The following is a 47,860-nucleotide window of genomic DNA, read 5'->3' as shown; positions in this document are numbered from 1 at the left end:
AATTGGCTAGACAACATCAAATGGGACGACAAGGGGCTAGTGCCCGTGATCGCCCAAGAAAAAGACAGCGGCGACGTGCTGATGTTTGCGTGGATGAACCGCGAAGCGCTGCAAAAAACGGCTGAACTCAAGCGTGCGGTGTATTTCAGCCGCTCACGCAACAAGCTGTGGTTCAAGGGCGAGGAGTCGGGCCATGTGCAAACGGTGCATGACATTCGTATCGACTGCGACAACGACGTGGTGTTGCTCAAGGTGACGCAAGAAGGGCACGAGCCCGGCATTGCCTGCCATACTGGCCGCCATAGCTGCTTTTACCAGCGCCTTGAAGGTGAAGCGTGGCACGCTTGCGAGCCAGTGCTGAAAGACCCCGAAACCATTTACAAGTAAGCCCATGAGCGCACTCAACTCCTCCGACACGCTGGCCCGTTTGGCGGCCATTATCGAAACCCGCAAAGTGGCTAACGGCGGCGACCCCGAAAGCAGCTACGTGGCCCGTTTGCTGCACAAAGGCCCAGACGCCTTTTTGAAGAAAATAGGCGAAGAAGCCACGGAAACCGTCATGGCTGCGAAAGACGTGGATCATGGCGGTGATCCTTCTAAGCTGGTGTATGAAGTGGCTGACCTGTGGTTTCACAGCATGATTGCCTTGGCGCATTACGGCCTGAAGCCGTCTGACGTGGTGGATGAGCTAGCTCGCCGTGAAGGCCTGAGCGGCTTAGAAGAAAAAGCCTTACGAAAAGCGCAAGACCGAGAAGCAGCAGGAGAGTGAGAACAGCATGACAGACGACAACTGCATTTTTTGCAAAATCATCGCGGGCAAAATTCCGTCGAGCAAGGTGTATGAGGACGATGAAATTTTTGCGTTTCACGACATCAACCCTTGGGCCCCTGTGCACTTTTTGATCATCCCCAAGCAGCACATTCTGTCGGTGGCGCACGCCACGGCCGAACACGAGGGCTTGCTGGGCCGCATGATGTTGTTGGCGCCCAAACTTGCGTTGCAAGAGGGTGCAAGACCTTACCCCGAAGGGGGGTTTCGCATCGTGACCAACACAGGCGCTGAGGGCGGGCAAGAAGTTCACCACATGCACTGGCATGTCATGGGTGGTCCGCGCCCATGGCTGCGCGGCTGATTAGAATTCAAGCAATTACTTAGGAGTTACTCATGGGTTCGTTTTCAATTTGGCATTGGTTGATCGTGTTGGTCATCGTCATCATGGTGTTCGGAACTAAGAAGTTGCGCAACCTTGGCGGCGATTTGGGTGGCGCGGTCAAAGGCTTCAAAGACGGCATGAAAGACGGTGGCACACCCGCCGAAGACAACTCAGATAAGCCTGCTGCTCCTGCCGCTGCTGTGACAGCTGACAAAAACACCATTGACGTTGAAGTCAAAAACAAATCTTAATTGCTGATGATCGCCTGCTTTGTTTGATCTTGATTTTTCCAAAATTGCGTTAGTCAGTGCGGTGGCGCTGGTCGTCATCGGGCCAGAAAAGCTGCCCGGCGTGGCTCGCACCCTTGGCACGATGCTTGGCAAAGCCAAGCGTTATGTGTCGGATGTCAAAGCCGAGGTCAATCGCACGATGGAGCTCGATGAGCTCAAGAAGATGAAAGAGACGATGGAGTCTGCCGCCCGCGATGTGGAGCAATCGGTGCACACGGCCAGCGCAGACTTTGAGAAAGACTGGGCCGAAACCACGGCGGGTTTGTCGTCTGATCCTTACGTGCCGCTGGCCCCGCCGCCACCCTCGTATGAAAATCCAGGCAAAAAATGGCGTCTCAAGCGCGGCTCAACGCCCCATTGGTACAAAGCTCGTCAAGGTGTGCGCACCAAGGCGCAATCTGGCGCCGCCCGTGTGGCGCGTTTCCGCCCTGTGAAGCGTTCTGATCATGTCTGACACTACCCCTAAAGACGAATTGGCCGGCACCGAGCAGCCCTTTGTGCAGCACTTGATCGAGCTGCGCGATCGCATGGTCAAAGCCACGATTGCGGTGATGGTGGCTTGCGCTGCGTTGGCCATCTATCCCGGTCCTGCGGAGTTGTACGACTTGCTGGCGGCCCCCTTAGTGGCACAGCTTCCAGCAGGCGCTACGTTGATTGCCACGTCGGTGATTTCACCATTCTTAGTGCCTCTCAAGATCATGCTGATGACCGCATTCTTGCTGGCGCTGCCCTTGGTGTTGTACCAAGCTTGGGCTTTCATTGCGCCTGGCTTGTATACACACGAAAAGAAGTTGGTCATACCCCTGGTGGTGTCCAGCACCTTGCTGTTTTTGGTGGGGGTATCGTTTTGTTACTTCTTTGTGTTTGGCCAAGTATTCAAATTTATCCAGAGTTTTGCGCCTAAAAGTATCACGGCTGCGCCAGATATCGAAGCGTATCTGAGCTTTGTCATCAGCATGTTCATCGCCTTCGGCTTGGCGTTTGAAGTGCCGATTGTGGTGATTGTGTTGGCCCGCATGAATATCGTGACCATCGAGAAGCTTAAAGAGTTTCGCTCCTACTTTATCGTGCTCGCCTTCATCATCGCGGCCATCGTGACGCCGCCCGACGTGGTGTCGCAGCTGGCGCTGGCTATTCCCATGTGTATCTTGTATGAAGTAGGCATTTGGGCGGCGCAGCTGTTTCTTAAACACACGCAAGCGCCGGACGCTGAATAAGCGCAACGCAAACACACCATGAAACGTCAATGGTTGTTGTTCTCCCAAGTGGTCACCGTGCTGGTGGCTATTTGGTTTGTGGTGGCCACCTTAAAGCCTGAGTGGCTCAGTCAGCGCACATCCAGCATCGGTGGCGTAACTCTGGTCGAAGCCGCTCCTAACCCTGTGGGCATGCCCATGCCTGGGAGTTTTAGCTCCGCCGCCAAGGTGGCGTCACCTGCCGTGGTCAGCATTGCCACCACGCAAGCCAACGCACCTGCACACCCCTTTCAAAACGACCCATGGTTTCGTTTTTTTTACGGCGATCGTGAGGACGAAGGGCCGCAGCAAGGCTTGGGCAGTGGCGTGATCGTTAGCCCCGAGGGCTACATCCTTACCAACAACCATGTGATTGAAGGTGCGAAAGAAATTGTGGTCACGCTCAGCGATAGTCGCCGCGTTGTGGCGCAAGTCATTGGTGCTGACCCCGATACCGATCTTGCCATTTTGCGCATCAAGCTAGAGCGTTTGCCTGTCATCACTTTGGGCAATTCAGATACTGCCCAAGTGGGCGACCGCGTGCTGGCCATTGGCAACCCATTTGGCGTGGGTCAAACCGTGACCAGTGGCATCGTGTCTGCTTTGGGCCGCAACCAGTTGGGCATCAACACCTTTGAGAATTTCATCCAAACCGATGCGGCGATCAACCCCGGCAACTCTGGTGGTGCTTTGGTGGATGTGAATGGCCACCTCATTGGCATCAATACTGCCATCTATTCACGCTCGGGCGGCAACATGGGCATTGGCTTTGCCATTCCCGTGTCGACCGCACGCCAGGTGCTGGAAGGTATCGTGCGCGACGGCCAAGTGGTGCGAGGCTGGGTGGGCATCGAGCCGATGGAGCTCACGCCTGAGCTGGCCGAGACATTTGGGTTGCCAAAACAGTCTGAAGGCGTCATCGTGACTGGCGTCTTGCAAAACGGACCTGCGGCCAACGCTGGCTTGCGGCCCGGTGACCTGCTGCTGAAAGTGTCTGGACAGCCTGTGAAAAATGTGGGCGAGTTGCTGACCCAAATTGCGTCGCTCACGCCTGGTAAGAGTGCCAAATTGGAAGTGGTGCGCCGCAACCAAAACCTCACCATGGATGTAACGCCATCCCAACGGCCTAAGCCTAAGTTGCAAAAGTGAGGGTGCAAAGATGAGCCACAACGTCACACGCCTAGCCTTGTTGCAAGCTTGCAATGATTTGTTGCAGCCCGCCCGCTTCAAAGACTACGGGCCCAATGGCTTGCAAGTTGAAGGCACAGACACCATTGGCCACATGGTGTCTGGCGTGACCGCCAGCCGTGCTTTGATAGAAGCGGCGATTGAAGCCAAAGCCGATGCCATCTTTGTACACCACGGTTTGTTTTGGCGTGGCCAAGACGGCACGGTCACGGGTTGGATGAAGCAGCGACTGCAGTTGCTGCTGGCACACAACATCAATGTGTTGGCCTACCACTTGCCTTTGGACGCGCACCCCGAGGTGGGCAACAACGCGCAGCTGGGCCAGCGTTTGGGCTTGCAAGTGCAGGGCGTGTTTGGTGAGCAAAATTTAGGCTTGTGGGGCATGCGTGCCGATGGGCAAGCATTTAAAAATGCACAGGCTTTGGCAGATGTGGTGTCTATAGTTTTGCAGCGCGAGCCTGTGGTGGTGCAAACGCCGGCTCGTGAAATTCGCCAAGTGGCATGGTGCACCGGCGGTGCACAAAGTTATTTCGAAGCGGCCATTGCTGCGGGTGTTGATGCGTTCATTACCGGCGAAATTTCAGAGCCGCAAGTGCACTTGGCTCGCGAAACAGGCGTGGCGTTTTTGGCCTGCGGTCATCACGCGACCGAGCGCTATGGCGCGCCCGCTGCTGCGGCGCATGTGGCAGCGCAACTGGGCATCACGCATCAGTTCATCGAGATTGATAACCCCGCATGATGGGGCAAGCGCATGGCTGAACACTTCAAGCCCATCGCCATCACGCTGGGCGATGCTGCGGGCATTGGTCCAGAAATTATTGTCAAAGCCTTCCGCGATTCGCCCGAGCAGCTGCAAGGCTGTGTCGTGGTGGGGGACTTGGCGGTCATGCAGCGCGCGGCATTGCTTGTGGCCCAGTGTGAATACCACGCACCTCAAATGCAGATGCAACTCGTGCGCGATGCGCGGGAAGCTGAGCTGGTCAAAGCACCATTCACCATTCCCGTATTGCAAGTCACGCAACCCTTGACAGTCGATCAACTGCCTGCATGGGGCCAGATCAGCGCCACTGCGGGCAAGCTAGCGGCTGACTGCGTGGTGTGGGCAGCCCATGCTGCTTTGCGAGGCGAAGTGTCAGCCGTGGTGACTGCACCCTTGCACAAAGAATCCTTGTTTGCAGCGGGAGTGCCTTTTCCTGGGCACACTGAAATGCTGCAAGCCTGTGCGGCAGCTCATGCGGGCGTGGCGGTCGACGACATGCCGGTGCGCATGATGTTGGTCAGCCCAGAGCTCAAAACTGTGTTGGTCAGCATTCATGTGTCTTTGCGCAAAGCCATCGAGGCGGTGACGGCGCACAATATTTTGCAAACCCTGCGCATCACCCATGCGGCTGAGTTGGCGGCTATGGGCCGTGCGCCTCACATGGCGGTGGCGGGTCTCAATCCGCATGCGGGCGAGGGCGGTTTGATGGGCCGCGAAGAGCTAGACATCATCATTCCCGCGTTGCAGCAAGCCCGCGAGGAAGGCATGCAGGTCAGCGGGCCTTTTGCCCCAGACACCGTGTTCATGCGCGCCCGAGCTAAGCATGGCCAAGCAGGTGAGTTTGATGTGGTGATTGCGATGTACCACGATCAAGGGCTGATACCTATGAAGTACCTTGGCGTAGAGCAGGGCGTCAATGTGACGCTGGGCCTGCCCCTGGTGCGCACCAGCCCCGACCATGGCACTGCCTTTGATGTGGCAGGCACGGCAAAGGCTGATGCGTCTAGCTTGCTAGCGGCAGTGGTCATGGCGCGGGCCATGCGCCATACGCACTTGACCTGACAAAAGTAGCTTACTTTTTCAGGCTGTCGCGGATATCGCGCAACAACAACACTTCTTCTTTGGGTGCTGGAGCCTCGGGTGCTTCATTGCCCTTGAGTTTGTTGATCTGTTTGATCATCAAGAAAATGATGAAAGCCAAAATTACAAAGTTCACGGCTACGGTGATGAAGTTGCCGTAGGCAAACACCGGCACGCCCGCTTTTTTCATGGCGTCCAACGTCATGGCCATATCGGCGGGGGCGTGGCCTAGAACGATGAAGAAGTTAGAAAAGTCTAGATGGCCGATAAAAGCCGCCACGATGGGCATGATCAGGTCGTTCACGGCGGAATCGACGATTTTTCCAAAAGCTGCGCCAATGATGACGCCAACCGCTAAATCCATGACATTGCCACGCATTGCAAACGCTTTGAATTCCTTCAACATTTCAAGTTCCTTGTGTATCTAAAAAGTACTCTAATTATTGCCGCCTTAACAAGGGCTTACAAAGGGTAGAAGGTCGATTAATTCTGGGGACTTGGCGGTCAGCTACAATGGGTAGTTAGCCAAACTAGTAATGATTGTTTGAGGAATTTCATGAGTGACACCCCAGTAGACACCAGTAAACGCACGTGGCTGATCGCCTCGTCATGCGCAGGTGCAGTCGGCGGCTTGGCAGTAGCTGTGCCTTTTGTTAGTACTTTTCAGCCCTCCGAGCGAGCCAAGGCCGCCGGTGCTGCTGTTGAGGTAGATATCTCGGCGCTGAAACCAGGCGAGAAGTTGACGGTTGAGTGGCGCGGCAAGCCCGTTTGGATCGTCAAGCGCACGCCTGAACAGCTTGAGTCTTTGAATTTGACAGAGACGCAGTTGGCTGACCCCAAGTCAGAACGCAAGCCTGACGAATTCACTCCCGCCTATGCTCGAAACCAAGCACGCTCAATCAAGCCTGAGGTGTTTGTGGCTGTAGGCATTTGTACCCACTTGGGCTGCTCACCTTCGGATAAGTTCCAGACGGGTGCACAACCCTCGTTACCAGACGATTGGCACGGTGGCTTTTTGTGCCCATGCCACGGTTCTACATTTGATGTGGCTGGTCGCGTGTTTAAAAACAAGCCGGCTCCAGACAATCTCGAAGTCCCGCCCCACATGTACCTCTCCGACACAAAGTTGTTGATCGGTGAAGACAAGAAAGCCTGATAGGACACACCATGGCTGAATTTAAAGAAATTTCCCCGAACGCCAGCGCTGGCGAAAAATTGTTGAACTGGGTAGACAACCGCTTCCCTGCTTCAAAACTGTACAAAGAGCACCTCTCTGAGTACTACGCACCCAAGAACTTCAACTTCTTCTACTTCTTTGGCGCTTTGTCATTGTTGGTGTTGGTCATTCAAATCGTGACGGGCATTTTCTTGGTTATGCATTACAAACCTGATGCTGCCTTGGCGTTTGCTTCTGTCGAATACATCATGCGTGATGTGCCATGGGGTTGGTTGATTCGCTACATGCACTCCACCGGCGCTTCAGCGTTTTTTGTGGTGGTTTACCTCCACATGTACCGTGGTTTGATTTACGGCTCGTACCGAAAGCCGCGTGAGTTGGTGTGGGTGTTTGGTTGCGCCATCTTCTTGTGCTTGATGGCAGAAGCCTTTATGGGCTATTTGCTGCCTTGGGGTCAGATGTCCTATTGGGGCGCTCAAGTGATTGTCAACTTGTTTGCGGCTGTGCCTTTCGTGGGCCCTGATTTGGCTTTGCTCATTCGTGGTGACTATGTGGTGGGTGACGCCACCTTGAACCGCTTTTTTAGCTTTCACGTGATTGCTGTGCCACTCGTCCTTTTGGGCTTGGTGGTCGCGCACATCATTGCCTTGCACGAAGTGGGTTCCAACAACCCTGACGGCGTGGAAATCAAAGGCCCGAACGCACCCAAAGATGCCAATGGTCATCCTTTGGACGGGATTCCTTTCCACCCCTACTACACCGTGCACGACATCTTGGGTGTGAGCGGATTTTTGTTGGTGTTCAGCGCCATCATCTTCTTTGCGCCAGAGTTCGGTGGCTACTTCCTCGAATACAACAACTTCATCCCTGCGGACCCACTAAAGACGCCGTTGCACATTGCACCTGTTTGGTACTTCACGCCTTTTTACTCGATGCTCAGGGCCGTCACGCCTGAAATGATTTACGTCTTGATTGCGTGTGTTCTGGCCGGCGCTTACTTTGGCGCGGTGCGAACCCAATTGCCTAAGATGATCAAAGCCGGTGTGGTTGGCGCGGCAGTGCTCGTGTCGTTGAGCATGCTCACCATCGATGCCAAATTCTGGGGTGTGTTGGTCATGGGCGGTGCTGTGATCATCTTGTTCTTCTTGCCATGGTTGGACAACTGCGCGGTCAAGTCTATCCGCTACCGTCCTGATTGGCACGTTTACATGTACGGCGTGTTTGTTGTGAACTTCATTGTGTTGGCTTATTTGGGTGTCCAGCCACCGTCGGCCATTGGCGAGCGCGTGTCACAAGTGGGTACTTTGTTTTACTTTGGTTTCTTCTTATTGATGCCCATTTGGAGTGCTATGGGACAAACCAAGCCAGTGCCTGATCGCATCACTTTTACGCCTCACTGAGATTCGCGGAGAACATAACTATGAAAAAAATTATTCTCAGTTTGGCTTTGGCCCTCGGTGTTGCCTCAGGTGTGCAAGCTGCCGGCGACGGCATTGCCTGGGACAAAGCGCCCAACAAAACCAACGATCTGGCAGCCTTGCAAAACGGCGCCAAGATTTTTGTCAACCACTGCCTAAATTGTCACTCTGCGGCTTTCATGCGTTACAACCGTTTGCAAGACATTGGTTTGACTGAGCAGCAGATCAAAGATAACTTGTTGTTCACAACTGAAAAAGTTGGCGACACCATGAAGTCCAACATTGACCCGAAACAGGCCAAAGAATGGTTTGGTGCAACGCCGCCTGACTTGACTTTGATCGCTCGTTCTCGCGCTGGACATAACGGGACAGGTGCAGACTATCTCTACACCTACATGCGTACGTTTTATCCTGACGAAACCAAAGCAACAGGTTGGAACAACCTGGCATTTCCTAATGTGGGCATGCCTCACGTGTTGTGGGAGTTGCAAGGTGAGCGTCGCCCTATGTTTGACTCGCGCGAAGAGCATGGTCATCAAGTTGATGTATTCAAAGGCTGGGAACAAATCAAGCCTGGCAAAATGACCTCCTTGCAATACGACCAAACTATTGGTGACCTCGTTGGCTACCTGCAGTGGATGGCTGAACCCGGACAAAACACCCGCGTGCGCATAGGTGTGTGGGTGATGTTGTTCTTGGTTGGTTTTATGCTCATTGCATGGCGCTTGAATACGGCTTATTGGAAAGACATCAAGTAATCTGCAGTAATTCGGCAACAGGTCTTGTGCCTGTTGTCACCTCACGGAGTGACAGGCTAGCCTGCCACTCTTTTTGATTTTTAGGAGCCGCCCATCATGATGGTGCTTTATTCGGGAACTACGTGTCCCTACTCACATCGTTGCCGTTTTGTCTTGTTTGAAAAAGGCATGGACTTTGAAATTCGCGATGTTGATCTTTACAACAAGCCTGAAGACATCAATGTGATGAACCCCTACGGTCAAGTGCCTATTTTGGTTGAGCGCGATTTGATCTTGTATGAGTCAAACATCATCAACGAATACATTGATGAGCGTTTTCCGCATCCACAGTTGATGCCCGGAGATCCTGTTGAGCGTGCTCGTGTTCGTTTGTTCTTGTTGAACTTCGAAAAAGAGTTGTTTACACACGTGACCACCTTAGAGTCACGCGCAGCCAAAGCAAACGACAAAACCCTTGAGAAATCTCGCGCTCACATCCGTGACCGTTTGACACAATTAGCCCCCGTGTTCTTGAAAAATAAGTTCATGTTGGGTGACAACTTTTCCATGCTCGATGTGGCCATTGCACCGCTCTTGTGGCGCTTGGATCACTACGACATTGACTTATCTAAAAATGCTGCACCTTTGCTGAAATATGCTGAGCGTATCTTTTCGCGCCCTGCCTACATTGAGGCATTGACGCCATCAGAAAAGGTCATGCGCAAGTAATTTGTATGCTGAACTCGCCTGACGCATCCTCAACTCGCCCTTATCTGTTGCGTGCCATGCACGAGTGGTGCACAGATAGCGGCTTCACACCCTATGCGGCCATCTTCGTTGATGAGACCGTTCAAGTGCCTATGGAGTATGTGAAGAACGGTGAGATTGTGTTGAATCTGGGCTACGACGCCACTTCAGGTATGACACTTGGCAATGAGTTTATTGAGTTCAAAGCCCGCTTCGGGGGTGTGCCGCGTGAAATCATCATCCCGATCAACCGAGTGATGGCGATTTATGCGCGAGAAAATGGACAAGGTATGTCTTTTCCAATGAGTGCTGCTTCAGATGCGGTGGCTGTGCCTAAAAAAGCTTCGACTAATCGTCCTGCACTGAGTGCTGTAGCAACACCAATCGCAAAAGATGGTTCAGATGATGAGCCGCCTACACCCACTCTGCCGAGTGGCCGTCCGGCACTCAAGCGCGTGAAATAGTGCGTAAAAGTTAGGTTAGAATTTCGCCTGCGCCGCTTTAGCTCAGTTGGTAGAGCACCCGCCTTGTAAGCGGTAGGTCGTCAGTTCGATTCCGACAAGCGGCACCAAAATTAAAACCCGTTATGCCTTTGGCGTAACGGGTTTTTCTCATTCATTTGGGCGATTTCACTTTCAGACGAATCGTGTTGACATCCCATCCTTTGGTGCGTAAGTGGGCGCACAACGCTGGCAGGATTTGGCGCAATTTGGCGGCCACAGCGCTGTTGGGGACCAGCAGACACCAATCATCACCCTCCACATTACCCGATTGAATGAGTGGACGCAGTGACATGGGCAACAAAGGTGCGATGGCTTTGAGCCGGTTTTGTGAATCACGCGCAATGGATGAAAGGTGAGCCAAAGATGGCGCTGAATTGACTACTTGCTCTAAAGTTTGAGACTTGCCACGGCTAAAAACCTTGGCTTTCGGCGGTGTGCTGTATCCCAGCTCGCGATAAGCTGCAAGTGTGTCTGGATGAGGCTTGGAAGGTGTGGCCATCTGGCAATTATGGGGCGGCAGACGGTTAAAATCCGAAGCTTCTATCAAGCCTTTTAAAAAGGATTTTGCGACTCTTGTTTTTAACTAAAAATAAGACCCCCGCAGTGCTCGCATGGCTCTATCTTTCCTGACTCAAATTTTCGGTAGCCGCAATGAGCGCCTACTGAATCAATACCGCAAAACTGTTGCGCAAATCAACGCATTGGAGCCTTCGTTGGAGAAGCTCAGCGATGAGGCCTTGCGTGGCAAAACAGACGAATTTAAATTACGTGCTACCCAAGGCGAAACTTTAGAGGCTTTGCTCCCCGAGGCCTATGCCGTGGTTCGCGAGGCGTCTAAGCGCGTGATGAAAATGCGTCACTTTGATGTGCAGTTATTGGGTGGCATTTCTTTGCACCATGGAAAAATTTCAGAAATGGGTACCGGTGAAGGTAAGACCCTCACAGCAACACTGCCGGTGTACCTCAATGCCCTCACTGGTCAAGGCGTGCATGTGGTCACCGTGAACGACTACTTGGCCAGCCGTGATGCGCAGTGGATGTCCCGTCTCTACAACTGGTTGGGTTTGTCTGTAGGTATCAATTTGCCACAGATGCCACGTGAAGAAAAGCAAGCGGCTTATCGCGCTGACATCACCTACGGTACCAACAACGAATACGGCTTTGACTACTTGCGAGACAACATGGTCTATGAAGTAGCTGACCGAGTGCAACGCAAACTCAACTTCGCCATCGTGGATGAGGTGGACTCTATCTTGATCGATGAGGCTCGGACGCCCTTGATCATCAGTGGACAAGCTGAAGACCACACTGAGTTGTATGTAGCCATCAACCGCATCGTGCCTGCGCTGACGCGTCAAGTGGGCGAAGAAGACATACGCACGGGCGAGGGCATCATCACACCGGGTGACTTCACGGTGGACGAAAAATCTCACCAAGTTTTCATGACCGAACAAGGTCACGAAAACGCAGAGCGCATCTTGAGCGCTAATGGTTTGTTGGCCGAAGGTGCGTCGCTTTACGATCCTGCCAACATCAGCTTGGTGCACCATCTTTATGCAGCTTTGCGTGCCAACCACCTCTACCACCGCGACCAACACTACGTGGTACAAAATGGTGAAATCACGATCGTGGACGAATTCACTGGCCGCTTGATGTCAGGTCGCCGTTGGAGCGATGGTCTGCACCAAGCGGTGGAAGCCAAAGAGGGTGTTCAGATTCAAGCCGAGAACCAAACCCTCGCGTCCATCACGTTCCAAAACTATTTCCGCCTGTACAGCAAACTCGGCGGTATGACCGGCACTGCCGACACAGAAGCCTACGAGTTTCAAGAAATTTACGGTTTAGAAACCGTGGTCATTCCACCTAACCGTATCAGCAAGCGAGATGATCAGTTAGACCGCGTTTACAAAACCACCGCTGAAAAATACGTGGCGGCAATTGAGGATATTCGAGAGTGTCACGAGCGCGGGCAGCCTGTGTTGGTGGGCACCACATCAATTGAGAACTCTGAGCTGATAGCAGAGATGTTGGAAAAGGCCAAGTTGCCTCACCAAGTGCTCAACGCCAAGCAACACGCTAGCGAAGCCACCATCATTGCGCAAGCTGGCCGCGCCACGATGATCACGATCGCCACCAACATGGCCGGTCGCGGGACTGACATTGTTTTAGGCGGCAACGTAGAAAAAGCCATTGCTGAAGTGGAAGCCAACGAGTCGTTGGATGCAACCACAAAGCAAAAACAAATCGATGCCTTGAGAGTGCGATGGACCAAAGACCACGAGTATGTAAAGTCTTTGGGGGGCTTGCGCATCATCGCCACTGAGCGTCATGAGTCACGCCGCATTGACAACCAGTTACGTGGCCGTTCAGGCCGTCAAGGCGATCTGGGATCTTCACGCTTTTACCTGAGCCTGGATGACTCGTTGATGCGCATCTTTGCAGGTGAGCGCGTCAAGTCCATCATGGACCGCTTGAAGATGCCAGAAGGTGAAGCCATTGAAGCAGGCATCGTCACACGAAGCATTGAAAGCGCCCAACGAAAAGTTGAGGCGCGTAACTTTGACGTTCGCAAGCAACTGTTGGAATACGACGATGTGTCGAATGACCAGCGCCGTGTGATCTATCAGCAGCGCAACGACATCTTGGACGCCACTGATTTAACCGCGCAAATCGCTAATTTGCGAGAAGGCAGCTTTACAGATTTGGTGCGTCAATACGTGCCAGAAGAATCAGTGGAAGAGCAGTGGGACATTGCAGGCTTAGAGCGTTCTTTGATGCAAGAGTGGCTGATTGAATTGCCTTTGCAGGCAACGGTGCAGGAAGCCACAGCCATCACCGATGAGGAAATTTTGGAACACGTGGTGGCGGCTGCCCATGCGGCATTTCAAGAGAAATTAGACCGCGTGGGCATCGAGCAATTCACCCCCTTTATGCGCGTGGTGTTGTTGCAAAACATCGACAGCCATTGGCGTGAGCATTTGGCAGCTTTAGACTATTTGCGTCAAGGCATCCATTTGCGCGGCTACGCGCAAAAGCAGCCTAAGCAAGAGTACAAGCGCGAGGCGTTTGAGTTGTTTGGCCAGTTGCTCGACTTGGTGAAGAACGAAGTCACGCGGGTGTTGATGACTGTGAAGATTGAATCCACCGAGCAAATCTCTCAAGCTGCATCTGAATTGGAAGACCGCGCAGAAAACTTGCTTAACGTGACTTACACAGCGCCTGACGGTTCAGGTCAAGCGGTGACCACGACAGACGAAGCTACTGTTGTTGCTCAAATGCCAGCTGTGGGTCGCAACGAACCTTGCCCTTGCGGCAGCGGAAAAAAATTCAAGTTCTGTCACGGAAAGTTGGCTTAAATTTATGGCTGTCCATCTGAATCCTCCAAGTCCTGCAGATTTGCATGCCATTGCAGGTGTGCGCATTGGCGTGACCCAAGCAGGCATTCGTAAATCAGGCCGCAAAGATTTGACCGTTGTCTTGATTGACGAGGGTGCATCGGTCGGCGGCGTTTTTACTCAAAATAGGTTTTGTGCAGCCCCCGTGCAGGTTTGCCGAGAACATTTGGATGCTGGTCAAGGTATTCGTGCGATGGTGGTCAACACGGGCAACGCCAATGCGGGTACTGGCGAAGAAGGTCTGAAGCGTGCGCATGAAACCTGCAAGGCTTTGGCTGAAGTCTTGCGCATTTCGCCCAATCAAGTGTTGCCGTTTTCCACCGGCGTCATCATGGAGCAATTGCCACACGACCGCATCATCGCGGGCATGCCAGCAGCCATTGCCGCTGCAGGCAATACGGGCAGTGCCCAGCAATGGGCGGATGCTGCTGAAGGCATCATGACCACAGACACTGTGCCAAAAGCAGCCAGCACACAAGTGCAAATTGGCAACGCCGCGGTGAGCGTGACAGGTATCAGCAAAGGCGCAGGCATGATTCGCCCCAACATGGCCACGATGTTGGGCTATGTGGCCACCGACGCATGTGTTGCACCTGCCTTGATGAAGGCGCTGTCTTTGGCATTGGCCGAAGGCTCGTTCAACCGCGTCACGGTGGATGGTGACACCTCGACCAATGACTCCTTCGTAGTCATTGCCACCAACAAAGCGCAACACGCGCCCATCACCAGTTTGCAAAGTGCAGAAGGTCAAGCCTTGCTGCAAGCCATGCTGCAAGTGGCACGCCAATTGGCGCAAGCCATCGTTCGCGATGGTGAAGGTGCTACCAAGTTCATCACTATCCAAGTAGAAGGCGGCAAGACCAGTGCTGAATGCCGCCTAGTGGCCTACGCCATTGCACATTCGCCCTTAGTAAAAACAGCCTTCTTCGCCAGTGACCCTAACTTGGGCCGCATCTTGGCCGCTGTGGGTTATGCGGGCATTGCTGACCTAGACCAAACAGGCATTGATTTGTATTTGGACGATGTGCATGTGGCCATTCAAGGTGGCCGTCACCCAGCGTACCGCGAAGAAGACGGACAGCGTGTCATGAAGCAATCAGAAATCACCGTGCGCGTGGTCTTGGGCCGTGGCACGGCCAGCGACACTGTTTGGACCTGCGACCTGAGCCACGATTACGTCAGTATCAACGCCGATTACCGTAGCTAATGACAGAAGAGCTTCACCCTCTAGAACGCTTGGTGCAACGCGCCGAGGCTTTGATGGCTCGCATTGAACAGGCGCTGCCGCAACCCATGACAGAGCCCGATTGGTTAGCCAGCGTGGCCTTTCGCTACCGCAAGCGGAGTAGCGGTCGCGGTGGCTTAGAGCCCGTGCGACATGTGGCTCCGCTGGGACTGGCTGATTTGAAAGAGATTGACGGTCAGAAAGAAAAAATCCGGCGCAACACTGAGCAGTTTGTCAAAGGCTTGCCCGCCAACAACGTGCTGCTGACGGGTGCGCGTGGCACGGGCAAATCGTCCCTCATTAAAGCGTGTTTGAACGAGTACGGCCCGCAAGGCTTGCGTTTGATCGAAGTCGACAAAGACGACCTGACAGACTTGCCCGACATCATTGATTTGGTATTCGATCGCCCCGAAAAATTCATGATCTTTTGTGATGACTTGAGCTTTGAAGATGGCGAGCCGGGTTACAAAGCGCTCAAGTCCATCTTGGATGGCTCTATTGCTGCAGCTACACCCAACGTGTTGATTTACGCCACCAGTAACCGACGTCATTTGTTGCCCGAGTACATGAAAGAAAACCTCACCTACACGCACACTGATGACGGCGAAGTGCATCCGGGTGAAGTCGTTGAAGAGAAAATCTCCTTGTCCGAACGCTTTGGTTTGTGGGTGAGCTTTTACCCCTTTAGCCAAGATGAGTACCTGACTATTGCCGCGCAGTGGCTCTCGTCGTTTGGCTTCAAGCCCGCCGAGATTGAGGCTGCCAGGCCCGAAGCTTTGATATGGGCTCTCGAGCGTGCCTCGCGCAGTGGTCGTGTGGCGTATCAATTTGCACGCGACTACGCTGGCAAACACGCGTCCTGAACCCATGAGCAACGAAGATGTGCGCGTGGTCGATGCCGACCAACTGCGCTCTGCCGACCGCAGCTTGGTACAAGTGGCGGTTGGCGTTTTGGTGCTTGATGATGGTTCTTTTTTGCTCACCAGTCGCCCCACGGGCAAAGCTTACGCGGGATATTGGGAGTTTCCGGGCGGCAAGCTTGAAGCTAACGAGACGGTTGAAGAGGCATTAAGACGTGAGTTGCATGAAGAAATTGGCATCACCATTCACGACTGTACGCTGTGGAAAATTGAGCGTATTGACTATCCACATGCCTTGGTACAGCTGAACTTTTGCAAGGTCACGCAGTGGACGGGTGAATTGCAAATGTTGGAATCTCAGTCGTTTGTGTGGCAACAGTTGCCAGTGACTGTGCAGCCCGTGTTGCCCGGCACTGTCCCAGTTTTGCAGTGGTTTGCAAAAGAGCGTGGGTTTGAGGGTGACACGCACACCGCTTAAGCTAGTTTAGGAAAATGAAAAACCGTCTGCGACTTTGAACAGGCGTTTTTTATTGCAACGGTGTGTTCTCAAAGTCAGCGTCATCTTGCGGTGTTTGATCGGGCAAACGGTGCTCCTCGTTGGCCCAAGCGCCTAGGTCAATGTTGCGGCAGCGCTCACCGCAAAAAGGTCGATACACGTTGGCCGCTTCGAAGCGGCTTGGGCCACCGCACTGCGGACAAACAACGATGCGAACCTCAGAGTCAGCCATGGCCTAGATGCACAAAGCCATTTCAAATGGCACGTCGTCTGTGCTGTGCTGCAAGCGACCATCGCCGTCATGGCGCATCATGCGCACCCAAATCATCAAGCGGTTGCCGCTTATTTCTGGGATGAAGCCCAAAGCTGGGTCCATCGCCACACGCATGAGTTGAAATTTACCTTGCGCCAATGATTGTTGGAATTGACCGCCCATGGCCATCATCTTTTGCGTGGTGCCTGTGTCGCGCATGAGTGAAAGTAGCAGGTTGACCGAGGCTTTCATGGGTTGGAATACATCGAACCAACGCATGATGTCGGCTCGACGCAGGTCGGGGCTTTGTTGTTGCCATGCGTGGTAAGCAGGCAAGTCAAAGCAGCAAGTGCCTCCCGGTATTGCAACGCGGTTACGTAAAGCTGAAAGCCATTCGTTATCGGTGATATTTTGACCAATTTTTCCCATCGGACCGCTCAGTCCGCTGTAGCAGCGATCAAGGTTTTCTAGCAACTGCTGCAATGCCGTTTCAGAAACAGAAGGGTTGCCGTGCAGGGAGTTGAACTGTTGCTTGTGGCGCTCTAAATCTTTGAGCACGTCCGACTTCAGGTCGGTTCTTCCACCTGCTTCTACCAATTCAAACAAAGTGGCGAGAGCAAAGTGGTTGTCTACCGGGTGGTCGCGTGTGGCGAGTTCGTCGAAGCGTTGAAACAAATGTTCCAGACGCAAATAAGTGCGTACACGTTCGTTGAAGGGATGTTCGTACAGAATCACGCGAAATACAGGTCAGTTATGGGGATCAAGAATTCTAATGATCATACCCGTACATCAATTGGGTTTAATGGGTCTAACGCGTTCGAATGGGTAGCTGTGCGACGGCTTCTTGCAAGGATTCTTTGCTGATGTTCTCGTTGTAAATCACCCAGTCGGCGGCTGACAGTTTTTGGGCGCGAGAGGCTTGCGCAGAGATGATGGCTTGAATAGCTTCGCGGCTCATCGCATTGCGTGCCACGACCCGTTGAATTTGGGTTTCTACCAGGCAATCCAACACCAAAACACGATCCACCTGAGCACGCCAGCGACTACCCGCCTCAATGAGCAGTGGAACGTCAAAAATCAAGGTGAGGTAGCCAGCACTAAGGGCAACTTGGGCTTGCCGCTGGGTTTCTTTGGCCACCAGTGGGTGGATGATGGCTTCCAACGCATCTTTGGCCTGCGGATTACTAAACACATGGGCTCGCACTTTTTCGCGGTTGAGTGCGCCTTCAGGGGTGATAAACGCGGCACCAAAGGAGCGTGCTATGTCCACCATGGCGGCACCTTGCGGAGCGGTCACGCTGCGGGCGATGGCATCAGCGTCTATTACTGCCGCGCCACGCGCCTGTAGCATTTGGCTGACGGTGCTTTTGCCGCTGCCAATGCCGCCTGTCAAACCAATGCGAAGAGGTGAGGGCTTGGGTGTCATGACGTCGAGTCTATTCAATAAATCACCAACCCATCCACAGCGCTACCACGTCGATGCCGATGACGGCCACGCAACCACCGGCAACCGCTAAGAATGGACCAAAAGGCACGTAACCGTCGTCACGTAGACGGTGGGTGAACTTAAGAGTCAACCCAACCACGGCTCCGCTCAAACTAGCCAGCATGACCACCGGCAACAAAGCCAAAGGTCCCAGCCAAGCCCCGAGGCCCGCGAGCAGTTTGAAGTCCCCCGCGCCCATGCCTTGTTTGCCCGTGACGCGTTCAAACGCAGCGGCCACTGCCCAGAGTGAGGCGTAGCCAAACACTGCACCCCAAACAGACTGATGCAAAGGCAATGGCAGCCAATCCAAAGCGCTGGCCATGAGGCCGCCCCACACCAAGCCCTGTGTCAGGTCATCAGGCAGCAGGGTGGTTTGCCAGTCGATCACAGACAAAGCCAGTAGCACGGTGGCAAAACCGGCCCAGCAAAAGCCTGCTGAATTCAAGCCCCAATGCCAAGTGCAGAGTAGCCAAATGAAGCCTGTCATGAGTTCGATCACAGGATATTGCAGACCGATGGCATGGCTGCAGAAGTTGCAACGACCTTTGAGCCAAACAAAGCTCACCAACGGAAGGTTTTGCCACACTTTGAGTGGTGTTTGGCAGCGTGGGCAGTGTGAGGCGGGCCAGCACAAGTCGTAGCGCTGCGAATTACCCTCGGCTGCGTGCTCGCCCATGATCATGCGTGGCAATCGGTGGATCAACACGTTCACAAAGCTGCCGATCAGCAAACCCAATCCAAACACCCAGGCCATGTGCCACGTCATACCACTTGCCCCAGTTGAAAAATTGGAAGATACAAAGCCATCACCAAGCCGCCAATCAGCAAACCTAGCACCACCATGATGAAAGGCTCTAAGAGTGTAGACAGTCGCGCGACGGTGCTGTCGACTTCACGTTCGTAGTGCTCGGCCGTTTTCTCCAGCATGTGGTCAAGAGCGCCTGACTCTTCGCCAATGGCGCACATTTGCACGACCATGGGCGGGAATAAGCCTTCAGTGCTGTCGAGTGCGCGCGACAAGGCTTGACCTTGAATAAGCTGCGCCTGAATGGCTTGCGTTGCAGCTTGAAACATCAAATGGCCGGTCACGCCCTGCACGGCTTCTAGTGCTTCGGTCAGCGGCACGCCAGCCGTAAACAAGGTGGCCAGCGTGCGTGTCCATCTGGCCGTACACGCATGGCGAGTGAGGGGGCCCGCAATTGGAAGGAGAAGCAGCAGTCGGTGCAAGGTGCGCCGCCAGTTGATGCGTTGCTGCACTTGTCTCCTCAGCCACCAAGCCGCTAAAGCAGTCGCTGCCAATAGCCAAAGCCCGTGCTGCTGAAGGCCATCGCTGAGCGCGATCACGCCCCGTGTGAGCCACGGCAACTCAGCCCCAAAAGAGGCAAAGATGTTTTGAAACGCAGGCACGACAAACACCAAGATCAACACCAATACAAGACCCGCAATAGACAGCACAGCGCTGGGATAAATGAGGGCTGAGCGGATGGTGGTTCGCAAGGCTTCTGACTTTTCAAGGTGGTTTGCCAATCGCTCCAACATGGTGTCGAGCAAGCCGGCTAATTCGCCCACGGCGACAAGGTTGCAATACAGCGCATCAAACGCGGTGTGTTGCCGCAAGGCTTGGTTTAAGGCAACCCCACCCTCGACTTGGGTGCGAAGCTCGCGAATGAGGATTTTTAAGGCGGCGTTGCTTTCGCCACGATCCAAAATATCAAAGGCTTGAAGCAAGGGAACGCCAGCGTGCAACAGTGTGGCCAGTTGGCGCGTGAATTGGGTGATGTCACGCGCGTACACGCGGGGTTGGAGGTTGAATTGAAGCCAACTGGGCAGATCGAATTGACGCTGAATCCGTGTCACACGAATGCGTTGCTGTTTAAGTTGCTTACTGACGTCTTCTTGGGTGATCGCGTGAATCACGCCTTGTTGAATATCACCTTTGCGGTCAACGCCGCGCCAGGCGAATCGGCGCTTAGCCATGATGTGTCAAGGCCATGACTTCTTCGGTCGACGTGATGCCTTGCAGCACTTTGAGCCAGCCCGCTTGGCGCAGGGTACGCACACCGTCTAAGGCAGCTTGACTTGCAAGTGCTTGTGCATCGCTGTCACGCATGATGAGGGCTTGCATGCCTTCGCTGATGGGCATGACTTGGTACAAGCCGATGCGCCCTTTGTAGCCCCTGTCACATGCGTCACAGCCCACCGCTTTGTGGGGTAATGCTTGAGTTCGTATGTGGGCTGGAATAACTTGTTGGTCTTGCGCGTTGAGCTGGCTGAAAAAGAAATCAACTTCTGTCGCATTCATGGGGCGCTTGCAGTGTTCACACAAGCGCCGAACTAAGCGCTGTGCAGTGATTAAGCTCACACTTGCCGCCACATTGAAGGCCGCCACGCCCATGTGGCGCAAGCGTGCCAAAGTTCCCGGCGCGTCGTTGGTGTGCAAGGTGGATAAGACCAAGTGACCCGTTTGAGCGGCTTGTATGGCGATGTCTGCAGTTTCTAAATCGCGAATTTCGCCCACCATGATCACGTCTGGGTCTTGACGCAACAGCGCGCGCAACGTGGTGGCAAACGTTAAGCCTGCGCGGTCATTGATGTTGACTTGGTTTGCGCCGGGTAAGTGAATTTCAGATGGGTCTTCCACCGTGGAAATATTTACCTCGGTGCGATTAAGTAATTCAAGGCAACTGTACAAAGACAAAGTTTTGCCAGAGCCCGTGGGCCCTGTCATCAGAATTAAGCCGTGCGGCTGCCCCAAGGCTTGAACCAGTTTGGCGCGGTCGTCTGGTTCGTAGCCGAGCGCTCCCAAGCCGGGGCGCTCTCGGCTGAAATTTAAAATACGCACCACGATTTTTTCGCCATGTAGCGTGGGTAAAGAACTGACGCGCAAATCAATCAGGCGGTCGAGGTGCGGGTATTGAATTCGTCCATCTTGCGGCACTCTCTTTTCGGCAATGTCCATACGTGCCAAAACTTTGAGCCGCGACACGATAGCGTCTCGCAGCGTCTGTGGGGGCGTTGCTGTCACGCGCAGCAGGCCATCGATGCGAAACCGTATGCGAAAGAAATCTTCTCCGCTTTCAAAGTGCACATCTGATGCGCCTTGGGCCAAGGCCTTATGCAACAAGTCGTCGAGTGTTTTGACAGCTGAGTCAGGAGGCGTCACCATACAAATTCCTTTAAGGATAGATGGCCAATTCTTGGATGCCCAGAGCTGATTGGGTGAGAGTGAGTGTTACAAAAGAGAGTGTCCTGAATACGCCAATTGGCGTATTTCCAAGAGTGATTAATTTAATTAAACTTTTGAAATCAGAACTTCTGATATCCAAGTTAACAATAGGACCAAAAACGTGAACAAGACTGAATTGATTGAACATATTGCAGCCAAATCTGACATTTCTAAAGCAGCCGCCACGCGCGCTCTGGCTTCCATCATTGAGGCAGTTAAGAAGACCCTCAAAAAAGGCGACACCGTGACCTTGGTCGGCTTTGGCACTTTCAGTGTCACCAAGCGTGCTGCGCGTATGGGTCGCAACCCTCGGACAGGCGTTGCTTTGAAAATAAAAGCCGCCAAGGTGCCACGTTTCAAGGCGGGTAAGGGATTGAAAGATGCTTTGAATTAATATTTAATTCAGATCAAATCAATAAAGGCCCGCATTGCGGGCTTTTATTTTTCTGGAGTATGTATAAAATAAGGCTCTTTCATAAAATATTAACTAGGAATATCTCACATGGCACGTACTACCGTCGCAAATCAACTCGCTTCAATTCGTAAGCAGCGCGAGCTTTTAGACAAAAAAGAGCAGGCTTTGAAATCAAAGTCACATGAAAAAGTATTGGCTCAAATCGTCACTATGGCCAAAGAAGCTGGCTTGTCAGCGGCTGACATTGCCAAAGCGCTTAATTCAGGCAAGCCTGCCAAAGCGGCAAAGGCCCCAAAGGTTGCCAAAAAAGGTGCATTGGCTGGCAAGAAAGTGGCTCCTAAATACAAAAACCCATCCAACACAGACCAAACCTGGACTGGTCGTGGCGTATCACCAACTTGGGTGCAAGCTTTGAAGGCCGCGGGCACGCTTGATACAGCTTTGATTGCACCCACTGCAACGGCTGCGGCCGTTGCTTAATTGGCGGATGGCTAAGGTTAAATCATGCATTTATTGAAATATTTGGTTTGTGCCTTGGCGTTGATTGGTTTTACCGTTTCGGCAAAACCAATTGGCCAATACCCCGTAATGCAAGTTAGCGAGCTACCTGACCCGTTGCGTTCGCAGTGGAAAATAGTAAAGCCAGAGATGACAAAGATGAGCCATTGCGCTGCTGCTTTTGACAGCCACACGGATGGCGAAAAAATGGCGTGGCATTGTTCTATATATATAAAAATGTCAGCAGAAGGTGAGCGTCGCGCCATGCATTCTTGCGAAGAAAAACGCGTAGCTAAAGGCATCAAAATGCCCTGTAAGCTGATCGAGGAATAAGCATCTGGCGCGCAATATTCAGCGCGTCAGATGTAATTTATGCATGATTTTCTGCGTGGCTTGAATAATTGGCGCAGCCGCATCTGCTAACTTGGCAGTATCTGTCGATTGGTGTGCCCACTGGTCTGCGCGGTCTAGTATTAGGTAGAAATCGTCCATATTGCCAATTTCAAAAGCCTCGTCTTTGGCTTTCATGATTTCTAGCAGCGTTATATAACCCAAGAAATACAAAGCGAACATCAGTGAGATGGATGCATTTTGCGATAACGCGGAGTCGTCAACGATTTCGGCAAACATTTCACGGATGGTGTCGATCGTGACAATTTCATTGGGGTCGAATTTAAATTCGGCTTTGAAGCAATCGCAAGCAATATCCCATTGCTGAATGCTGTCGGTATAGGGTTTGTCTAAATCGTGCATTCGGTGGGCTTTAAAGATTAATTGCGTCGGTCAAGCAACTGCGCAGCCAAGGCGTGCATGGCATCGCGGTAAGGGCTGGCGGGCAAAAGGCCCAGTGCGGCAATGGCGCGCTCGGCTTCTGCGTTGGCCGCAGCGCGTGTGGCATCCAGTGCGCCTGTGCCGCGCACAATTTCAATAATGTCGTTCAAGGCATCCATCTCGCCATTTTCAATGGCACTTTTGATCGTTTGGCGTTGCGCTAACGTGCCGCGTTGCATGGCAATGATGAGTGGCAGGGTGTTTTTGCCCTCGCGCAAATCGTCGCCTAAGTTTTTGCCTAGTTCTTTGGCGTCGCCGTCATAGTCCAGCACGTCGTCAATCACTTGGAAGGCTGTGCCGAGCGCTTGGCCATAGTCCGCGCAGGCGGCTTCGACATCGGGTGTGCTTTTGGCCAAGATGGCGGCTAAACGTGTACTAGCTTCAAACAGCTTGGCGGTTTTGGAGCGAATCACGCGTAGATAGCCAGCTTCGTCTAAAGATGCGTCATGCATGTTCATCAACTGCAGCACTTCGCCTTCTGCAATTACGTTGGTGGCTTCGGCCAGCACTTCCATGATGCGCATTTCGCCGGAATCCACCATCATTTGGAAAGCGCGGGAATATAAAAAGTCGCCTACCAACACGCTGGCGGGGTTGCCAAACGATTCGTTGGCGGTAGGGCGGCCACGGCGTAAGGTGGACTCATCCACTACATCGTCGTGCAACAAGGTGGCTGTGTGGATGAACTCAACTACGGCTGCTAAATTGTGACGCTGCGCATCGGTGTAGCCCAAAGCGCCGGCCATGAGCAGGAGCAATGCAGGGCGAATGCGCTTGCCGCCCGCTGAGATGATGTACTGCGACACATTTCCTACCAAGGGCACGTCCGAGTCCAAGCGTTGCGCGATGACGCGATCAACTTCTGCCATGTCGGCAGCTATCAAAGCTAGTGGGTTAGAGTCGCTGGCAATCAAAGCGTGGCTAGAAAAAAGTGTGAAAAGCGTTGAAAAGACTGCTGATTATAGGGATTGGCGCTACGGCTTAATCGCTGCTATACTATTGGGCTCTGCGGAAATCCGTCCGTAGATATCCAAATAGATTCTTATCTAGAGGTCTCACATGTACGCGGTCATAAAAACCGGTGGCAAACAGTATCGTGTTGCTGCTGGTGAAAAAATTAAAGTAGAACAGATTGCTGCGGACGTAGGCCAAGAGATTGTGTTCGATCAAGTGTTGGCAGTCGGTAACGGCGCTGAACTCAAGGTCGGCACACCCTTGGTGTCCGGCGCAACTGTCACAGTGACAGTTTTGTCTCACGGTAAGCACGACAAAGTGCGCATTTTTAAAATGCGTCGTCGTAAGCACTACCAAAAACGCCAAGGGCACCGTCAGCAGTTCACTGAACTGCAGATTGCTTCCATCAACGGCTAAGGAGCATTTGACATGGCACAGAAAAAAGGCGGCGGCTCTACGCGAAACGGGCGTGATTCCAACCCAAAAATGCTCGGAGTTAAGGCTTTCGGCGGTGAGTTGATCTCCGCTGGCTCCATCATCGTGCGTCAACGTGGCACTAAGTTCCACCCCGGCGTCAACGTCGGCTTGGGCAAAGACCATACGTTATTCGCATTGGTTGACGGCCACGTCTCGTTCGGCGTTAAAGGCGCTTTGAACAAGCACATGGTCAACATCACACCGGTTTGATTTTTTCAAACTGATGTGTGACAAAGCCCCGACTTGTCGGGGCTTTACTACTTTAAGACACCCATGAAATTTGTAGACGAAGCCTATATCGACATCGCCGCTGGCGATGGGGGGAACGGCTGCGTCTCGTTCCGTCATGAAAAATACAAAGAGTTCGGCGGCCCCAACGGTGGCGACGGCGGGCGCGGCGGCCATGTGTTTGCTGTGGCAGACCCCAACCTCAATACCTTGGTCGACTTCCGCTACTCACGCCGCCACGAGGCCAAACGCGGCCAGCACGGTTTAGGTTCCGACATGTTCGGCCATGCCGGTGACGACATCACTTTGAAAATGCCCGTGGGCACCATCATCACCGACGTCGAAACTGGCGATGTCTTGTTTGAACTTCTGGTGCCGGGTGAAGTCATCACCATCGCCAAGGGTGGTGACGGTGGCTTTGGCAACATGCGTTTTAAAAGCGCGATCAATCGTGCGCCACGACAAAAAACACCAGGTTGGCTGGGTGAAAAACGTGAACTCAAGCTCGAGTTAAAAGTCTTGGCTGACGTCGGTTTACTGGGTATGCCCAACGCGGGCAAGTCCACCTTGATCTCTGCTATTTCCAACGCACGCCCCAAGATTGCCGACTATCCCTTTACTACCTTGCACCCCAACTTAGGTGTGGTGCGTGTGGCCGCAGAGCAAAGCTTTGTGGTGGCCGATGTGCCTGGCTTAATTGAAGGAGCGTCTGAAGGTGCTGGCTTAGGCCATCAATTCTTGCGTCATTTGCAGCGCACTCGTTTGTTGTTGCATCTTGTGGACATTGCACCGTTCGATGATGAGGTGGACCCTGTGGCACAAGCCAAGGCCATCGTCAATGAACTGAAAAAATACGACAAAGCCTTGTACGACAAACCGCGTTGGTTGGTACTTAACAAGCTCGACATGGTGCCAACCGATGACCGCGCTGCCGTAGTTGCTGACTTCGTCAAACGCATGAAGTACAAAGGCCCGGTGTTCCAAATCTCGGCGCTCACGCGCGAGGGATGCGAGCATCTGATCAAAGACATTTACAAACACATCAAAGCGCAACAGGTGGCTGAACAACCGCCTGAGTACATTGATCCACGCTTTGTTGAGCCCTCGCCTGAATAAGTAGCATGACGATTTCCAATTCCACCGTGTTGCGCGATGCACGCCGCATCGTGGTCAAGGTCGGCTCTAGCTTGGTGACCAATGACGGTCGTGGCTTGGATGAACAAGCCATTGGCGAGTGGTGCCGACAGCTCAGCGCCTTGGTGCGCGATGGCCGAGAGGTCATCATGGTGTCCAGTGGCGCAATTGCCGAAGGCATGAAACGCCTAGGCTGGACCACTCGCCCCCAGGAACTGCACAAGCTACAAGCCGCTGCCGCAGTAGGACAAATGGGCTTGGCCCAGATGTACGAAACCAAGCTGCGCCAAAACGGTTTGGGCTCGGCTCAAGTCTTGCTCACGCATGCTGACCTCGCTGACCGCGAGCGTTACCTCAACGCCCGGTCCACCTTGTTGACGCTGCTCACGCACGGCGTGTTACCCGTCATCAACGAGAACGATACGGTGGTGAACGACGAAATTAAGTTTGGTGACAACGACACCTTGGGTGCCTTGGTGGCCAACCTGGTCGAGGCCGATGCGCTCATCATCTTGACTGACCAAAAGGGGTTGTACACCGCTGACCCACGTCTCGACACGAAGGCCACCTTTGTGCACGAGGCCTTCGCTGGCGACCCTTCACTAGAAGACATGGCAGGCGGCGCAGGCTCTAGCCTTGGTAAAGGCGGCATGATCACCAAAATTTTGGCCGCTAAACGTGCGGCAGGTTCTGGCGCATCCACCGTTATTGCCTGGGGCCGTGAGCCCGATGCTCTGGTGCGTTTGAGCCAAGGTGAAGCCATCGGCACCTTGCTGGTGGCACAAACTCAAAAGCAGCAAGCTCGCAAACAGTGGATGGCTGACCATCTGCAACTGCGAGGCTCTGTCACCATCGACGATGGCGCAGTGCACAAACTTAAGGGTGACGGCTCTAGTCTTTTGCCCATTGGCATGATCACAGTGGACGGCGATTTTTCGCGTGGCGAAGTGATTGCTATTTTGGATGGTCAAGGGCAAGAGGTGGCCCGTGGACTGGCTAACTACGCTGCCGCTGAAGCGCGTATGTTGTGCCGTAAACCTTCTGGGCAAATGACCGAACTGCTTGGCTACGCAGCCGAGCCAGAAATGGTGCATCGAGACAACATGGTGCTGACCAAATGAAAAACGCCCACCTAGGTGGGCGTTTGCAATTGTGCATTGGCTTTAACGCAACCCTGCTTGTGGGTCAGGGTCAAACGTGGCTCCGGGTGGAAGCTCCATGTTGATTGACCCACTAAATTGCTTAGCCATGCCACCGTTGTCTGGCGCATTGTGGTGTGGACCGCCACGCAAAAAACGGCCACGCGTCTCTGGGCGCGGTAAAAAGCGTGACAGCTCGGTCAGCGCCATTTCGTAAACACCGCGTTTGAACTCCACCACCGCGTCTAGGGGAACCCAGTAGTCGCTCCAACGCCAAGCGTCAAACTCTGGATGGTCGGTGGCACGCAGATTCAAATGGTGGTCAGGCGCAGCCATTTGAAGCAAAAACCAAATTTGCTTTTGGCCTTTGTAAAAACCACGCGCATCGCGTCGGATAAACCGGTCTGGCACCTCATAGCGCAACCAATCACGGGTACGGGCAACAATGCGCACATGCTCTAGCTTGAGCCCCACTTCTTCGTGCAATTCACGAATCATGGCTTGCTCGGGAGTCTCTCCTCGATCAATGCCGCCCTGAGGGAATTGCCAGCTGTGGGTGCGGATACGTTTGCCCCAAAAAACCTGATTTTTCTGGTTGAGCAAGATGATGCCGACGTTGGGTCTGAACCCTTCTCGGTCAAGCATAATCAAACCTCAAATTTTTAAACTGAGTTGATTATGCACAGAGCTGCAGGACTTCACTCAGAATTTGCCCTAATTCCCCCACTAAATTGACAATTCGATTGCACGCATGAAAGCCTCCCAGTTTCTCATTTCCACGCTCAAAGAAGCCCCAGCCGACGCCGAAGTGGTGAGCCACAAATTAATGATGCGCGCGGGACTGATCAAAAAGCTCGGCGCTGGCATTTACAACTACATGCCCATGGGCTTGCGCGTGATCCGCAAGGTCGAAGCCATCGTGCGCGATGAAATGAACCGCGCTGGCGCGATTGAGCTGAGCATGCCTGTCGTGCAACCGGCTGAGCTGTGGCAAGAAACCGGTCGCTTCGACAAAATGGGCCCAGAATTGCTGCGCATCAAAGACCGCCATGGCCGTGACTTCGTGGTGCAACCCACCAGTGAAGAAGTCGTGACTGACATTGCCCGCCAAGAAATTCGCAGCTACAAACAGTTGCCTAAAAACTTCTACCAAATTCAAACCAAATTTCGCGACGAACGTCGCCCACGTTTTGGTCTCATGCGCGGTCGCGAATTCATCATGAAAGACGCATACAGTTTTGACCGCGATCAAACCAGCGCCAAACAAAGCTACCAAGTCATGGCGGGTGCTTACCGCAATATTTTTGACCGTTTCGGCTTGACCTACCGCGCAGTGGCCGCTGATAGCGGCGCCATTGGTGGCGACTTGAGCGAAGAGTTCCAAGTGATTGCAGCCACGGGCGAAGACGCGATCGTTTATTGCCCCACCAGCACCTACGCTGCCAATATGGAGAAGGCCGAGGCATTGGCCCCTGCACACCCACGTGGCGCGGCCACACAAGCCTTGGCCAAAACCGCCACACCTGGCAAAAGCACCTGTGAAGACGTGGCTGCTTTGTTGAACGTGCCGTTGAATACCACCGTCAAATCTTTGGTGCTGGCCACCGACACGCTCAACGACAAATGCGAGATCGTCAAGTCACACGTTTGGCTGCTGCTCTTGCGTGGTGACCACGAGATGAACGAAGTCAAGGTCGGCAAGCTACCTGGTTTTGAAGGCGGCTTTCGTTTTGCCACACTGTCTGAAATTGAAGACCACTTCGGGTGCAAGCCAGGCTACCTCGGCCCACTCAATTTAAAGCAGCCCTTAAAAATCGTGGCAGACCGCGATGTGGCCGTGATGGCCAACTGGATTTGCGGCGCCAACGAAGTGGACTTCCACATGACCGGCGTCAACTTTGGCCGCGATGTGGCCGAGCCAGATTTCATCGCTGATATTCGTAACGTCGTCGCGGGCGATGCATCCCCAGACGGCCAAGGTGTGCTCGCCATTGAGCGCGGTATCGAAGTGGGCCATGTGTTCTACCTCGGCACCAAATACAGCCAAGCTATGAACGCCACATTTTTGGACGTGAACGGCAAACCGCAATTCATGGAAATGGGTTGCTACGGCATTGGTGTGACCCGTTTGCCCGCTGCTGCCATTGAGCAAAACCACGACGAGCGCGGCATCATTTGGCCCGACGCGATTGCGCCATTCACGGTCGTCATTTGCCCCGTCAATATGGACCGCAGCGAAGAAGTCAAGACCTCAGCCTTCAAGCTTTATGAACAGCTGTTGGCCTTGGGCGTGGACGTCATCTTGGACGATCGCGGCGAGCGCCCTGGCGCGATGTTTGCCGATTGGGAACTGATCGGTGTGCCGCACCGCGTGACCATAGGCGACAAAGGCTTGAAAGACGGCGTGGTTGAGTATCAGCACCGTCGCGACAGCGAATCGACCAAAGTGGTTGTGGCCGATGTGTTGGCGCATGTGAAGGCCAAGCTCGGTTTGTGATGCAGCGTGCCGCCGCTTTGCTGTTCTGCATGGCGGTGTTGACCGTAGCGCATGCTGGCAATCAGCGCGAAGAACCTTTGATCGACTCGGTACGCACAGCGCTCAGTGCTGCAGTGCATCAGTCAGGTCCGCCGAGTTTGGTCCATACCGATGCAAAGGGCGCCAATGCGTTTGGGCAATGGTTGTCGCAAAACGAAGCGCGGCTCGAAAAGCAACTGCAACGTCGCAAGAGCAGCCCCGCAGCGACGAACGCAGCAAACGTCGCCATTGCAGCCGCCTCAAGCAGTCCAAATGCGGCGCCTGATTTATTGGCGCATGAATTGGCCAATTCACATTTGCGCCGCGAGTTTTTGCAAACTGTTTGGTACGAAAGCCAACGTGCGGGCTTAGACTCAAGCTTGGTACTGGGTTTAATTCAAGTCGAAAGTGGTTTTCGTAAATTTGCCATCAGCAGCGCGGGTGCGCGGGGGTTCATGCAAGTCATGCCGTTTTGGACGCGGGTGCTGGCCGAAGGCGATGCCAGCGTACTATTTCAAGCGCAAACCAATTTACGCTTTGGCTGCGTCATCTTGCGGCACTACCTGAACGTTGAGGGTGGAGACCTGACTTTGGCACTGGGCCGCTACAACGGCAGCCGTGGTCAGACGCAATATCCAAATGCCGTCCTTGCGGCGCAAAAGGGGTGGCAATGAAGCAGTGGATTGTGATACTCGCGGCAGTGCTGTTGTCGGGCTGTGCCACCCAAGCCTATCGCGCGGTGGAGGGGGAGTGTGCGCCGCAAGCTTGGGCCGATTACCCCCAGAACAAAGTGCAAGTGGTGCAAACGCGTCAGCGCGTCATCCATGTGTCCACGGGCATGCGCAATTGCTTCACTCGCCAAGACGGCAACCACCTGCGCACCTTTTGCAGCGACATCACACGCCCCGAGTTCATCAACTATCAAGAGTTAGTGGTGGTCGATCAAAACGAGGCCGTGCGCAACATGGCCATTGCCTCATGCTCGGCCAATTTGTGTGTGCAGCGTTACGGCAATCCTCAGTGCAAAACTGAACAATTGCTGGTGCCGCTGCCTTCGCCGGCACCATCACCATCACCATCTCCTGAGCCCTTCACTGTGAAATGAAAAAGCCCGCTATAAAAGCGGGCTGCCATTCATCCCACATGTCTTCAGCCGTTGATGACCTTTTGCAACTCACCCGACTCATACATTTCCATCATGATGTCTGAGCCACCCACAAACTCGCCCTTGATGTAGAGCTGTGGGATGGTGGGCCAGTTGCTGTACTCCTTGATGCCGTGACGAATTTCTGCATCGTCCAGCACATTCACGGTTTTGATGGCTTTGGGCTCAACGCCGCAAGCCTTCAACACTTGTATCGCACGACCCGAGAAGCCACACATGGGAAAGCTTGCGCTGCCCTTCATGAACAGCAACACCTCGTTGCCTTTTACTAGTTCGTCAATGCGTTGTTGTGCGTCGCTCATGGGTTAACTCCAAATCAAAAGGTAATTATTTCATTGTCTGCCATTGTCCACCCGTGCAGCGCAAGATTCCCGCAAGGTCAGGACGGCTTTGTACGTTCACAAAACCTTGGTTGCCCAGCAATGTTTGCACAGCCAGGGCTTGGTCAAAACCGTGTTCGAGCAGCAGCCAGCCGTTGGGCTTGAGGTGCCGCACGGCTTCGCGCACGATGACGCGAATGTCGTCCAGCCCATCTGCGCCAGAAGCCAGGGCTGTTAAAGGCTCGTGCTTCAACTCTGCCAAGTGCGCGTCATCGCTGGCCACATAGGGCGGGTTGGAGACGATGGCATCGAAGGTGTGCCCGTTCAGAGGTGCGAGCCACGAGCCATGATGAAAGGTGACGGCTAGCCCTAAGCGTTTGGCGTTTGCGCTAGCCAAGACCAACGCATCCGCGCTGGCATCCACTGCGCGCACAGCAGCATCGGGCCGTGAATGTTTTAGTGCCAAAGCAATCGCACCGCTGCCTGTGCCAAGGTCAACCATCTCGGGTGTGAGCGTGTCGGCCATACAAGACAAAGCCCATTCCACCAAAGTTTCTGTGTCTGCGCGAGGGTCTAGCACGCGTTTGTCCACCTGCAGCGTTAAGCCGAAAAACTCTTTTTGGCCTGTGATGTAAGCCACGGGTTCGGTGTTCAGGCGGCGTTGTGTGGCGTCGGCAAAGGTGGTTTGCGCTGCTGCGTCTAGCGCGTCATCACCATGCGCCAACAACCAAGCGCGGTCGTGCGGTGCGCGGCCCAAGGCGTGCAGCAACAACACTTGGGCATCTAAGCGTGGCAGTCCTAATGTTTGGGCCCAACTAGCGGCTTGAGCCACGGTCAACACATTCATGTGTTGCCTTCCAGCGCCGCCAGTTGCTCGGCCTCGTGTGCATGCTTCAAAGCTTGCATCGCCTCGCTCAAATCACCTTCCATGATGAAGTTGAGTTTGTACAGCGTCAGGTTGATGCGATGGTCGCTCCAGCGCCCCTGCGGAAAGTTGTAGGTGCGAATGCGGTCGCTGCGGTCGCCGCTGCCAATCAGGCCCTTGCGCGTGGCCGCGTCTTTGGCGGCGCGCTCAGAGCGGTCTTTTTCTTGGATGCGAGCCGTCAGCACTTTTAGCGCTTGCGCTTTGTTGCTGTGTTGGCTGCGCCCGTCTTGGCATTCAGCCACGATGCCTGTTGGCAAGTGGGTGATGCGCACCGCAGAGTCTGTTTTGTTGATGTGCTGACCCCCCGCACCACTGGCGCGGTAGGTGTCGATGCGCAAATCAGACGGGTTAATTTTGATCGCTTCCGCCTCGTCCGGCTCGGGCAGTACCGCCACCGTGCAAGCGCTGGTGTGGATGCGGCCTTGTGTTTCGGTGGCAGGCACGCGCTGCACGCGGTGACCGCCCGACTCAAACTTGAGCCAGCCATACACACCGTCGCCCGATGAGCCGCCGTCCATGCGTACCACCACTTCTTTGTAGCCGCCCAGCTCGCTTTGCGATTCGCTCACGATCTCCGTGCGCCAGCCTTGACGCTCGGCATAACGCATGTACATGCGTAGCAAATCGGCAGCAAACAAAGCCGACTCATCGCCGCCCGTACCTGCGCGAATTTCGATAAACGCAGGGCGTGCATCGTCGGGGTCTTTGGGCAGCAGCATGCGTTGCAGCTCGGCTTCGAGTTGCAACAACTCAGCTTGGGCGCTGGTCATTTCTTCTTCGGCCATGGCTCGCATGTCGGCGTCATCGCCTACGTCTTGCAGCATGTGTTGTGCGGCTTGCACATCGGCTTCGCGTTGTTGGTAGCGTGCGAAGCGGCCCGCTGTGGCGGTTACCTCGGTGTGTTCACGTGACAGGGCCAAGAACTGCGTCATGTCCTTCATGATGTCTTCGCGAGACAGCAAGAAATCGAGTTCGTGCAAGCGTTGGGTGTGGCGCTCTAGTTGAGCGCGCAAAAAGTCTTTCATAGGGTCAGCGCCTAACGGTTGCCGCGCAAAAAGAAATGCTCAATGGCATGGCGTGCGCGTTCGCGCGATTCGACGTCACCCGCGTGCAATTCGGCCATCGCACCGTGCAGCATTTTTTGAGTCAGGCCGCGAGACAGGGCTTCCAGTGCCGCATCCACATCGTCGCCTTTGGCAATGGCTTTGCGGGCGCGGGCCAGCTCAACATTGCGCCAGTCTTCGGCTTGGGCGTTGAGCTGTTGTATCAGCGGCACATGGCTGCGCTGGTCCATCCAATGCTCAAAACTTTGCACACCTGCATCGATGATGGCTTCGGCTTGCGCTACCGCTGCTTGTCGGTTGGCTTGGCCGGTTTGCACCACGTCAGACAAATCGTCCACCGTGTAAAGGTACACGTCTTCTAGCAATTTCACCTCGGGTTCGATGTCGCGCGGCACTGCCAAATCGACCATAAACATGGGGCGATGTTTGCGTTGTTTCAGTGCTTGCTTCACCGCGCCCAAGCCAATCAAAGGCAGGGTGCTGGCCGTGCAGCTGATGATCACATCAAATTCATGTAGTCGCCCTGGCAAGTCCCCCAAGCGCATCACCTCGCCGCTAAATTGGGTGGCCAGCTTTTCGCCACGTTCGAGAGTGCGGTTGGCAATGGCGATGGATTTGGGGTTCTTGGCCGCAAAGTGTGTGGCACACAGCTCAACCATTTCGCCTGCGCCCACAAACAGCACGCGGGTTTCGCTCAGGTCTTCAAACAGTTGGCCGGCCAATCGCACAGCGGCGGCGGCCATGCTGATGGAGTGCGCGCCAATCTCGGTGGAGCTGCGTACCTCTTTGGCCACGGCAAATGAGCGTTGGAACAGCTGGTTGAGCGTGGTGCCGAGCGCGCCTGCCTCAGACGCGGCACGCACCGCGTCTTTCATTTGCCCCAAGATTTGGGGCTCGCCCAACACCATCGAGTCCAAACCACTGGCCACACGAAACGCGTGACGTGCGGCATCGGCTTCTAGCAGGGCGTAAGTGTGGCCTTTCAGGTCATCTGCCGACACGCCACCCGACTGGGCCAACCAAGCCATGGTCTGTTGCATTTGGGCCTCGCCGCCCGCACAGTAAATCTCGGTGCGGTTGCAGGTGGAGAGAATGGCCACCTCGCTGTTGGGTGCAAAAGAGTGGCGCAGGGTCGCAAGGGCCGGACCCATTTGTTCGACCGCAAAAGCGAAACGGCCCCGCAAATCAAGCGGGGCTGTCGTGTGATTGAGGCCTAAAGCCCAGACTGCCATAGCGCACATTATAAAATTTACTCGCATGGGTCCCCTAGAACAAATCATTCACACTTTTAACTTCATTGCGCCAGCATGGGGCGTAGCCCTTTTTTGCGTGCTGTTTGCCCGCCTGACCGCTCGTTGGTGGCTGCCTTTGTCGAGTTGGAGCCTGATAAAACAGACGGCGGTGAGTGGTGTTTTGGGCACAGCGGTTCTAGCGGGCGGCTTGGTTTTATGGGGTGTCGACGGAAAAATGGCCACCTATTCGGCCTTGGTCATCGCTTGTGGCACGGCCCAATGGTTCATGTGCAAAGGCTGGCAGCGTTGATGTGAAGCGCTCAAGGCGAGCTGCCTGTATGCACGTTGGCTCCTCTTTGCTGCGCTCAGAATGTCGCTCAACGCGCACACAGGCAACTCATCTTGAGCTTTGGGTTGTCGAATAACCCTAAAAGCCGATGTCGTTCAGCCCCAACCCCAGTAAGTGCTCTAAGCCCCTAGCACCTAAGCCCCAAGCCCCCTGCGGTAAAATCGGTCACTTATTTCGCGCCCCATGCGCCTTAGCGCGCACATCACACCATGAATGCTCCAACCTCGCTAAACCACTTGCTCGCCACGGCTGAAGAAAGCCCGCGACTGCGCGAAATCCCCTACAACTACACCTCTTTCTCTGACCGAGAAATTGTGCTGCGTTTGCTGGGTGCTGATGCGTGGGAGCTTTTGCTGCGCTTGCGCCAAGAGCGTCGCACAGGCCGTTCGGCCCGCATGTTGTATGAGGTTTTGGGTGACATCTGGGTGGTGCAACGCAACCCGTATTTGCAAGACGACTTGCTTGACAGCCCCAAGCGTCGCCTGCAGTTGGTTGAGGCTTTGCATCACCGCTTGGGCGAAGTTCAGCAGCGCCGTACCCCAGATACCGACACCGAGCGCGACGCCTTGGTGGGCCAGTTGTTGCAAGCGGCCAGCCGCGCGGTGGCAGACTTCAGCATCCAGTTTGATGCAATTGCAGCCTTGCGCAAAAAAACCGCCCGTTTGCTCAAAAAGCACACCGCCAACCACAACATCAAGTTTGACGGACTCTCACGCGTCAGCCACGTGACCGACGCCACCGACTGGCGTGTGGAATACCCCTTCGTTGTGCTGACCCCCGACACCGAGGCAGAAATGGCTGGCTTGGTCAAAGGCTGTATCGATCTTGGCCTCACCATCGTCCCTCGTGGCGGCGGCACGGGCTACACCGGTGGCGCAATTCCGCTGACGTGGAAGAGCGCGGTCATCAACACCGAAAAGCTCGAGGCCATGACCGAAGTTGAGATGGTCGACTTGCCTGGCATTGCACACAAAGTGCCCACCATTTACACCGAAGCCGGTGTGGTTACCCAGCGCGTGGCCGATGCGGCCGAGCGCGGCGGTTTTGTGTTCGCGGTCGACCCCACGTCTGCCGAAGCCTCTTGCATCGGCGGCAACATCGCCATGAACGCGGGTGGCAAAAAAGCCGTGTTGTGGGGCACGGCCCTCGACAACTTGGCCAGCTGGCGCATGGTCACGCCAGATGCTGAGTGGCTTGACGTCATTCGCGTGGATCACAACATGGGCAAGATCCATGATGCAGAGATGGCCAGCTTTGAGCTGAAGTACTACCAAGCCGACGGCAAAACTTTCATACGCCAAGAGCGTCTTGATATTCCCGGCAAGTCCTTCCGCAAAGAAGGTTTGGGCAAAGACGTGACCGACAAGTTTTTGAGCGGACTGCCCGGCATTCAAAAAGAAGGTTGCGATGGCTTGATCACCAGCGCACGTTGGGTGCTGCACCGCATGCCGGCGCACACGCGCACGGTGTGCATGGAATTTTTTGGCAACGCCAAAGACGCGGTGCCCAGCATTGTGGAAATCAAAGACTACATGTTTGCCGAGCAAAAGCGCAGCGGCGTGTTGCTGGCGGGCCTTGAGCATTTGGACGACCGTTACTTGCGCGCCGTGGGTTATGCCACCAAGAGCAAACGCGGCGGCCTGCCCAAGATGCTGTTGGTGGGCGACATCGCCGGTGACGATGCCGACGAGGTGGCACGCGTCACCTCTGAAGTTTCGCGCATGGCCAACACCCGCAGCGGTGAGTGCTTTGTGGCGGTCAGCCCCGAGGCGCGTAAAAAGTTTTGGCTAGACCGCAAGCGCACAGCGGCCATCAGCCGCCACACCAATGCGTTCAAGATCAACGAAGACGTGGTGATTCCCTTACCTCGCATGGCCGAGTACACCGACGGCATTGACCGCATCAACATCGAACTCAGCCTGCGTAACAAGCTGGAGTTGTGTGACGCCCTGGACGACTTCTTGGCCAAAGGCAACTTACCCTTGGGCAAGTCAGATGACGCAGCCGACATTTCCACGCCCGAGTTGCTAGAAGACCGCGTGCAACAAGCGCGCTCGCTGGTGGCCGAGGTGCGTGGCATGTGGCAGCAGTGGCTCAACGACTGCGATGCACTGTTCCCTCAGTTGCAAGACCACACTTTGCGCGCCAGCTGGAAAACACAAATCCGTGCGGTGTTGCAAAACATCTTCACGGGTGCGCAACTTGCGCCTATCTTGGACGAGTGCACCGCCATTCACCAACGCGTGCTGAAAGGCCGCGTGTGGGTGGCCTTGCACATGCACGCCGGTGACGGCAATGTGCACACCAACATTCCCGTCAACAGCGACAACTACGTCATGCTGCAAACCGCGCATGAGGTGGTGTCCCGCATCATGGTGCTGGCGCGTTCACTGGATGGTGTTATCTCTGGCGAGCACGGCATTGGCATCACCAAAATGGGCTTTTTGACGGATGCTGAGTTGCAGCCGTTTGCAGACTACAAAGCCAAGGTTGACCCAGAAGGGCGCTTCAACAAAGGCCATTTGCTGCGCAACCAAGACACCGATCTGTCCTTGCGCCACGCCGACCTGAGCCAGGCCTACACGCCTAGCTTTGGCTTGATGAGCCACGAGTCACTCATCATGCAGCAAAGCGAAATTGGTGCCATTGCCAGCAGCGTCAAAGACTGTTTGCGTTGCGGCAAATGCAAGCCCGTGTGCGCCACCCATGTGCCACGCGCCAACTTGCTGTACAGCCCACGCGACAAAATTTTGGCCACTTCTTTGCTGGTCGAAGCCTTCTTGTATGAAGAGCAAACGCGCCGCGGTGTGTCCATCAAACATTGGCAAGAGTTTGAAGATGTGGCCGACCATTGCACGGTGTGCCACAAGTGTTTGACACCTTGCCCAGTCAAAATTGACTTTGGCGATGTGACCATGAACATGCGTAATTTGTTACGCAAGATGGGCCAAAAAACCTTCCGTCCTGGCAACGCGGCGGCAATGTTCATGCTCAACGCCACCAACCCTGAGACCATCAAGTTGGCGCGCTTCGCCATGGTGGACGTGGGCATGAAGCTGCAACGCTTCGCGCACGGCCTGCTCAAAGTGGTGGCTCGCAAACAAACCAAGGCGCCGCCTGCCACTGTGGGCACTGCGCCCATCAAAGAACAGGTGATTCACTTCATCAACAAGAAGATGCCGGGCAACCTGCCCAAGAAATCGGCCCGTGCCTTGCTCGACATCGAGAACAACGACTACGTGCCCATCATCCGCGACCCAAAAACCACCACCTCAGAAACTGAAGCGGTGTTTTATTTCCCCGGTTGCGGCTCTGAGCGTTTGTTCAGCCAAGTGGGTCTGGCCACGCAAGCCATGTTGTGGCACGCGGGCGTGCAAACCGTGTTGCCACCTGGCTACCTGTGCTGCGGTTATCCGCAAAAAGGTTCGGGCCAGTTCGACAAGGCCGACAAGATCATCACTGACAACCGCGTGTTGTTCCACCGTGTGGCCAACACGCTTAACTACCTCGACATCAAAACCGTGGTGGTGAGCTGCGGCACGTGCTTTGACCAGTTGCAAGGTTACGAGTTCGACAAAATTTTCCCTGGTTGCCGCATCGTCGACATCCACGAATATCTGTTGGAGAAGGACATCAAACTCAGCGCTGACCAACAGGCGGGCTATTTGTTCCATGACCCTTGTCACAGCCCCATGAAGCAACAAGACCCGATGAAAACGGTCAAGTCGCTGGTGGGCGATCAGGTGGTCAAGAGCAGCCGTTGCTGTGGCGAGTCTGGCACTTTGGGTGTGACCCGTCCAGACATTGCCACCCAGGTGCGCTTTCGCAAAGAAGAAGAGCTGCAAAAAGACGAAGCCGCTTTGCGTGCCATGACTGGCCAAGCCAAAGGCGACATGAAAATCCTCACCAGCTGCCCCAGCTGTTTACAAGGCCTGACCCGCTACGGTGACGACTTGCAAAACGGTTTGCTCGAAGCCGACTACATCGTGGTCGAGATGGCGCGCAAGATTTTGGGCGAGCAATGGATGCCCAACTACGTGGCCCAAGCCAACGCAGGTGGTATTGAGCGCGTGTTGGTTTAATTAGAAAGACACCTATGGCCGGCTTAGAAAAACACACGCCTACACCCCAAGACATCACGGTGCATGGCGCATCGCGTGTGTTGGAAGTCAGCTTTGCCGATGGCGCAAGTTTTCGCATTCCGTTTGAGTTGATGCGCGTCTACAGCCCATCGGCCGAAGTGCAGGGCCACGGCCCAGGCCAAGAGGTGTTGCAAACTGGCAAGCGCTTGGTTGGCCTTGAGGGCCTCGAGCCCGTGGGCAACTACGCCATCAAGCCCACCTTCAGCGATGGCCACGAAAGCGGCTTGTTCACTTGGGAATACTTGTATTTTTTGGGTTCCGAACAAGACCAGTTGTGGGCCGACTACGAACGCCGTTTGCAAGCCGCAGGCATCGAGCGTGACGCGGCTATGCCTGAAAAAGGCGGCGCTGGCTGCAGCAGCCACGCACATTGATACCATTACAAATATGAGCAGTACCCATTTCGGTTTCAAAACCGTCGACGAAAAAGAAAAAGCCAAGCATGTGCGTGGCGTGTTTGACTCGGTCGCCTCCAAGTACGACGTGATGAACGACCTCATGTCAGCCGGACTGCACCGCGTGTGGAAGCGCTACACCGTTATGGTGGCCGACTTGCGCGAGGGCTCGCAAGTGCTCGACATCGCAGGCGGCACGGGCGATTTGGCGATGGCCTTTGCCAAGAAAGTGGGCAACACGGGCCGCGTGGTGCATACCGACATCAACGAAGCCATGTTGCGCACCGGCCGAGACCGTTTGCTCGACGACGGCATGGCTTTACCCACCTTGGTGTGCGATGCCGAAAAGCTACCTTTTCCCGACAACCACTTTGACGTGGTCAGCGTGGCCTTTGGCCTGCGCAACATGACCCACAAAGACGTAGCCCTCAAAGAAATGTGCCGCGTGCTCAAGCCCCAAGGCAAGCTGCTGGTGTTGGAGTTTTCCAAAGTGGCCAAGCCACTAGAAAAAGCCTACGACTGGTACTCCTTCAACATCTTGCCCAAGTTGGGCCAGATGATTGCGGGAGATGCCTCTAGTTACCAATATTTGGCCGAATCCATTCGTATGCATCCGGGCCAAGAAGAGTTGAAAGCCCTTATGAAGCAAAATGGCTTTGGTCATGTGGACTTTCACAACATGAGCGCCGGCGTAGTGGCGCTTCATGTTGGAATCAAGTGCTGAATCATTGACACAACAGGAGACGATGCGATGAAAAAACTTTTGACAGCTATTTTTGTGGTGGCCATGGGTATGGCCACCATGCATGCCGAGGCCGCTAAGCGCTTGGGCGGTGGTAAATCGACGGGCCAGCAGTCGAGCAACGTGACGCAGCGCGATGCTGCCAAACCTGCGCCTGCTGCCGCACCTAATGCTGCTGCAGCCCCTGCTGCTGCACCCAGCCGTTTTGGTGGCATGGGCGGCATGCTCGGTGGCTTGGCCGCCGGTTTGGGCCTTGCTTGGTTGGCAAGCTCCATGGGCTTTGGCGCCGAGTTTGGTCAGTTCCTCATGTTTGGTTTGTTGGCCTTGGTGGTCATGGTGGTGATTGGCATGATCATGCGCCGTCGCCAGCAACCCGCAGCTGCTAACCCCAGCCCCTTCGCTTTTGAAGGTGCGGGCGCACCAGCCAACCCATCCAACTTGCCGCAGTACAACCCCAAGAACGTGGGCAACGACTCGTCAGCCCGTCCGATGGACACGCAAACCAATTTCACACCTGCTGCTGGCGGCTCCATGATTGGATCCGCCATAGGCGCCAACGCAACTTGGGGTGTGCCTGCTGACTTCGACACCTTGGGCTTTGTCAACGCTGCCAAGCAAAACTTTATGACCTTGCAGCAAGCTTGGGACCGCTCTGACATCAGCGCCCTGCGCGTCATGATGACCGACACCATGTTGAGCGAAATCCAAGCCCAATTGGCTGAGCGCGAAGCCACATCCAATGGCCAAGTCAACCACACCGAAGTGGTCATGCTTGATGCACGTCTGTTGGGCATCGAAGAGGTGGGCACCACCTACATGGCTAGCGTCGAGTTCTCAGGTCTGATCCGTGAAGAGCCATCCTCTAGCCCCACACCTTTCCGCGAAGTGTGGAACATGACCAAGCCCAAAGACGGTAGCTTGGGTTGGTTGGTGGCAGGCGTTCAAGCCTTGCAATAAACCGGCATAAACAGGGAATAATTGGGGACTATGGCAACACAGTCCCCTTTTTCTTGGTTAGTCGATGCAGCAAACACGCTGCGCGCCAAACTCCCCGCAGATTTACCGCAATCGTTCACCCCGCCCGCATGGGCGGTGGCTGAAGTGCAGCAGCGTGTAGTCCTCTTTTTAAACCATGTGCTCATGCAAGAGCCCGCTGCCCGCGACCGCTTGCAACGTCAACGAGGGCGTCAAGTGCAAGTGTGCTGGCGCGATCAAGTGTTTCAATGTGCTTTTACCCCCGCTGGTTTGATCGAGTTCATCGCGCCCGATGCCAGCACTCATGCCAGCGCCAAAGCCCCCGATCTTGTGCTGCGCGTGAACGAGCCTTCGCCGTTCGAGCTGGTCAAGACAGTGGCGCAAGGCGAGAAGCCCGCTATTCGCATTGAGGGCGATGTGCAATTGGCGGCCGAAGTCAATTGGCTTATTGACCACGTGCGCTGGGACCCCGAAGAGGACTTGTCCCGCCTCATAGGCGATGCACCCGCTCATACCCTGGCGCAAAACGCCAAGCGAGCCGTGGACGCGCTTCGCAGCTTTGTAAAGCAGCAAGCCTCGAAAGCCGCGCCATGATGACCCGTTTGTTACGCGGTATCTACATTGTCTTCATCGTCTTGCGCTATGGCCTGGATGAACTGGTGTTGACTAGTTTTCAAAAGCCGGGCCTGCGTTTGTTGGCCCGCGTGGTGTCTATCGGTCGTGATTTGTCTGCGCCTCGTGGCCAGCGTTTGCGCGAAGCGCTAGAGCACCTCGGCCCTATTTTTGTGAAGTTCGGACAGGTGCTGTCCACTCGCCGTGATTTGTTGCCGCCCGACATTGCCGATGAGTTGGCGCACCTGCAAGACCGCGTGCCTCCGTTTCCGTCAAATGCCGCCGTGACCATCATCGAGCGTGCGTTTGGCCGCCCATTGAATGAAATTTTTGTCGACTTCACCCACACGCCCGTGGCCAGCGCATCTATTGCTCAGGTGCACTTTGCCGTCATCAAAGACCGCAACGGCATGACGCGCGAAGTGGCTGTCAAGGTCCTGCGCCCCGGCATGTTGACCGTGATCGACAAAGACCTCAGCCTGTTGCGCATGATGGCCGTTTGGGTCGGCCGCTTGTCAGCAGACGGCAAACGCCTGAAGCCCCGCGAAGTGGTGGCCGAGTTTGACAAATACCTGCACGACGAGCTGGACTTTGTGCGCGAAGCCGCTAACGCCGCGCAGCTGCGCCGCAACATGGAAGGCCTCAACCTGGTGATGATTCCCGAAATGATTTGGGACTTTTGCCACACCGAAGTCATCGTGATGGAGCGCATGAAGGGCGTGCCCATCAGCCAAGTCGACCGTTTGCGTGCGGCGGGCGTGGATATTCCCAAGCTGGCTCGTGATGGCGTGACCATCTTCTTTACCCAGGTGTTTCGCGATGGTTTTTTTCATGCCGACATGCACCCCGGCAACATCCAAGTCAGCCTCGACCCTGCCACCTTTGGCCGCTACATTTCGCTGGACTTTGGCATCGTGGGCACGCTCACCGAGCACGACAAAGAGTATCTGGCGCAAAACTTTACCGCCTTCTTCCGCCGCGACTACAAGCGCGTGGCCGAGTTGCACGTGGAGTCGGGTTGGGTGCCTGCTGACACACGCGTGGACGAGCTTGAGTCAGCCGTGCGCGCTGTCTGCGAGCCTTACTTTGACCGACCGCTGAAAGAAATTTCTCTTGGCTTGGTACTGATGCGCTTGTTCCAAACCTCGCGCCGTTTCAATGTCGAAATTCAGCCGCAATTGGTGCTGCTGCAAAAAACCCTGCTCAACATCGAGGGCCTGGGCCGCGAACTAGACCCCGATCTGGACCTTTGGAACACCGCCAAACCCTTCTTAGAAAAATGGATGATCGAGCAAGTGGGGCCCAAAAAACTCTGGCAACAACTGGTGGCCGAAGCCCCGCGCTATGCCAAACTATTGCCCGAGTTGCCTCGCTTGATGCATGACTTTTTGAAGCATCGTCCAAACGACAGCAATCCCGAATTGCAATTGCTCATCGAAGAACAGCGCCGCACCAACCGTCTGTTGCAGCGGCTCATTTGGTCTGGCGCTGGCTTCTTGTTGGGATTGCTGGCCATGCAGGTGTTTGTGCGTTCGCACTCTTTTTATTAACCTCTTTGCGGAGTTGACCCGTGCTGCTCACACTCGTCATCGTCTATTTGTTGATCACCATTGCCATCGGTTTGATGGCAGCCAAACGCGTTCAAAACTCGGCTGACTTTGCCATTGCGGGCCGCCACCTGCCCATGGCCATGATTGTCACCACCACGTTTGCCACGTGGTTTGGCTCTGAAACGGTGCTGGGCATTCCTGCCAAGTTTGTAAACAGCGGTTTGCACGGTGTGGTCGAAGACCCATTTGGCGCAGGTTTTTGCCTCATTTTTGTGGGCTTGTTCTTTGCCGCCAAGCTCTACCGCATGACGCTGCTCACCATCAGCGACTACTTTCGCGAGCGCTACGGTCGCGTGGTCGAGGTGGTGTGCTCGATCATCATCATGGTCAGCTATCTGGGTTGGGTGTCAGCGCAAGTTACAGCCTTAGGCCTCGTGTTTAATTTGTTATCCAATGGCGTGATCAGCATGGAACTGGGTATGGTCATTGGCGTGGTGTCTATCTTGGCCTACACCCTGTTTGGTGGCATGTGGTCGGTGGCGATCACCGATTTCATTCAGATGATTATTTTGGTCGTGGGCTTATCTATCTTGGCCGTGTATGCGTCGGATCAAGCGGGCGGGGCCGACAAGGTGTTGGCGCTAGCGATTAGCCAAGACATGTTTAAGTTTTGGCCTGAGCCCCACATGAAAGACATTTTGTTTTTCTTTGCCTCCGCCATCACCATCATGCTGGGCTCGATTCCGCAGCAAGATGTGTTTCAGCGCGTCATGTCGGCCAACAGCATCAAGGCGGCCACGCGTGGCCCCGTGATTGGCGGCATTTGCTACATCTTGTTTGCTTTTGTGCCCATGTTTTTGGTGGTCAGCGCCATGCTTATCATGCCCGAGCAAGCGGCAGCGCTGATTGCTGACGACCCACAAAAAGTGCTGCCCACCTTGGTGATGACGCAAATGCCGTTTGTCATGCAAGTGCTTTTTTTTGGTGCCTTGCTGTCAGCGATCAAGTCTTGCGCCTCCGCCACTTTGCTGGCACCTAGCGTCACATTTACCGAAAACATTTGGCGACAGTTCTACCCCCATCAAACCGACCAACAAGAGCTGCGCGCCATGCGCGTTACCGTGTTGGTGTTTAGCGTGTTTGTGCTGGGTTACGCCATTCGCATGCAGGGCACGTCGATCTACGAAATGGTGTCGGGCGCCTATCAGGTGCCGTTGGTGGGCGCTTTTGTGCCGCTTACCTTTGGTCTTTATTGGAAGCGTGCCACCACTCAGGGGGCGATCTTTGCCTTGACCTTTGGCTTGCTCACTTGGGGCTTGTTCTTGGTCACGCCAGCGGGTGAAGAGTTTCCGGCGCAGTTGGCGGGTGTATTGGCCAGTTTGACGGGCATGGTGCTGGGCTCGTTGGGGCCGCAAGCCATTCGCAACGTCCACAGCGGCCACCACAAACTGGTTGGCACGGCATAGCCAACACGGGTGGGCTGGGCCTTGAAATAGGTGGCGCACGCCTATAATTCAGGGTTTTACCCAACCCTCCTCGCCATGCCAATTTACGCCTACAAATGCGGGTCCTGCGGCCATGCCAAGGACGTCTTGCAAAAAATTGCAGATGCCCCACTGACCGATTGCCCCGAGTGCGGCAAGTCCACGTTTTCCAAGCAGCTCACGGCTGCGGGCTTTCAGCTCAAAGGCTCGGGTTGGTACGCCACCGACTTCAAAGGCGGCGCTGCTGCCCCCGCCGCAGCGGCTGCCCCAGCTGCTGCAGCCTCGGCCACTGACAGTGCATCGACCAGTAACAGCAACAGCACCGACACCGCCTCTAGCAGTCCTTCTGCCCCAGCCGCATCAGCCGCCCCCGCTGCCCCAGCTGCCTCAGGCGGTTGCGCTACGGGCTGTGCCTGCCACTGAATTTTCAAAACCCAAAGGTCTTTTATGCCGATTAAAAAATACCTGCTCGCAGGCCTCTTGGTCTGGACGCCTTTAGCTATCACCGTTTGGGTGCTAACTTGGCTGGTGGGCATCATGGACGGCATCTTCATCGATACCCTCTCTAAGTTCCGACCTTTGGTGTCGCAAAGCACCGTCACCGCTTTGCGTGACATGACCGGCCTAGGCGTGATCCTGGTGCTGTTGGTTTTGTTGATCACGGGTGCCTTGGCCTCCAACGTGTTGGGTAAATGGATGGTGCGCCAATGGGACAAGTTGTTTACCAACATTCCCATCGTCAAATCCATTTACGCCAGCGTAAAAAAGGTGTCTGACACTTTGTTCTCCAGCAACGGCAATGCATTTCGCCAAGCCCTGCTGGTGCAATACCCGCATGCAGGCATGTGGACCATCGCGTTCCAAACAGGCACGCCCGTGGGCGAAGTGGCTGCCAAGCTGCAAGGCGAACACCTCAGCGTTTATGTGCCCACTACACCCAACCCCACCAGCGGATTTTTTTTGCTGGTGCCCCGCAGCGATGTCATCGAGCTCGAGCTGAGCGTCGACGAAGCGCTGACGTATGTCATCTCCATGGGCGCTGTGTCTCCTAGCGCCCCAGCAATCAACGAAAAGAGAATCTAAAAAATGGCAATGCGCTCCCACTATTGCGGTCTGGTGACCGAAGCTCTCAATGGCCAAACCGTCAGCCTGTGCGGCTGGGTCAACCGTCGTCGTGACCACGGCGGCGTGATCTTTATCGACCTGCGTGACCGCGAAGGTTACGTGCAAGTGGTGTGCGACCCAGATCGCCCAGACATGTTCCAAGTGGCCGAAAACGTGCGCAATGAGTTTTGTATCCAAGTCAAAGGTTTGGTACGTGCCCGTCCTGACGGCACGGCCAACGAAGGCTTGAAGAGCGGCAAGATTGAGGTGCTGTGCCACGAGCTGATTGTGTTGAACGAGTCCGTCACCCCACCGTTCCAAATTGATGACGACAACCTGTCCGAGACCACGCGCCTCACACATCGCGTGCTCGACCTGCGTCGCCCGTACATGCAAAACAACCTCATGCTGCGCTATCGCGTGGCCATGGAAGTGCGCAAGTACCTCGACGAAAACGGTTTTGTGGACATCGAAACCCCCATGCTCACCAAGAGCACCCCCGAAGGTGCGCGCGATTACCTCGTGCCTAGCCGCGTGCATGACGGCCAGTTTTTTGCGCTGCCCCAATCGCCTCAGTTGTTCAAGCAGCTGCTGATGGTGGCCGGTTATGACCGCTACTACCAAATCACCAAGTGCTTCCGCGACGAAGACTTGCGCGCTGACCGCCAGCCCGAATTTACCCAGATCGATATCGAAACATCCTTCCTCACCGAAGAAGAAATTCGTGACATGTTCCAGGGCATGATCAAGCACGTGTTCCAAAAAACCATCGGTGTTGACTTGGGCGAGTTCCCCGTCATGACCTACCAAGACGCCATGCACATCTACGGCTCTGACAAGCCCGACCTGCGCGTCAAACTGCAGTTCACCGAGCTGACCGACGTCATGGGTGATGTGGACTTCAAAGTGTTCTCGGGCGCTGCCAACATGAAAGGCGGCCGCGTGGTCGCTCTGCGTGTGCCTAACGGTTCGGTCGAAGGCGGCGGCATCAGCCGTGGCGAAATTGACGCGTACACCGAGTTCGTCAAGATCTACGGCGCCAAAGGCTTGGCCTACATCCGCGTCAACGAGTTGGCCAAAGGCCGTGACGGTTTGCAGTCACCCATCGTCAAGAACATCCATGACGCAGCTTTGGCCGCCGTGCTTGAACGCACAGGCGCACAAGATGGCGACTTGATTTTCTTCGGTGCAGACAAAGCCAAAATCGTCAACGACGCTATCGGCGCGCTGCGCATCAAAATCGGCCACAGCGAGTTCGGCAAGAAAAACGGTTTGTTCGAAGCACGTTGGGCCCCGATGTGGGTGGTCGACTTCCCCATGTTCGAGTTCGACGAAGAAAACCAACGCTACACCGCCGTGCACCACCCCTTCACTGCGCCCAAAGACGGCCACGAAGATTGGATGGTCACCGCCCCCGAGAAGTGCATCTCCAAGGGCTACGACATGGTCTTGAACGGCTGGGAAATGGGCGGCGGCTCGGTGCGTATCCACCGCGCTGACGTGCAGCAAAAAGTGTTTGATGCCTTGAAGATCACGCCCGAAGAAGCACAGCTCAAGTTCGGTTTCCTGCTTGACGCTTTGCAATACGGTGCGCCTCCGCATGGTGGCTTGGCATTTGGTTTGGACCGCATCGTCACCATGATGACGGGCGCTGAATCCATCCGCGACGTCATTGCCTTCCCCAAAACCCAACGTGCTCAGTGCTTGCTTACCCAAGCCCCAAGTCCGGTGGACGAAAAGCAATTGCGCGAACTGCACATCCGCTTGCGCACCTTGGATGCAGCCAAGGCTTAATCTAAGTTCAGCACACGCGCCAGCGGCACATCGCTAGGCGCTTCATAGTCCGCCACGATCCATGCACGGCTCGTGTGCGCGGCGGCATCACTCAAAAACTCTTTGATGATGCGAATGGAGCCAAAGTCGAGCGCCGCAAACGGTTGGTCTAGCAAGGTCACCGCCGCGCCCGAGGCCAGGGCAGCCACCACCATTACCTTGCGGCGGCTACCTGCCGACAACATGTTGAGGCGCTTCTCCAAGTGCTCGGCCATGTTGAGTTCTTTGGACAAGTCTTGCAGCAGCGCCTCGTTCCAAGACGGGTAGCGTCCGCGCAGCGTATCCCAACAGTCCTGCACCGTGGCGGCATCGTGTGCGGGGCCCTGCAAATCCACCCAAAACACACCGCCCTCCGGCGCAGTCACCGTGCCAGCCGTGGGCTGCACATCGCCCGCCAGCAAACGCAGCAAAGTGGTTTTGCCTTTGCCTTCGTCACCGCAAATCCAGCTCACGCCTGCGGGCCAAGAGAAGCTGAGGTTGTGGATGGGTCCGTGGGTGAGGGCTTGGGTTTGAATCAGAAATGGCGTGAGCATGACGTCATCGTAGT

The 47,860-nt window shown here is 54.9% G+C and carries 55 protein-coding genes and 1 tRNA gene; 40 read left to right on the top strand and 16 right to left on the bottom strand.

What is annotated here, in order from left to right; translation table 11 throughout:
- From hisI to pdxA, 9 genes are all read left to right on the top strand, one after another.
- The coding region (hisI, locus tag ABWP81_RS06355; protein ID WP_353140368.1) for a phosphoribosyl-AMP cyclohydrolase at window positions 1-387 on the top strand (387 nt) is incomplete at its 5' end.
- A 4-nt stretch (window positions 388-391) separates the two neighbouring features.
- Window positions 392-769, top strand: coding sequence for a phosphoribosyl-ATP diphosphatase (locus tag ABWP81_RS06350; protein ID WP_353132608.1), 378 nt, complete (start codon window positions 392-394; stop codon window positions 767-769).
- Window positions 770-776: 7 nt separating this feature from the next.
- The gene (locus tag ABWP81_RS06345) at window positions 777-1,133 is read left to right on the top strand and encodes a histidine triad nucleotide-binding protein (RefSeq protein ID WP_353140366.1); all 357 of its coding nucleotides are present in this window, start codon (window positions 777-779) and stop codon (window positions 1,131-1,133) included.
- A 32-nt stretch (window positions 1,134-1,165) separates the two neighbouring features.
- Window positions 1,166-1,405, top strand: a complete 240-nt coding sequence (tatA, locus tag ABWP81_RS06340) for a Sec-independent protein translocase subunit TatA (protein WP_353140364.1) — start codon at window positions 1,166-1,168, stop codon at window positions 1,403-1,405.
- A 19-nt stretch (window positions 1,406-1,424) separates the two neighbouring features.
- Window positions 1,425-1,898 (top strand): Sec-independent protein translocase protein TatB, encoded by a 474-nt coding sequence (gene tatB, locus ABWP81_RS06335; protein WP_353132598.1) that lies wholly within the window; start codon window positions 1,425-1,427, stop codon window positions 1,896-1,898.
- Complete coding sequence (gene tatC / locus ABWP81_RS06330) at window positions 1,891-2,661, top strand: twin-arginine translocase subunit TatC (protein WP_353132595.1); 771 nt, start codon at window positions 1,891-1,893, stop codon at window positions 2,659-2,661. The genes tatB and tatC overlap by 8 nt, the downstream gene beginning before the upstream one ends.
- An 18-nt stretch (window positions 2,662-2,679) precedes the next feature.
- On the top strand, window positions 2,680-3,828 hold the full coding sequence (locus ABWP81_RS06325; RefSeq protein ID WP_353140362.1) for a S1C family serine protease: 1,149 nt from the start codon (window positions 2,680-2,682) through the stop codon (window positions 3,826-3,828).
- Between the two features lie 10 nt (window positions 3,829-3,838).
- Window positions 3,839-4,606, top strand: coding sequence for a Nif3-like dinuclear metal center hexameric protein (locus ABWP81_RS06320; protein ID WP_353140360.1), 768 nt, complete (start codon window positions 3,839-3,841; stop codon window positions 4,604-4,606).
- Between the two features lie 12 nt (window positions 4,607-4,618).
- Window positions 4,619-5,689, top strand: coding sequence for a 4-hydroxythreonine-4-phosphate dehydrogenase PdxA (pdxA, locus tag ABWP81_RS06315; RefSeq protein WP_353140358.1), 1,071 nt, complete (start codon window positions 4,619-4,621; stop codon window positions 5,687-5,689).
- A gap of 10 nt (window positions 5,690-5,699) precedes the next feature.
- On the opposite strand, the gene mscL is transcribed toward pdxA, so the two are convergent.
- A complete protein-coding gene (gene mscL, locus ABWP81_RS06310) occupies window positions 5,700-6,113 on the bottom strand; it encodes a large conductance mechanosensitive channel protein MscL (RefSeq protein WP_353132583.1) in 414 nt (137 codons plus the stop codon).
- A 150-nt stretch (window positions 6,114-6,263) separates the two neighbouring features.
- Here mscL and petA point away from each other — a divergent pair, with 150 nt between their 5' ends.
- The 6 genes from petA to ABWP81_RS06280 all read left to right on the top strand — a co-directional run bounded on the left by petA (window position 6,264) and on the right by ABWP81_RS06280 (window position 10,357).
- The gene (gene petA, locus ABWP81_RS06305; protein ID WP_353132580.1) at window positions 6,264-6,863 is read left to right on the top strand and encodes a ubiquinol-cytochrome c reductase iron-sulfur subunit; all 600 of its coding nucleotides are present in this window, start codon (window positions 6,264-6,266) and stop codon (window positions 6,861-6,863) included.
- A gap of 11 nt (window positions 6,864-6,874) precedes the next feature.
- The gene (locus tag ABWP81_RS06300) at window positions 6,875-8,284 is read left to right on the top strand and encodes a cytochrome b (RefSeq protein ID WP_353140356.1); all 1,410 of its coding nucleotides are present in this window, start codon (window positions 6,875-6,877) and stop codon (window positions 8,282-8,284) included.
- A gap of 20 nt (window positions 8,285-8,304) precedes the next feature.
- A complete protein-coding gene (locus ABWP81_RS06295; RefSeq protein WP_353140354.1) occupies window positions 8,305-9,060 on the top strand; it encodes a cytochrome c1 in 756 nt (251 codons plus the stop codon).
- A gap of 96 nt (window positions 9,061-9,156) precedes the next feature.
- Entirely contained in the window at window positions 9,157-9,768 is a 612-nt protein-coding gene (locus tag ABWP81_RS06290) for a glutathione S-transferase N-terminal domain-containing protein (RefSeq protein ID WP_353140352.1), read from the top strand.
- A 5-nt stretch (window positions 9,769-9,773) separates the two neighbouring features.
- Window positions 9,774-10,250 (top strand): ClpXP protease specificity-enhancing factor, encoded by a 477-nt coding sequence (locus ABWP81_RS06285; protein WP_353132568.1) that lies wholly within the window; start codon window positions 9,774-9,776, stop codon window positions 10,248-10,250.
- 31 nt (window positions 10,251-10,281) lie between these two features.
- A tRNA-Thr gene (locus ABWP81_RS06280) sits at window positions 10,282-10,357 on the top strand.
- A 44-nt stretch (window positions 10,358-10,401) separates the two neighbouring features.
- On the opposite strand, the gene ABWP81_RS06275 is transcribed toward ABWP81_RS06280, so the two are convergent.
- Window positions 10,402-10,737: a hypothetical protein gene (locus ABWP81_RS06275; protein ID WP_502905516.1), complete on the bottom strand. Its 336-nt coding sequence runs from the start codon at window positions 10,735-10,737 to the stop codon at window positions 10,402-10,404.
- Window positions 10,738-10,900: 163 nt separating this feature from the next.
- On the opposite strand from ABWP81_RS06275, the gene secA reads away from it, so the two are divergent.
- The 4 genes from secA to ABWP81_RS06255 are packed head-to-tail and all read left to right on the top strand — an operon-like array spanning window position 10,901 to window position 16,247.
- Window positions 10,901-13,645, top strand: coding sequence for a preprotein translocase subunit SecA (gene secA, locus ABWP81_RS06270; RefSeq protein ID WP_353140350.1), 2,745 nt, complete (start codon window positions 10,901-10,903; stop codon window positions 13,643-13,645).
- Window positions 13,646-13,649: 4 nt separating this feature from the next.
- Window positions 13,650-14,891 (top strand): bifunctional glutamate N-acetyltransferase/amino-acid acetyltransferase ArgJ, encoded by a 1,242-nt coding sequence (gene argJ / locus ABWP81_RS06265; protein ID WP_353140348.1) that lies wholly within the window; start codon window positions 13,650-13,652, stop codon window positions 14,889-14,891.
- Window positions 14,891-15,772: an ATP-binding protein gene (locus ABWP81_RS06260; RefSeq protein ID WP_353140346.1), complete on the top strand. Its 882-nt coding sequence runs from the start codon at window positions 14,891-14,893 to the stop codon at window positions 15,770-15,772. Before argJ ends, ABWP81_RS06260 begins: the two co-directional genes overlap by 1 nt.
- A 4-nt stretch (window positions 15,773-15,776) precedes the next feature.
- Window positions 15,777-16,247: an NUDIX domain-containing protein gene (locus ABWP81_RS06255; protein ID WP_353140344.1), complete on the top strand. Its 471-nt coding sequence runs from the start codon at window positions 15,777-15,779 to the stop codon at window positions 16,245-16,247.
- A gap of 49 nt (window positions 16,248-16,296) precedes the next feature.
- Here ABWP81_RS06255 and ABWP81_RS06250 read toward each other — a convergent pair whose 3' ends face one another.
- The 6 genes from ABWP81_RS06250 to ABWP81_RS06225 form a co-directional block, all read right to left on the bottom strand.
- Window positions 16,297-16,497 (bottom strand): DNA gyrase inhibitor YacG, encoded by a 201-nt coding sequence (locus ABWP81_RS06250; protein WP_353140342.1) that lies wholly within the window; start codon window positions 16,495-16,497, stop codon window positions 16,297-16,299.
- Between the two features lie 3 nt (window positions 16,498-16,500).
- On the bottom strand, window positions 16,501-17,253 hold the full coding sequence (zapD, locus tag ABWP81_RS06245; protein WP_353140340.1) for a cell division protein ZapD: 753 nt from the start codon (window positions 17,251-17,253) through the stop codon (window positions 16,501-16,503).
- A gap of 73 nt (window positions 17,254-17,326) precedes the next feature.
- Entirely contained in the window at window positions 17,327-17,944 is a 618-nt protein-coding gene (gene coaE, locus ABWP81_RS06240; protein ID WP_353140338.1) for a dephospho-CoA kinase, read from the bottom strand.
- Window positions 17,945-17,966: 22 nt separating this feature from the next.
- A complete protein-coding gene (locus ABWP81_RS06235) occupies window positions 17,967-18,758 on the bottom strand; it encodes a prepilin peptidase (RefSeq protein WP_353140336.1) in 792 nt (263 codons plus the stop codon).
- An 8-nt stretch (window positions 18,759-18,766) separates the two neighbouring features.
- Complete coding sequence (locus tag ABWP81_RS06230) at window positions 18,767-19,981, bottom strand: type II secretion system F family protein (protein WP_353140334.1); 1,215 nt, start codon at window positions 19,979-19,981, stop codon at window positions 18,767-18,769.
- Window positions 19,974-21,170, bottom strand: coding sequence for a GspE/PulE family protein (locus ABWP81_RS06225; protein ID WP_353140332.1), 1,197 nt, complete (start codon window positions 21,168-21,170; stop codon window positions 19,974-19,976). The genes ABWP81_RS06230 and ABWP81_RS06225 overlap by 8 nt, the downstream gene beginning before the upstream one ends.
- A 181-nt stretch (window positions 21,171-21,351) precedes the next feature.
- Here ABWP81_RS06225 and ABWP81_RS06220 point away from each other — a divergent pair, with 181 nt between their 5' ends.
- The 3 genes from ABWP81_RS06220 to ABWP81_RS06210 all read left to right on the top strand — a co-directional run bounded on the left by ABWP81_RS06220 (window position 21,352) and on the right by ABWP81_RS06210 (window position 22,476).
- Window positions 21,352-21,624 (top strand): HU family DNA-binding protein, encoded by a 273-nt coding sequence (locus tag ABWP81_RS06220; RefSeq protein ID WP_353132535.1) that lies wholly within the window; start codon window positions 21,352-21,354, stop codon window positions 21,622-21,624.
- A gap of 108 nt (window positions 21,625-21,732) precedes the next feature.
- Window positions 21,733-22,125: an H-NS histone family protein gene (locus ABWP81_RS06215; RefSeq protein WP_353132532.1), complete on the top strand. Its 393-nt coding sequence runs from the start codon at window positions 21,733-21,735 to the stop codon at window positions 22,123-22,125.
- 24 nt (window positions 22,126-22,149) lie between these two features.
- Entirely contained in the window at window positions 22,150-22,476 is a 327-nt protein-coding gene (locus ABWP81_RS06210) for a hypothetical protein (RefSeq protein WP_353132529.1), read from the top strand.
- Between the two features lie 18 nt (window positions 22,477-22,494).
- Here the strand turns inward: ABWP81_RS06210 and ABWP81_RS06205 are convergent, their stop codons facing one another.
- Window positions 22,495-22,896, bottom strand: coding sequence for a hypothetical protein (locus ABWP81_RS06205; protein ID WP_353132526.1), 402 nt, complete (start codon window positions 22,894-22,896; stop codon window positions 22,495-22,497).
- Between the two features lie 17 nt (window positions 22,897-22,913).
- Window positions 22,914-23,843, bottom strand: a complete 930-nt coding sequence (locus tag ABWP81_RS06200; RefSeq protein WP_353140330.1) for a polyprenyl synthetase family protein — start codon at window positions 23,841-23,843, stop codon at window positions 22,914-22,916.
- A gap of 190 nt (window positions 23,844-24,033) precedes the next feature.
- Between ABWP81_RS06200 and rplU the strand changes: the two genes are divergently transcribed.
- From rplU to proB, 4 genes are all read left to right on the top strand, one after another.
- Window positions 24,034-24,345, top strand: coding sequence for a 50S ribosomal protein L21 (rplU, locus tag ABWP81_RS06195; protein WP_333843233.1), 312 nt, complete (start codon window positions 24,034-24,036; stop codon window positions 24,343-24,345).
- Between the two features lie 12 nt (window positions 24,346-24,357).
- Window positions 24,358-24,615 (top strand): 50S ribosomal protein L27, encoded by a 258-nt coding sequence (rpmA, locus tag ABWP81_RS06190; RefSeq protein WP_353132519.1) that lies wholly within the window; start codon window positions 24,358-24,360, stop codon window positions 24,613-24,615.
- Window positions 24,616-24,678: 63 nt separating this feature from the next.
- A complete protein-coding gene (gene cgtA / locus ABWP81_RS06185; RefSeq protein WP_353140328.1) occupies window positions 24,679-25,749 on the top strand; it encodes an Obg family GTPase CgtA in 1,071 nt (356 codons plus the stop codon).
- Between the two features lie 5 nt (window positions 25,750-25,754).
- Window positions 25,755-26,888 (top strand): glutamate 5-kinase, encoded by a 1,134-nt coding sequence (proB, locus tag ABWP81_RS06180; RefSeq protein WP_353140326.1) that lies wholly within the window; start codon window positions 25,755-25,757, stop codon window positions 26,886-26,888.
- A 42-nt stretch (window positions 26,889-26,930) separates the two neighbouring features.
- Here the strand turns inward: proB and ABWP81_RS06175 are convergent, their stop codons facing one another.
- Window positions 26,931-27,551 (bottom strand): RNA pyrophosphohydrolase, encoded by a 621-nt coding sequence (locus ABWP81_RS06175; RefSeq protein WP_353132510.1) that lies wholly within the window; start codon window positions 27,549-27,551, stop codon window positions 26,931-26,933.
- A gap of 106 nt (window positions 27,552-27,657) precedes the next feature.
- On the opposite strand from ABWP81_RS06175, the gene ABWP81_RS06170 reads away from it, so the two are divergent.
- From ABWP81_RS06170 to ABWP81_RS06160, 3 genes are read left to right on the top strand one after another with little or no spacing between them, the layout of a single operon-like run.
- On the top strand, window positions 27,658-29,403 hold the full coding sequence (locus ABWP81_RS06170) for a proline--tRNA ligase (RefSeq protein ID WP_353140324.1): 1,746 nt from the start codon (window positions 27,658-27,660) through the stop codon (window positions 29,401-29,403).
- Entirely contained in the window at window positions 29,403-30,095 is a 693-nt protein-coding gene (locus ABWP81_RS06165; RefSeq protein ID WP_353140322.1) for a transglycosylase SLT domain-containing protein, read from the top strand. The genes ABWP81_RS06170 and ABWP81_RS06165 overlap by 1 nt, the downstream gene beginning before the upstream one ends.
- Window positions 30,092-30,526, top strand: a complete 435-nt coding sequence (locus ABWP81_RS06160) for a hypothetical protein (protein WP_353140320.1) — start codon at window positions 30,092-30,094, stop codon at window positions 30,524-30,526. Before ABWP81_RS06165 ends, ABWP81_RS06160 begins: the two co-directional genes overlap by 4 nt.
- A gap of 44 nt (window positions 30,527-30,570) precedes the next feature.
- Here ABWP81_RS06160 and grxD read toward each other — a convergent pair whose 3' ends face one another.
- From grxD to hemA, 4 genes are read right to left on the bottom strand one after another with little or no spacing between them, the layout of a single operon-like run.
- Window positions 30,571-30,888, bottom strand: a complete 318-nt coding sequence (gene grxD, locus ABWP81_RS06155) for a Grx4 family monothiol glutaredoxin (protein WP_353132497.1) — start codon at window positions 30,886-30,888, stop codon at window positions 30,571-30,573.
- A gap of 25 nt (window positions 30,889-30,913) precedes the next feature.
- On the bottom strand, window positions 30,914-31,753 hold the full coding sequence (gene prmC / locus ABWP81_RS06150; RefSeq protein ID WP_353140318.1) for a peptide chain release factor N(5)-glutamine methyltransferase: 840 nt from the start codon (window positions 31,751-31,753) through the stop codon (window positions 30,914-30,916).
- Entirely contained in the window at window positions 31,750-32,856 is a 1,107-nt protein-coding gene (prfA, locus tag ABWP81_RS06145) for a peptide chain release factor 1 (RefSeq protein WP_353132491.1), read from the bottom strand. The genes prmC and prfA overlap by 4 nt, the downstream gene beginning before the upstream one ends.
- A gap of 11 nt (window positions 32,857-32,867) precedes the next feature.
- The gene (gene hemA / locus ABWP81_RS06140) at window positions 32,868-34,127 is read right to left on the bottom strand and encodes a glutamyl-tRNA reductase (protein WP_353132488.1); all 1,260 of its coding nucleotides are present in this window, start codon (window positions 34,125-34,127) and stop codon (window positions 32,868-32,870) included.
- Between the two features lie 25 nt (window positions 34,128-34,152).
- Between hemA and ABWP81_RS06135 the strand changes: the two genes are divergently transcribed.
- The 11 genes from ABWP81_RS06135 to aspS all read left to right on the top strand — a co-directional run bounded on the left by ABWP81_RS06135 (window position 34,153) and on the right by aspS (window position 47,274).
- Entirely contained in the window at window positions 34,153-34,437 is a 285-nt protein-coding gene (locus ABWP81_RS06135; RefSeq protein WP_353132485.1) for a hypothetical protein, read from the top strand.
- A 248-nt stretch (window positions 34,438-34,685) separates the two neighbouring features.
- On the top strand, window positions 34,686-38,558 hold the full coding sequence (locus ABWP81_RS06130) for a DUF3683 domain-containing protein (protein ID WP_353140316.1): 3,873 nt from the start codon (window positions 34,686-34,688) through the stop codon (window positions 38,556-38,558).
- A 14-nt stretch (window positions 38,559-38,572) separates the two neighbouring features.
- Entirely contained in the window at window positions 38,573-38,992 is a 420-nt protein-coding gene (locus ABWP81_RS06125; RefSeq protein ID WP_353140314.1) for a gamma-butyrobetaine hydroxylase family protein, read from the top strand.
- Between the two features lie 13 nt (window positions 38,993-39,005).
- Window positions 39,006-39,737 carry a bifunctional demethylmenaquinone methyltransferase/2-methoxy-6-polyprenyl-1,4-benzoquinol methylase UbiE gene (gene ubiE, locus ABWP81_RS06120; protein WP_353140312.1) on the top strand — a complete coding sequence of 244 codons (732 nt, stop codon included), beginning with the start codon at window positions 39,006-39,008 and terminating at the stop codon, window positions 39,735-39,737.
- 27 nt (window positions 39,738-39,764) lie between these two features.
- Complete coding sequence (locus tag ABWP81_RS06115; protein WP_353140310.1) at window positions 39,765-40,712, top strand: Tim44 domain-containing protein; 948 nt, start codon at window positions 39,765-39,767, stop codon at window positions 40,710-40,712.
- Between the two features lie 30 nt (window positions 40,713-40,742).
- Entirely contained in the window at window positions 40,743-41,324 is a 582-nt protein-coding gene (locus tag ABWP81_RS06110) for a hypothetical protein (protein WP_353140308.1), read from the top strand.
- Window positions 41,324-42,892, top strand: a complete 1,569-nt coding sequence (gene ubiB, locus ABWP81_RS06105; RefSeq protein WP_353132614.1) for a ubiquinone biosynthesis regulatory protein kinase UbiB — start codon at window positions 41,324-41,326, stop codon at window positions 42,890-42,892. The genes ABWP81_RS06110 and ubiB overlap by 1 nt, the downstream gene beginning before the upstream one ends.
- Window positions 42,893-42,912: 20 nt before the next feature.
- Window positions 42,913-44,358 carry a high affinity choline transporter 1 gene (locus ABWP81_RS06100; RefSeq protein WP_353140306.1) on the top strand — a complete coding sequence of 482 codons (1,446 nt, stop codon included), beginning with the start codon at window positions 42,913-42,915 and terminating at the stop codon, window positions 44,356-44,358.
- Window positions 44,359-44,433: 75 nt separating this feature from the next.
- Window positions 44,434-44,799 (top strand): FmdB family zinc ribbon protein, encoded by a 366-nt coding sequence (locus ABWP81_RS06095; RefSeq protein ID WP_353140304.1) that lies wholly within the window; start codon window positions 44,434-44,436, stop codon window positions 44,797-44,799.
- 24 nt (window positions 44,800-44,823) lie between these two features.
- Window positions 44,824-45,459 (top strand): DUF502 domain-containing protein, encoded by a 636-nt coding sequence (locus tag ABWP81_RS06090; RefSeq protein WP_353132461.1) that lies wholly within the window; start codon window positions 44,824-44,826, stop codon window positions 45,457-45,459.
- A 3-nt stretch (window positions 45,460-45,462) separates the two neighbouring features.
- A complete protein-coding gene (gene aspS / locus ABWP81_RS06085) occupies window positions 45,463-47,274 on the top strand; it encodes an aspartate--tRNA ligase (protein WP_353132458.1) in 1,812 nt (603 codons plus the stop codon).
- Here the strand turns inward: aspS and ABWP81_RS06080 are convergent.
- The coding region (locus ABWP81_RS06080) for an ABC transporter ATP-binding protein (protein WP_353140302.1) at window positions 47,271-47,860 on the bottom strand (590 nt) is incomplete at its 5' end. The two genes, aspS and ABWP81_RS06080, sit on opposite strands and share 4 nt — an antisense overlap.

Origin of the sequence: Limnohabitans sp., assembly GCF_040401135.1 — a bacterium.
In the GTDB taxonomy this organism is placed as follows: Bacteria; Pseudomonadota; Gammaproteobacteria; order Burkholderiales; family Burkholderiaceae_C; genus Limnohabitans.
This window is presented reverse-complemented; position numbering and strand designations above follow the sequence as displayed.

Coding starts and splice junctions, on each gene's coding strand:
- ABWP81_RS06235 (WP_353140336.1), bottom strand. CDS start 18,758: ATGGCCTGGGTGTTTGGATTGGGTTTGCTGATCGGCAGCTTTGTGAAC.
- ubiE (WP_353140312.1), top strand. CDS start 39,006: ATGAGCAGTACCCATTTCGGTTTCAAAACCGTCGACGAAAAAGAAAAA.
- grxD (WP_353132497.1), bottom strand. CDS start 30,888: ATGAGCGACGCACAACAACGCATTGACGAACTAGTAAAAGGCAACGAG.
- secA (WP_353140350.1), top strand. CDS start 10,901: ATGGCTCTATCTTTCCTGACTCAAATTTTCGGTAGCCGCAATGAGCGC.
- ABWP81_RS06170 (WP_353140324.1), top strand. CDS start 27,658: ATGAAAGCCTCCCAGTTTCTCATTTCCACGCTCAAAGAAGCCCCAGCC.
- ABWP81_RS06205 (WP_353132526.1), bottom strand. CDS start 22,896: ATGCACGATTTAGACAAACCCTATACCGACAGCATTCAGCAATGGGAT.
- ubiB (WP_353132614.1), top strand. CDS start 41,324: ATGACCCGTTTGTTACGCGGTATCTACATTGTCTTCATCGTCTTGCGC.
- coaE (WP_353140338.1), bottom strand. CDS start 17,944: ATGACACCCAAGCCCTCACCTCTTCGCATTGGTTTGACAGGCGGCATT.
- mscL (WP_353132583.1), bottom strand. CDS start 6,113: ATGTTGAAGGAATTCAAAGCGTTTGCAATGCGTGGCAATGTCATGGAT.
- ABWP81_RS06250 (WP_353140342.1), bottom strand. CDS start 16,497: ATGGCTGACTCTGAGGTTCGCATCGTTGTTTGTCCGCAGTGCGGTGGC.
- ABWP81_RS06285 (WP_353132568.1), top strand. CDS start 9,774: ATGCTGAACTCGCCTGACGCATCCTCAACTCGCCCTTATCTGTTGCGT.
- argJ (WP_353140348.1), top strand. CDS start 13,650: ATGGCTGTCCATCTGAATCCTCCAAGTCCTGCAGATTTGCATGCCATT.
- prfA (WP_353132491.1), bottom strand. CDS start 32,856: ATGAAAGACTTTTTGCGCGCTCAACTAGAGCGCCACACCCAACGCTTG.
- ABWP81_RS06230 (WP_353140334.1), bottom strand. CDS start 19,981: ATGGCTAAGCGCCGATTCGCCTGGCGCGGCGTTGACCGCAAAGGTGAT.
- petA (WP_353132580.1), top strand. CDS start 6,264: ATGAGTGACACCCCAGTAGACACCAGTAAACGCACGTGGCTGATCGCC.
- ABWP81_RS06290 (WP_353140352.1), top strand. CDS start 9,157: ATGATGGTGCTTTATTCGGGAACTACGTGTCCCTACTCACATCGTTGC.
- ABWP81_RS06095 (WP_353140304.1), top strand. CDS start 44,434: ATGCCAATTTACGCCTACAAATGCGGGTCCTGCGGCCATGCCAAGGAC.
- ABWP81_RS06160 (WP_353140320.1), top strand. CDS start 30,092: ATGAAGCAGTGGATTGTGATACTCGCGGCAGTGCTGTTGTCGGGCTGT.
- ABWP81_RS06135 (WP_353132485.1), top strand. CDS start 34,153: ATGGGTCCCCTAGAACAAATCATTCACACTTTTAACTTCATTGCGCCA.
- ABWP81_RS06125 (WP_353140314.1), top strand. CDS start 38,573: ATGGCCGGCTTAGAAAAACACACGCCTACACCCCAAGACATCACGGTG.
- tatA (WP_353140364.1), top strand. CDS start 1,166: ATGGGTTCGTTTTCAATTTGGCATTGGTTGATCGTGTTGGTCATCGTC.
- ABWP81_RS06110 (WP_353140308.1), top strand. CDS start 40,743: ATGGCAACACAGTCCCCTTTTTCTTGGTTAGTCGATGCAGCAAACACG.
- prmC (WP_353140318.1), bottom strand. CDS start 31,753: ATGAATGTGTTGACCGTGGCTCAAGCCGCTAGTTGGGCCCAAACATTA.
- tatC (WP_353132595.1), top strand. CDS start 1,891: ATGTCTGACACTACCCCTAAAGACGAATTGGCCGGCACCGAGCAGCCC.
- ABWP81_RS06255 (WP_353140344.1), top strand. CDS start 15,777: ATGAGCAACGAAGATGTGCGCGTGGTCGATGCCGACCAACTGCGCTCT.
- ABWP81_RS06295 (WP_353140354.1), top strand. CDS start 8,305: ATGAAAAAAATTATTCTCAGTTTGGCTTTGGCCCTCGGTGTTGCCTCA.
- ABWP81_RS06350 (WP_353132608.1), top strand. CDS start 392: ATGAGCGCACTCAACTCCTCCGACACGCTGGCCCGTTTGGCGGCCATT.
- ABWP81_RS06200 (WP_353140330.1), bottom strand. CDS start 23,843: ATGGCAGAAGTTGATCGCGTCATCGCGCAACGCTTGGACTCGGACGTG.
- cgtA (WP_353140328.1), top strand. CDS start 24,679: ATGAAATTTGTAGACGAAGCCTATATCGACATCGCCGCTGGCGATGGG.
- rpmA (WP_353132519.1), top strand. CDS start 24,358: ATGGCACAGAAAAAAGGCGGCGGCTCTACGCGAAACGGGCGTGATTCC.
- ABWP81_RS06345 (WP_353140366.1), top strand. CDS start 777: ATGACAGACGACAACTGCATTTTTTGCAAAATCATCGCGGGCAAAATT.
- ABWP81_RS06325 (WP_353140362.1), top strand. CDS start 2,680: ATGAAACGTCAATGGTTGTTGTTCTCCCAAGTGGTCACCGTGCTGGTG.
- ABWP81_RS06175 (WP_353132510.1), bottom strand. CDS start 27,551: ATGCTTGACCGAGAAGGGTTCAGACCCAACGTCGGCATCATCTTGCTC.
- pdxA (WP_353140358.1), top strand. CDS start 4,619: ATGGCTGAACACTTCAAGCCCATCGCCATCACGCTGGGCGATGCTGCG.
- ABWP81_RS06210 (WP_353132529.1), top strand. CDS start 22,150: ATGCATTTATTGAAATATTTGGTTTGTGCCTTGGCGTTGATTGGTTTT.
- ABWP81_RS06320 (WP_353140360.1), top strand. CDS start 3,839: ATGAGCCACAACGTCACACGCCTAGCCTTGTTGCAAGCTTGCAATGAT.
- ABWP81_RS06130 (WP_353140316.1), top strand. CDS start 34,686: ATGAATGCTCCAACCTCGCTAAACCACTTGCTCGCCACGGCTGAAGAA.
- ABWP81_RS06260 (WP_353140346.1), top strand. CDS start 14,891: ATGACAGAAGAGCTTCACCCTCTAGAACGCTTGGTGCAACGCGCCGAG.
- hemA (WP_353132488.1), bottom strand. CDS start 34,127: ATGGCAGTCTGGGCTTTAGGCCTCAATCACACGACAGCCCCGCTTGAT.
- rplU (WP_333843233.1), top strand. CDS start 24,034: ATGTACGCGGTCATAAAAACCGGTGGCAAACAGTATCGTGTTGCTGCT.
- proB (WP_353140326.1), top strand. CDS start 25,755: ATGACGATTTCCAATTCCACCGTGTTGCGCGATGCACGCCGCATCGTG.
- ABWP81_RS06115 (WP_353140310.1), top strand. CDS start 39,765: ATGAAAAAACTTTTGACAGCTATTTTTGTGGTGGCCATGGGTATGGCC.
- ABWP81_RS06300 (WP_353140356.1), top strand. CDS start 6,875: ATGGCTGAATTTAAAGAAATTTCCCCGAACGCCAGCGCTGGCGAAAAA.
- ABWP81_RS06225 (WP_353140332.1), bottom strand. CDS start 21,170: ATGGTGACGCCTCCTGACTCAGCTGTCAAAACACTCGACGACTTGTTG.
- ABWP81_RS06165 (WP_353140322.1), top strand. CDS start 29,403: ATGCAGCGTGCCGCCGCTTTGCTGTTCTGCATGGCGGTGTTGACCGTA.
- aspS (WP_353132458.1), top strand. CDS start 45,463: ATGGCAATGCGCTCCCACTATTGCGGTCTGGTGACCGAAGCTCTCAAT.
- ABWP81_RS06090 (WP_353132461.1), top strand. CDS start 44,824: ATGCCGATTAAAAAATACCTGCTCGCAGGCCTCTTGGTCTGGACGCCT.
- ABWP81_RS06215 (WP_353132532.1), top strand. CDS start 21,733: ATGGCACGTACTACCGTCGCAAATCAACTCGCTTCAATTCGTAAGCAG.